Genomic DNA, 54,977 nt, shown 5'->3' on the forward strand with positions numbered 1-54,977 from the left:
CTGCTGCGCCATCTCGACACCGGGCCGGCGGTCCTCGTCGGTCTGTCGATGGGCGGGGTGATCGCCACCGACACCCTGGCGGAGCACCCGGAGCTGGTGCGCGCGGTGGTCACCAGCGGCGCCGTCACGGGCGACGTGCGCTACACGGATCCCTGGCACGTGGAGGTACAGGCCGAGCACGCCCGCGCCCTGGGCGCCGGGGACATCGACGCGTGGCTGGGCGCCTTCCTCAGGGTCGTCGCCGGACCGCACCGCACCCTCGCCGACATCGATCCGGAGATCCTCGGCGGGCTGCGCGAGATGGCCCTCGCCACGCTCTCCAAGCACACGCCCGACGAGAAGGACTGGCACGTACCGGTCACCGGCACCTGGGACCGGGTGGTGAAGAGCGGCGTCCCGGTACTCGCCGTCAACGGCGCGTTCGAACCCGCCGAACTGCTCGCCGCCGCCGAGCGGCTGGCCGGCGCGGTCGCGGACGGCCGCTCATTGACGGTCGACGGCACCGGCCACTACCCCAACCTGGAGAAGCCGGAGGTCTTCAACGCGGCCCTGCTGGACTTCCTCCGCGGTCTCTAACGGCCGGCGAGCTTCGAGTTCCGATAGGAGTAGGCGAAGTAGATCACCAGGCCCAGCGCGAACCACACAGCGAACCGCACCCAGGTCTGCCAGCGCAGGAACGTGATCAGCCAGAGCGAGAACAGCACGCCCACGGCCGGCACGAACGGCATCCACGGCGTACGGAAGGTGCGCGGCAGGTCCGGCTGCCGGTAGCGCAGCACGATCACCGCGATGCACACCACGACGAAGGCCAGCAGGATCCCGATGTTGGTCAGTTCGGCCGCCTCGCCGATCGGCAGGAACCCGGCGATGGCGGCCGACGCGATCCCCGCGATCCAGGTCACCCGCGTCGGCACATGGCGGGTCGCGCTGGTCTTCGCGAACCAGCGGGGCAGCAGTCCGTCCCGGGACATCGAGAACCAGACCCGGGTGACGCCGAGCATGAAGGTGAACATCACGGTGAGGATGCCGATGATCGCGCCCACCGCGATCACGTTCGCCAGCGAATCCAGACCCACCGACTCGAAGGCCGAGGAGAAGCCGCTCTCCGGGTCGATCTCCGTGTAGTTCTGCATGCCCGTGAGCACCAGACACGCGGCCACGTACAGCACCATGGAGATCGCCAGCGAGTAGATGATCGCCTTCGGCATGTGCCGCTGCGCGTCCTTCGACTCCTCGGCCGCCGTGGACATCGCGTCGTAGCCGAAGACCGCGAAGAACACGGTGGCCGCGCCGGTGAACGCGCCGCTGACGCCGTACGGGAAGAACGGGTTGTAGTTCGCGGTGTCGATGTGGAAGACACCGACGCCGATCACCAGCAGCACCACCAGCACCTTCAGCACCACGACGACCATCTCGAACCGGGCCGCGTTGCGGATGCCGAGCGTCAGCAGATAGGCGATGAACAGGCAGAGCACCGCCGCGAAGAGGTCGACCCGGTGCCCCTCACCGGTGCCGGGCGCGCCCAGCATCCAGCTCGGCAGATCGGCGCCCAACTGGTTGATCAGAAAGCTGAAGTAGCCCGAGATGCCGATCGCGACCACCGCCACGATCGCCGTGTACTCCAGCAGCAGATCCCAGCCGATGAACCAGCCCACCAGCTCACCGAGGACTGCGTAGCCGTACGTGTAGGCGGAACCCGCCTTCGGGATCAGGCCCGCGAACTCGGCGTAGGACAGCGCGGCGGCCGCGCTCGCCACACCCGCGATGAGGAAGGACACCAGCACCGCGGGACCGGCCGTGCCGTTGGCCACCGCGCCGGCCAGCGTGAAGATGCCGGCGCCGATGATGCCGCCGACGCCGATCGCGGTCAGCTGCCACAACCCGAGCGACCGGTCGAGCCTCGTGCCTTCGGCGACTTCCGTCTCTTCGATGTGCTCGATGGGTTTGCGGCGGAGAATCCCCTCGCCCATTCGGAGCCGGGCCATGCGCCTCACCTCTTCGCGATCGCCAAACGGCTGACGGCGGATCATGATGGCTCAGTCGCGTACCCGAGGGAAGGCGCCACGCACCGCTACGGCACGACTGTCACCGGCCAGCGTCCGGCCTTCACCAGCCGGATCGCCACCGAGCCGATGATCCGGTGCCCGGCCTGCTCCGAGGCGCCCACCACCACGGCGTCCGCCTTCAGCTCGTCGGCAGCCTTCACCAGTCCGTTGTAGGGGTCACCGCGGAAGGTGTGGAACTCCCAGCGCAGATCGAATATCCCCTTGACCCGGTCCGTGGCGTCCCGGATCTGCGCCACCAGGTCCTCGGCGATCTCGTCGGTGGTCACGGCGACCGGGGCCCCGAGCGCCGCGCCCGCCGCCAGCACCGGCTGCACGTACACGAGCGCCAGCAGCGCCTTCTGCCGCCTGGCCAGTCCACCGGCGTAGGCGGCGGCCCGCAACGAGGAGTCGGAGCCGTCCACCCCGACCACGATGACCTTGGGCCCGTCCGTGCCGCGCTCGAACTGGTGCGCATGCTGTTCCGTCACGGCCCGAGGCTATCGGAAGCCCCGCCTCCGCAGGCCGGGAGCCCGCGCATCCGCGAGCGCTGCCGTACCCGCGGGTCCGTCGTCGGCGGCGCCGGACGCGACAGGGCCCCCGACTCGTCCGCCCGGGTGCTTTCCTGCCGCCGCGCCGGTGTCGCTGAGGTGGGTCGGGGCGCGCCGGGCGACTGATGAGTCATGAAGAAGGATCAGTTGCTCACCCGTCGACGGGCGTTGGCCGCCGGCCTCGGGGCCCTGGGCGCCGCAGGGGCCGCCGGTCTGCTGCGGGCGGGATCGGGTGGCGAGACCGGCCCGTCAGCCGCTCCCGCCCCGGGACCCCCGGCACGGCGCCCGCTCAAGCCGTCCACCTACCGCCTCCAGCCCCTGGCCGGTCAGGGCCCGCCGGCCGCCGCCGACCGCCTCCGGGTCCGCCGTGAACCCCTGCTGCGCATGAGCGGGATCGGCCGCACCATGGTGCTGACCTTCGACGACGGCCCCGACCCGCACTACACCCCGGACATCCTGCGCACCCTGCGCGAGTACGACGTGCGCGCGACGTTCTTCGTGTGCGGCGAGATGGCGGCCGAGAACCGCGACCTGCTCGCCCGGATGGCCGACGACGGCCACGTGGTCGGCAACCACACCTGGTCCCACCCCCTGCTCACCACGCTCAGCCGGGCCCGCATCCGCTCCGAGATGGAACGCACCAGCGAGATCGTCGAGAAGGCGTACGGCGAGCGGCCACGGTGGTTCCGCGCCCCCTACGGCGCCTGGAACCGCGCCGCCTTCCAACTCGGCGCCGAACTCGGCATGGAGCCCCTCGCCTGGACCGTGGACACCCTCGACTGGACCGAGCCCGGCACCCGCACCATCGTCGACCGGGTGGAGGGCGGCGCGGGTCCCGGCGTCGTGGTCCTCGCGCACGACGCCGGGGGCGACCGCTCGCAGAGCGTGCGGGCACTGCGCGACTATCTGCCGCACCTGCTGGACGCCGGGTACCACCTCACCGTGCCGCGCCGGTACCAGGTGTGAGCGGCCCCCGCCCGCCCGGTCGGAGCGCGCTCAGCGCACCTCGACCAGGCGGGCGAAGGCGACGACGTTCCCGTCGTAGCCGTTCTGCTTCGAGAAACCGCCACCGCAGGTGATGACCCGCAGTTCCGGGACGCCCTTGGAGCCGTAGACGCGGTCGCCGGGGAAGTTGTTCTTCGCGAACACCTCGACGCCGTACACCTCGAACACGGCCCTCTTCTTGTCCTGCCGCACGACCTCGACCCGGTTGCCGCGCTTCAGCGCGCCGAGGCCGTAGAACACGGCTGGCCCCGACTGGTTGTCGACATGGCCGACCACGACCGCGGTGCCCTTCTCGCCGGGCGAGACGGCGCCGGTGAACCAGCCCGCCAGATTGGGGTCCTCGGGAGGCGGCGCGTCCACCCAGCCCTGCGAGTCCAGGCCGACCGGCATCACGGGCGCGTCGACCTGGATCGCCGGAATCCGGATCCAGTCGGGCAGGGAGTACGACAGCGCCTGCGCGGAGTTCGCCACGGGTGCCGGGGTGGCGCGGGTGTCCGCCGCGGCCGCCGACGCGGGCTGCGGCGGACCCACGTCGAACTCTCCCGAGCCGTTCCGGATGAGCGCGAGGCCGGTCAGCAGAACAAGCGCTATCACGCCCCAAGGCGCACGCTTCCTCTGCCGCTCCTCCTCTTCCGCCAGCTCGGAAAGGAACATGGTGTCATCCCCTCTCGACATGGCCGTCACCACGTCAATTCAGCGCATGGGAGCACGCTAGGACCCCGACGGGAAACCGGCGACGGGAGAAGGGCGAACGGGTGTACCGGTCACGCCCGGTGCGCCATCCGAGTTGCCGCGCACAGGATTTTTCCCATGGTCCGTGACCTGCGGCAATATCTGATTGTGCGCTTATCTCGCGGCGTGTTGTTTCACCAGGACGGCCCATTCCCGAAATGCGAATCTGCGCAAGGCATCTGAGGGTTTTGCTGGGAGACGCTGTCTCGCCGATTTACCGGGAACGGGTCCCGGGGCGTCTTCCGCGGAGGATGACATGCGTAACTCTCGTGCCCTGGCGGTCTCCGCCGTGGCCGCCGCACTGCTCGGGGTCCCGGCCCCGGTGGCGGTCGCGGGGGATTTCCCGGCCAACATCGTGTCCCTGCCCAGCGTCATCGCCCGCGGGGGCCAGATGACGGTCACCGTGGACAGCTGCCCGCGCGGCGGCGCCATGTACTCCGATGCCTTCGGAACGACCACCCTGTCGCCGGTGGGCGGCTCCGGCCGCGCGTCGAGGGGCTCCGCGACGATCTACCGCGACGCCCGGCCCGGCACCTACGACATCGCCGTCCAGTGCTCGGGACGCCGGCTGAACCGTCCGAACGCCTTCACGGTCATCGGCGGTGTCCGTGGCGGTCTCGGCGGCAGCAGCACCACCGGGGCGACGCCGACCGACGTGGCCATCGGCGGCGGGCTGGTCGCCTCGGCCGTCATCGGCGGCGGTGTCTTCTGGATGCGCCGCCGCTCCGAGACCCACGCCTGACGCGCCGCCCCGCGTCGGGACACCTGATCGCACGTACGACGTCGGCCCCGGACCACGGTCGGTCCCGGGGCCGACGTCATGTCCGTACGAAGTGCCGTGGTCGCCGGCGGCCGGTGCGCCCGGTCGCGGCCGCCGGCGCGCGCCGCCCCCTGTATCGCCGCCATGAGCGTCCTCCGGTCCCGAGGAGCAGCCGCGGACCGATCCGCTCGCATGAGGAATGCGCCTCGATGACTGAAACGCTAGGAAGAGGCGCGCGTGTCCGCGATCGCAGTGGTGCGAACGGGGCACGGACGTGGGCCACCCGAGGGACGCGGATGCGGCGGCCGGGGGACGGCGGCGGCGTGCCGGACGCCCCCCGGCGGCCCGCGGTGTCCGGGCGCGGTCCCGTCCCCGTCAGCCGCCCCTGGCGTCCGGGAACAGATCCAGGAAGGGCTGGTACGAGGCCGCGACACCCCGGCTGTAGGGCGAGTCGAAGTCCCAGATCAGGAAGAGCAGGAAGGCGATCAGCGCGGAGAACAGCACGGCGAGTACCAACTCGCGCGGAGTGCGCCGGATCTGCAGGGCGAAGATCATCCCGATGGTGATCACGGCCCCCCCGACGAGCCCGAACCACACGACGCCCGGCATGGTCGGCTCGGTCGAGTCGGCACGTGCGTGGCGGGCCCGGTCCGCCTCCGCCACCTGGTCGACCAGGGGCTGGTAGGCCTGCGCCTCGAAGTCGTTCTCCGGCTCGTAGTCCGTGACGGTGGCGCGCACCTGGTCGAGCAGTTCGGTGCCGCGCGCGGTGACCTTGCCCTCATCGGTCATCGCCTTCCACTCGGTGGTGACGACGTGTCCGACATAGGCGTTGACATCCGCCCGAATACGGTCACGGGCGTCCGCCGGGTACACCCGCACGCGTTCCGTGATCTCGTGCAGCGCCTGCGCCTCCGCGCGGACGTGGTCCTGGGCGACGCTGCGTGCCTCCCACACGCCCGCGATGGCCAGACCGAGCACGATGGCGTAGACCACGCCGATCCACATCGTCATGTACTCGATGACGTCCGGCGTCTCGGAGGGATCCTCGTCCTCGGACGCCGCACGGTTGCGCAGCAGGACGATGAGGACCACCAGGGCACAGGCGGCCAGGATCGCGAGGGTGAGAACAAGCCATTCCGGCAACGAAAGCCTCCAGGGATCAGCGCGGACGCAGGGCGGCGACGGCGAGCAGCGCCGGCACGGTGATGAGCAGGACGTAGGTGACCGGGGACTGGCCGCCCCGGGTCTGCCGGTTGCGCGGCGGGGTGCGGTAGCGCGGATAGCTCACCGGCGTCACGGTCGGACGCGGCGTGGGCTTGGCCGACGGGGTCGGCGACGGCTCGGGGGCGGGCGGCGGCGGTGGTGGTGGCGGCGTCGGCCTGGGGGCCGGAGCCGGCGGGGGCGCGGGAGCCGGTGGCGGCGGCGGTGCCGGCCGCGGCGGCGGCTCGGGACGCGGGGTGGGCTTCGGCTTCGGCGGTGGAGTGGGCTTGGGCGGTGGCGGTGGTGGCGGGGTCGGCTCGGGTGGCGGTGTCGGTGTGGGCGTCGGCGTCGGCGTCGGACTGGGGGTGGGTGTGGGGCTGGGACAGGTCGGGGGGACGGGCCATGTCCGGCTCCCCGCCACCGCCACCGCCTCCGTGCCCCCCGGTCCGGTCGACGCGTACGCGCACGCGTCGGCCGCGGTCACGCCGACGGGGGCGCCGACGAGCGCCACGGTCAGAGTGACCAGCACCAACATCCGCGCGCGGACGGGCGATTGGGTCGGTTCGGAACCATGCACGACCGAGATCATGAGGCTTCTCGCGGCCGCACACGCCGGGCGGCCGGGGGATTGCCCCGAACGGGGGAAGTGGGCGCCTCGGGGTTTGATCGGCGCACGGCCGTGTGCCCGGAGGGCCGGACGCGCATACGAGCGGCGGCCGGCTCCGCGAAGAAATCTGCGATCCGGTTGAACACAACCGGCACCCCCGTGCGTACCCATTGCCGTGCGGCGGCACAGCAGGGCGCTGCAATATCCAGGTGATTATGGGGAGTTGACGATGAAGACCTCCTGGCGGAGCGCCTCGCTCGTGGTGAGCGCCGTGGCCGTACTGGCGCTGACGACGGCGTGCGGTCAGGAAAGTGGCCCCCAGTCGGCCAGCCAGAACGTGGGAGTCACGGCCCCTGCCGGCGGATACGGTGGCACGGGACTCGACACCGGCGCCGGTACGGGCGTCGGTGCCGCCGCGGGCGAGCAGAACGCGGGCGCCCAGGCCGCCCCCGCGGGCAAGTTGTCGGTCGCCGCCAACGCGGAGTTCGGTCAGGTGCTCTCCGACAGCGCCGGACGTACCCTCTACCGCTTCGACCAGGACACCGCGGAACCGCCGAAGACCAACTGCGAGGGCGACTGCGCTACCGCCTGGCCGCCCGTCCCCGCAGGTGACGCCACCGCCGGCGAGGGTGTGGACGAGGCACTGCTCGGCGAGGTCACCCGCCCCGACGGCACCAAGCAGCTGACCGTGGGCGGCTGGCCGGCGTACCGCTATGCGAAGGACGTCAACCCGGGCGACATCAAGGGCCAGGGCGTGGGCGGCACCTGGTACGCGCTGGCCCCCGACGGCAAGAAGGCCACGTCGGCCGACCTGCCCGGACTGTCCACCCGCAAGGACCCGAAGCTCGGCGAGATCGTCGTCGACAAGAACGGCCACACGGTCTACCGCTTCATGAAGGACTCCCAGTGGCCGATGAAGACCGCGTGCACCGGGGAGTGCCTGACGAAGTGGCCGGTCGTCGCGCCGGTCGACGCGAAGGACACCAAGGGCATCGACCTCCAGGGCTCCACCGCCAACCGGGGCTACGTCGTCTTCGACCGGCCCGACGGCATCAAGCAGCAGACCATCGACTGCGTGCCGATCTACACCTTCGCCGGGGACAAGAAGCCCGGTGACACCAACGGCCAGGGCGTGGGCGGCACGTGGTTCGCCGTGAAGCCCGACGGCAAGCCGGTCGGCGCCCCCGCCCAGTAGCAGAGGCCCCCCACCCCCCCCGGGTCCGGCCCGGCGTTCGACCGAGCGGTCCGCATCCCGCACTCCCCGCGGGACGCGGACCGTTTTGCCGTGATTCACCGCGAGTCTTCGGGAGTCTTCAGGATTCGTGAGCCTTCGCCGGGAGGGGTCGATTCGGCACGTGCCGCAGGCAGTGACCGGGAACGGACGGTCAATTTCCGTTTCGGGTCGCTCCTTTGGCGGGCGATCAGTAGCCTCTGCTCGAACACCGGATCGCCTACGCCTTGGAGAGATAGATGGAGCGTCCCGCCTGGGCCCCCCGGAGCATCGACATCTCGGTGCCCAGTGTCGCGCGGATCTACGACTACTACCTGGGCGGTTCGCACAACTTCGAGGTCGACCGGGAAGCGGCCCGCCGGGCCATGGAGTTCCTGCCGGGACTGCCGAAGATCATGCAGGCGAACCGGGCGTTCATGCGCCGCGCGGTGCGGCACGCGGCCGCCGAGGGCATCACCCAGTTCCTGGACATCGGCTCCGGCATCCCGACCTACGGAAACGTCCACGAGGTGGCCCAGGAGGCCAGCCCCGGCGCGCGCGTGGTCTACGTCGACCACGACCCCGTCGCCGTCGCGCACAGCCAGGCCGTTCTCGAAGGCAACGACGACGCCGGCGTGGTGGCGGCGGACCTGCGCAAGCCCCACGACATCCTGTCCAGCCCGCAGGTGGAGCAACTGATCGACCTGAAGCGGCCGGTGGCGCTGCTGCTCGTTGCCATACTGCACTTCGTGGAGGACGCGGACGACCCGTACGGGGTGGTCGCTCAACTGGGCGACGCACTCGCGCCCGGCAGCATGCTCGTGCTCACGCATGCCTCGTACGAGGGAATCCCGCTGGCACCCGAGCGGGCGGGTGGCGCGGTGGACGTATACAAGGACCTTCGCAACCCGCTGATCATGCGCTCGCGCGAGGAGATCGCGCGGTTCTTCGAGGGGTACGACATGGTGGAACCGGGACTGGTGCCGATGCCCGTCTGGCGGCCCGAGACCGCGCCGGAGGACGAGGATCCCTATGCCTTCTCCGGTTTCGCGGGCGTGGGGCGTACGGCGTGAGCGCGGAGCCGGACGGGCCGGAGGACAGACTCCGCAGGTTCGCGACGATCTGGAGCCGGGCGGTCTACCCGGCCACCTCGACGTCGCTGACCCGGTCCGAGTTCGAGGAACAACTGCTGCCGCTGGCCCGGAGACTGAGCGCGGCCCTGCGCGCCCGGGCCTTCGACGCCGCCGAGGGCCGCGCGGTCGGCGCCGCCCTGGTCGGCACGCACTGCACCGACCCCGAGGCGCTCAGCCACGCCCTGGACTGCGTCGACGCCTACCTGGTGCTCTACTGCGGCGAGGACGGCTCCCAGGAGGACCTGCGGGCCCGCTCCTCCCGTCTGCAGCACGCCATGGCCGCCGGGTTCGCCCAGTCGCTGCGCGAACGCACCCTCGCGGAGCAGGAGTCCATCGCGCAGGCCGCGCTGCGCGCCCAGGGCGTCGTCGCGCAGGCGCTGCACGCCAGCGAGGCCCGCTTCCGGGCGGTCTTCGAGGGCGCGGCCATAGGCATCAGCATCGCCGACCTCGACGGCAACGTCCTGGAGGTCAACGGCGCGATGCTGCGCATGTTCGGTGGCTCCGAACACACCCTTCGCGGGCGCAACGTCCGCGAGTGGACCCACGCCGACGACGCCCCCCAGGTCTGGCGGCTCTACGAGGAACTGGTGCGCGGCGAACGCGAGCACTACCACGTGGAGAAGGCCTTCTACCGGCCCGACGGCACGGTCCTGTGGACCAACCTCACCGTCTCCCTGCTGCGCGACCCCGACGGCAACCCGCAGTACCAGCTCGCGCTGATGGAGGACACCACCGAGCGGCGGCTGCTGAACCTCCGGCTGCGCTACGAGGCCACCCACGACGCGCTGACCGGACTGCCCAACCGCACCCTGTTCTTCGAACGCCTGGAGAAGGTCCTCGGCGCGGGCGAGGGGCAGCGCTTCGGCCTGTGCTACCTCGACCTCGACGGCTTCAAGACCATCAACGACAGCCTCGGCCACGCGGCCGGCGACCGGCTGCTGGTCGAGGTCGCCGACCGGCTGCAGGCCTGCGCCACCGCACCCGGCGAGATGGTCGCGAGGCTCGGCGGGGACGAGTTCGTGGCGCTCACCACCGGGCCCGACACCCAGCGCGAGGTCGACGAACTCGCCGCCCGGATCATGAACGCCCTGGTCGCCCCGATCACCGTCGACGGCCGTCAGCTGACCGTGCGCGGCAGCATCGGCGTCGTCGAGGGCGCGGCGGGGGAGCGCAGCGCGGCCGAGGTGCTGCGCAGCGCCGACATCACCATGTACCGGGCCAAGTCGGCCGGCGGCAACCGCTTCGAGGTCGCCGACGCCGAGGCCGACGCCCGCGCGATCACCCGCAACGGTCTGACCACCGCGCTGCCGACGGCGCTGGAGCGCGGCGAGTTCTTCATCGAGTACCAGCCCCTCGTCCACCTCGGCGACGGCAGCGTGCGCGGCGCCGAGGCCCTGGTCCGCTGGCTGCATCCGCAGCACGGGGTGCTCGGCCCCGACCGGTTCATCCCGCTCGCCGAGCACACCGGGCTGATCGTCCCCCTCGGCCGCTGGGTCCTGGAGCAGTCCGTGCGCCAGGCCCGCGACTGGCGGGAGCGCTACGCGGGCACCCCGTCCGCGCCGCTGCGCATCAACGTCAACCTCTCGCCGTGCCAGCTGACCCACCCCGGCCTCGTCCAGGACACCGTGGAGATCCTGGAGGCGGCGGGTGTCGCGCCCGACGCCCTGTGCCTGGAGGTCACCGAGTCCGCCCTGATCGGCGCCGACGACGATCTGCTCAAGCCGCTGCGCCGACTGGCCGAGATGGGCGTCGACATCGCCCTGGACGACTTCGGCACGGGCTACTCCAACCTCGCCAACCTGCGGCGTCTCCCGGTGAGCATCCTCAAGCTGGACCGCTCCTTCACCCAGAGCATGCAGCAGTTCCCCGCCGACCCCGTCGACCTCAAGATCGTCGAAGGGATCGTCTCCCTCGCCCACAGCCTGGACCTCGCGGTCACGGTCGAGGGCGTGGAGACCGGCGCCCAGGCCGAGCAGCTGCGCATACTCGGCTGCGACACGGCCCAGGGCTGGTACTACGCCCGCCCCGGCCCCCCGGAACGCCTCCACGACCTGGCACTGGCCGACGCCACCACCTGACCATCCCCTCGACGACACCCGGTGCCAAGACGCCCTCAGGGGCGCGGGGAACTGCGCGACCAGCCCCCACGCCCCGCCCAGCCCTGCGCGCCGCGGCGCTCACCGCTCCAGCAACATCCGCTGCAACTCCCGCGCCGCCCGAGGCGGAGCCACATCACTGCGGTGCGCCAGCGCGATCGTCCGGTACAGCCCCGGCCGCCCGAGCGGCGTCACCCGCAGACCACGCCCCGACCGCGCGGCGACCATGCGGGGCACGACGGCCACCCCCAGCCCCGCCCGCACGAACCCCAGCACGGCGTCCATCTCCCCGCCCTCCACCGCGAAGTCCGGCTCGAACCCGGCGGAGCGGCACGCCGCGACGGTCAGCTCCCGCAGGTCGTACCCGTGCCGGAACATCACGAGCCGCTCGCCCTCCAGGTCGGCGATCTGCACCGTCCGCCGCCCCCCGCCCGGCGCGGACGCCTCCGGCGAGGACACCACCACCAGGTCCTCCCGCAACAGCTCCACCGTCGTCAGCGCCGGTGACGGCGTCGGCAGCGGCAGGACGACGAGGGCGAGATCCAGCGCACCGCGGGCGAGATGCCGTACGAGATCGTGCGAGCCGCTCTCCTCGATCAGCAGCTGGATCCCCGGATAGCGGTCGTGGAAGGCCCGCAGCACGTCCGGCAGCAGGCCCGTGCACACGCTCGGCGTGGCCCCCAGCCGCACCCGCCCCCGCCGCAGCTGCACCAGCTCCTGCACCTCGTACCGCGCCGTGTCCGCGTCGGCCAGGATCCGCCGGGCCAGCGGCAGCAGCGCCTCGCCCGCGTCGGTGAGCGTGATGTTGCCCCGCGCCCGCAGGAACAGGTCGGCACCCAGCTCCCGCTCCAGGGCCTTGATCTGCTGCGACAGCGACGGCTGGGCGACATGGACGAGATCCGCGGCCCGGGTGAAGTGCCGGGTCTCGGCCACCGCCACGAAGTACTGGAGCTGCTGGAACTGCATACCGCAAGCATAGGCCCGGGCTATCGATTCAAGCCGGACCATGTCTTGGACTGATCACCCCTGTCGCGCCTACGGTGCGTGACATGGCTCTGGCAACGCGGACGGACCGACGGCCGTCCATGGCGCGCACGATGTGGGACAGCTCCGTCGGCAAGAAGACCGTCATGGCGGTCAGCGGCTTGATCATGCTGCTGTACCTGGTCGTCCACATGATCGGCAACCTGAAGATCTTCTTCGGCCCCGAGGAGATCAACCACTACGCCCACTGGCTGCGCACGGTCGGCGAGCCGTTCATGCACTACGAGTGGACGCTGTGGCTGGTCCGGATCGTCCTCGTCGCCGCGGTCGTCGCCCACGCCGTCTCCGCGTACCAGCTGAGCCGTCGCGACATCAAGGCGCGTCCCAGCAAGTACGTGCACAAGAAGGCGCGCTCCTCCTACGCGACGCGCACGATGCGCTGGGGCGGGATCATCCTCGCCCTGTTCATCGTCTGGCACATCCTCGACCTGACCACCGGCACCGTGCACCCCGGCGGGTACGAGCACCTGCGCCCGTACCAGAACATCGTGGACACCTTCTCCACCTGGTACGGCAACGTGATCTACATCGTGGCCGTGCTCGCCGTCGGCCTGCACGTCCGGCACGGCTTCTGGAGCGCCGCACAGACCCTGGGCGTCGGCAGCCGCACGCGCGACCGCGCGCTGAAGGTGACCGCCGACGTCCTCGCCCTGCTCCTCACGGCCGGATTCCTGGCCGTGCCCGTGGGCGTCATGACCGGATTGGTGAGCTGACATGAGGTACACCGAGTACGTGACCGGTGAGCCGGTCGCCGACACCAAGGCCCCCACCGGGCCGATCCACGAGCGCTGGGACACGCGCCGCTTCGAGGCCAAGCTGGTCAACCCCGCCAACCGGCGCAAGCACACCGTGATCGTCGTCGGCACCGGCCTCGCCGGCGGCTCCGCCGGCGCCACGCTCGCCGAACAGGGTTACCACGTCGTCCAGTTCTGCTACCAGGACTCCCCGCGCCGGGCCCACTCCATCGCCGCGCAGGGCGGCATCAACGCGGCGAAGAACTACCGCAACGACGGCGACTCCGTGCACCGGCTGTTCTACGACACCGTCAAGGGCGGCGACTTCCGGGCCCGCGAGTCCAACGTGCACCGGCTCGCGCAGATCTCCGTCGAGATCATCGACCAGTGCGTGGCGCAGGGCGTGCCGTTCGCGCGGGAGTACGGCGGTCTGCTCGACACCCGCTCCTTCGGCGGAGTGCAGGTCTCGCGGACCTTCTACGCCCGTGGCCAGACGGGCCAGCAGCTGCTGCTCGGCGCCTACCAGGCGCTCAGCCGGCAGATCGCGGCCGGGAACGTCGAGATGCACCCCCGTACCGAGATGCTCGACCTGATCGTCGTCGACGGGCGGGCGCGCGGGATCGTCGCCCGGGACCTGATCACCGGGAAGATCGACACGTACTTCGCGGACGCGGTGGTCCTCGCCAGCGGCGGCTACGGAAACGTCTTCTACCTGTCGACCAACGCGATGAACTCCAACGCCACCGCCGTCTGGCGGGCGCACCGGCGGGGCGCGTACTTCGCCAACCCCTGTTTCACCCAGATCCACCCCACCTGCATCCCGCGTACCGGTGACCACCAGTCGAAGCTGACCCTCATGAGCGAGTCGCTGCGCAACGACGGCCGCATCTGGGTGCCGAAGGCGAAGGGCGACGAGCGGCCCGCGCACCGGATCCCCGAGGACGAGCGCGACTACTACCTGGAGCGGATCTACCCCTCCTTCGGCAACCTCGTCCCCCGCGACATCGCCTCGCGCGCCGCGAAGAACGTCTGCGACGAGGGGCGCGGTGTCGGGCCCGGCGGCCAGGGCGTCTACCTGGACTTCGCGGACGCGATCAAGCGGATGGGCCGCAAGGCGGTCGAGGCCAAGTACGGCAACCTCTTCGACATGTACCAGCGGATCACCGACGAGGATCCGTACGAGGTCCCGATGCGGATCTACCCCGCGGTGCACTACACGATGGGCGGCCTGTGGGTCGACTACGACCTCCAGACGACCGTACCGGGGCTCTTCGCGATCGGTGAGGCGAACTTCTCCGACCACGGCGCGAACCGGCTCGGCGCCTCCGCGCTGATGCAGGGTCTGGCCGACGGCTACTTCGTGCTGCCGGCGACCATCAACGACTACCTGGCGCGCAACCCGCACCAGGACCCGGTCACCGACGAACACCCCGTGGTGCAGGAGGTGCTGGCCGAGACCCAGGACCGCGTCAACCTGCTGCTCGCCGTCGACGGCGACCGCACGCCGGACTCCTTCCACCGCGAGGTGGGCGAGCTGATGTGGGAGTTCTGCGGCATGGCCCGCACCGAGACCGGACTGCGCAAGGCCCTGGAGCGGATCCCGCAGATCCGGGAGGAGTTCTGGCGCCGGATCAAGGTGCCGGGAACCGGCGAGGAGTTCAACCAGTCGCTGGAGAAGGCCAACCGGGTCGTCGACTACCTGGAGCTCGCCGAGCTGATGTGCCTCGACGCGCTGCACCGCTCCGAGTCCTGCGGCGGCCACTTCCGCGAGGAGTCCCAGACCCCCGACGGAGAGGCGGCCCGCCGGGACGAGGAGTACACCTACGCGGCCGCCTGGGAGTTCACCGAGACCGGTGAGTCGCCCGTCCTGCACAAGGAAGACCTGGTCTTCGAGTACGTCCACCCCACCCAGCGGAGCTACGCATGAAGCTCACCCTGCGCGTCTGGCGCCAGCGCAACGCCGACGCCGACGGCGCCATGTCCACGTACGAGGTGGACGGCGTCTCGCCCGACATGTCCTTCCTGGAGATGCTCGACACGCTCAACGAGGACCTCATCCTCAAGGGCGAGGACCCGGTCGCCTTCGACCACGACTGCCGTGAGGGCATCTGCGGCGCCTGCTCGCTCGTCATCAACGGCGACGCGCACGGCCCCGAGCGCACCACCACGTGCCAGTTGCACATGAGGTCCTTCCGGGACGGCGACACGATCGACATCGAGCCGTGGCGGGCCGCCGCCTTCCCGGTGATCAAGGATCTGGTCGTGGACCGGACCGCGTTCGACCGGATCATCCAGGCCGGCGGCTACGTCACCGCGCCGACCGGTTCCGCGCCCGAGGCGCACGCCACGCCCGTGCCGAAGCCGGACGCGGACTTCGCCTTCGAGCACGCGGAGTGCATCGGCTGCGGCGCCTGCGTGGCGGCGTGCCCGAACGGCGCGGCGATGCTGTTCACCTCCGCCAAGATCAATCACCTCAACGTGCTGCCGCAGGGCGCGCCGGAGCGCGAGACGCGGGTGCTGGACATGGTCGCGCAGATGGACGAGGAGGGCTTCGGCGGCTGCACCCTCACCGGCGAGTGCGCCACGGCCTGCCCGAAGGGCATCCCGCTGATGTCCATCACCGGCATGAACAAGGAGTGGCTGCGCGCCACCCGCAAGGCGGCCAGGAAGTAGTGCCGCGCAGGTAGGAGAGACGTTCGCCGACCAGGTGCGGACGGGCGGGACCGGGAGTGGTGCTCATCCCCGGTCCCGTCTCGCTTTGTGGCCCACCCCGGGCATTCAACATCCGCACATCCCCGCTCCGGGCGCAGGTAACGCGCACGCCAACCGGCATCGGAAGAACTGTGGCGGCAGGCCGAACGACCCGGCCCGCCCGCTGCCGTCGTCGAACCGGCCCGTGACCAGGAGTGTGCCATGACCGGCGTTTCCACCCTCGACCGTCCCCTGCAGCCAGCGGCACCCACCCGCTACACCGTCACCCTCGCCCGCGACGAGGACGACGTGCGTGCGGCGCAGAAGCTGCGGCACGACGTCTTCGCCGGCGAGATGGGCGCGATGCTGTCCTCCCCGCAGCCGGGCCTCGACATCGACTCCTTCGACGCGTACTGCGACCACCTGCTGGTCCGCGACACGCTCACCGACCAGGTCGTCGGCACCTACCGGCTGCTGCCGCCCGAGCGCGCCGCGGTGGCCGGCCGGCTCTACTCCGAGGGCGAGTTCGACCTGAGCCGTCTCGACCCGATCCGCCCGGGCCTCGTCGAGGTCGGCCGCTCCTGTGTGCACCCGGACCACCGCGACGGCACGGTCATCGGCCTGATCTGGGCGGGGATAGCGCGCTACATGGTCGACCGGGGCCACGAGTGGCTGGCAGGCTGCTGCTCCATCCCGCTGGCCGACGACGGCGGCGCCGTCGCCGCCGCCACCTGGGACCGGGTCCAGGCCAAGAACCTCGCCCCCGAGGAGTACCGGGTACGGCCGCTGCTGCCGTGGTCCGCGGACGGCGTCGCCCGGCCCGCCGGGCGCACCGAGCTCCCGCCGCTGCTGCGCGGCTATGTGCGCCTGGGCGCCTGGGTGTGCGGCGAGCCCGCGCACGACGCCGACTTCGGCGTCGCCGACATGTACGTGCTGCTGTCGATGCGCCGGGTCAACCCGCGCTATCTGAAGCACTTCCTCTCGCTCGTCCCGGCCTGATGAGCGTCTGGCTGCCCAGCGCGCCCTGCACCCCCAGGGCGTGCGTGGAGCCCGCGGGGCGGGGCAGGGTCGCGCTGTGGGGGGTGCTGCGGTTCACCGCGGTGCTGGTGCTGCTGCTCGGCGGGATCACGCTGCTGCCGCTCGGCAGGCGCGTTCCCGCCCACTGGGTGCGCCGGTGGGCCCGGACCATCGCGTGGGCGGCGGGGGTGCGGGTGCGCATCACCGGCTCCGCCGCGCCCACCGGTGGTCTGCTGCTGGTCGCCAACCACATCTCCTGGCTCGACATCCCGCTGCTCGCGTCGGTCCGCCCGGCCCGGATGATCGCCAAGACCGAGATCCGGCAGTGGCCGGTCGCCGGCTCGCTGGCCGCGAGCGCCGGCGTCGTGTTCATCGAGCGCGACCGCCTGCGCACCCTTCCGGCCACGGTCGCCCACATCGCCGAGTTGCTGCGGTCCGGGGCCGCGGTCGGCGTCTTCCCCGAGGGCAGCACCTGGTGCGGCCGGGCCCAGGGCACCTTCCGCCGGGCCGTCTTCCAGGCGGCCCTGGACGCCGGGGTCCCCGTGCAGCCGGTCCGGATCCACTACCGCCTCGCCGACGGCCACGCCAGCACGGCCCCGGCCTTCGTCGGCGAGGACTCCCTGCTCACCTCCCTGTGGCGGGTCATGACGGCACGCGGCCTGATCGCCGAGGTGGACGTCCGGGATCCGATCCTCCCGGGCAGTCTTCCCGACCGCCGGGCCATGGCCCGCGCCGCCCAGCCCGCGACGACCCCGGAACCGGGCTGGACCCACACGGTGCTGGCGTCCTAGAGCCCGCCCGGCCGAGGGTCTTCCGGCCCGCCGTGGGGAGGCCACTGGAGTCCACACGGGGCACCAGGCCCGGTGGTGGACGCGGCGTCCGCCGCGCGATGCCCGGCACGCTCTCCCGCCGCACCGCCCGAAAGCCCGAGTACGCCCGGTACGAGGGCTTCCGGACGGCACGCCCGCAGAACGCACCGGACGCCGCGCGGCCGTTCTGCGGACGACGACGCCACTTTCGCGACAGGCCTAGCGTCCCCTCGCCAGCACGCGTGCCAGATAGGGTGCGGTCGCGCTTCGGCGCACCGCCGCCACCTCGCTGGGCGGTCCGGTCGCCACGACGCGGCCGCCCGCCTCGCCGCCGCCGGGCCCGAGGTCGACGACCCAGTCCGCGCCGGCGGCCACGGTCATGTCGTGCTCGACGACGATCACGGTGTGCCCGGCGTCCACGAGACCGTGCAACTGACGCATCAGGACCTCGACGTCGGCGGGGTGCAGACCCGTCGTGGGCTCGTCGAGGAGATAGAGGGTGTGGCCACGGCGGCCGCGCTGCAACTCGCCGGCCAGCTTGATGCGCTGGGCCTCCCCGCCGGACAGCTCCGTCGCCGGCTGACCGAGACGCAGATAACCGAGGCCCACGTCGAGCAGGGTGCCGAGGCTGCGCGACACCCCCGGGTGGTCCGCGAAGAACTCCGCGGCGGCCTCGACGGTCAGGTCCAGCACCTGCGCGATGGAGCGGCCCCGGTACGTCACCTGGAGCGTCTCGGGGTTGTAGCGGGCCCCGGCGCAGTCGGGGCACGGCGTGTACGTGCTGGGCAGGAACAGCAGCTCCACACTGACGAACCCCTCGCCCTGGCAGGTCTCGCAGCGTCCCCCCACCACGTTGAAGGAGAACCGCCCCACGCCGTACCCGCGTTCGCGTGCCGCCTCCGTCGCGGCGAAGACCTTGCGGACGGCGTCGAACAGGCCGGTGTAGGTCGCCAGGTTGGAGCGCGGGGTGCGGCCGATCGGCCGCTGGTCCACGGAGACCAGGCGCCCCACGCCCGCAGGCTCCTGCGTGATCTCACCGATCAGCGTGGACTTCCCCGACCCCGACACCCCTGTGACCGCCGTGAACACCCCCAGCGGGAATGCGGCCGTCACCCCGCGCAGGTTGTGCCGCGTGACCGGCCCGACCGTCAACCAGCCCCGGGGCGAACGCACTTCACGTTCCGGTGCCGGTGAGTCGTCGAAGAGGAAACGGGCCGTCGCCGAGTCCGCGACCGCCGCGAGACCGGCGACCGGCCCGCTGTACAGCACCTCGCCGCCGTGCTCCCCGGCGAGCGGACCGACGTCCACGATCCAGTCGGCGTCCCGCACCACGTCGAGGTGGTGCTCCACCACGAACACCGAGTTGCCGGCCGACTTCAGCCGCCCCAGCACCGTGAGCAGCGCCTCCGTGTCCGCCGGGTGCAACCCGGCCGACGGCTCGTCCAGGACGTACACCACCCCGAACAGACCCGAGCGCAGCTGGGTCGCGAGGCGCAGCCGCTGCAGTTCGCCCGCGGAAAGGGTGGGGGTGGCACGGTCGAGACTGAGGTAGCCGAGGCCGAGCTCGGCGACCGGGGCGATCCGGGACCTGAGGTCGTCGGTGAGGACCCGGGCCGTCTCGCCGGTGGGGACGAGGGCTTCGGCCAGCCGGGACAGCGGCAGCGCGGCCAGCTCCGCGATCGTACGGCCCCCGAACGTCACCGCCAGCGCCTCGGGCCGCAGCCGGCTGCCCCCGCAGGCCGGGCACGGCGCGCCGGTCAGGAACCGCTCCGCCCGGGCGCGCAGCGCCGGGCTCCTGGAGTCGGAGAAGGTCTTCATCACATGGCGCCGGGCGCTCATGTACGTGCCCTGGTACGGGCGCTGGATGCGGTCCGCGTCGCGGACCGGGTGGACGGTGACCACCGGCTGCTCGTCCGTGAACAGGATCCACTCCCGCTCACCGGCGGGCAGTTCGCGCCACGGCCGGTCCACGTCGTACCCGAGCGCGTCGAGGATGTCGCGCAGGTTCTTGCCCTGCCAGGCGCCCGGCCAGGCGGCGATCGCGCCCTCGCGGATCGACAGCGCCGGGTCGGGGACCAGGAACTGCTCCGTCGTGCGGTGCACTTCGCCGAGGCCCTGGCATCGCGGGCACGCCCCGGCCGCGGTGTTGGGCGAGAAGGCGTCCGAGTCGAGTCGCTCGGCGCCCGGCGGGTAGTCCCCGGCCCGGGAGAAGAGCATCCGCAGCGAGTTGGAGAGGTTCGTGACCGTGCCGACCGAGGAGCGGGACGTCGGGGCCGAGCGGCGCTGCTCCAGGGAGATCGCCGGGGGCAGTCCGGTGATCTCACCGACCTTCGGCGCGCCCACCTGGTGGATCAGCCGGCGCGCGTACGGCGCGACCGACTCGAAGTAGCGGCGCTGGGCCTCCGCGTACAGGGTGCCGAACGCCAGCGACGACTTCCCGGAGCCTGACACGCCGGTGAACACGGCGACCACGTCGCGCGGTACGTCGACGTCGACGCCCTTGAGGTTGTGCTCCCGGGCGCCGCGCACCCGGATGTAGGGATCGTGGGGGTCGGACATGGGGACGCGCTCCGGCCTTCGGTTCCGGCGAGGGACAAACCCCCCAATTCTATGCGACGCGGCCCGGTGGCACCCGCTGACCGGCGCGGGTGCGGAGCTCAGGGCTCTGTGCGAGCTTGGAGAACAGGATGCCCGTCGACACCCGCGTGGAAGGTCCGTGACCATGTCGAGTCCCGGTTTCGGTTTCGGACGCAGCCCCTTCGAGGAGTTCGACGAGCTCCTGTCCCGGTTCTTCGGCGACGCCGCGCCGGCCTCCGCCGCCCGTCGGGCGCAGCGCGTCGACATCGGCAGCCTGCTGTCGGAACGGGCCCGTGAGCTGGTCGCCGAGGGCAGGCACCTCGCCGCCGTGGAGGGCGGCGAGGAACTCGACGCCCGGCACCTGCTCGCCGCGGCCACCGAGCACGACTCCACCCGGCGGCTGCTCACCGAGGCCGGCACCGACCCCGACCGGCTCCGCGAACGCCTCGGCGGTGTCACCGAGGGGGCCGAGAGGACCGAGCCGGGGACGCTCACCCCGGCCGCCAAGCGGGCCCTGCTCGACGCCTACCGGATATCCCGCGCCGAGGACTCCTCCTACATCGGCCCCGAGCACCTGCTGCGCGCCCTCGCCGCCAACCCGGAGTCGACGGCGGGCGAGGCGCTCGCCGCCGGCGGCTGGGAGGGCGCGAGGCTGCCCAGCGAGGGCACGGGCGAGCCCAAGGCCCCCAGCAACACGCCGACCGTCGACGAGTACGGCCGTGACCTCACCGAGGACGCCCGCGCGGGCAGGCTGGACCCGGTGATCGGCCGGGACGAGGAGGTCGAGCAGACCATCGAGGTGCTCTCCCGGCGCAGCAAGAACAACCCCGTCCTCATCGGGGACCCCGGCGTCGGCAAGACCGCCGTCGTCGAGGGCATCGCCCAGCGCATCGCCGCCGACGACGTGCCGAAGACGCTGGCGGGCAAGCGGCTGATCTCGCTGGACCTGGCCGGGATGGTGGCCGGCACCAAGTACCGCGGTGAGTTCGAGGAGCGGCTGAAGAAGCTGCTCGACGAGGTCGGCGAGCACGCCGACGAACTGGTGCTCTTCCTCGACGAGATGCACACCGTGGTCGGCGCCGGTGGCGGCGGCGAGGGAGCCCTGGACGCGGGCAACATGCTCAAGCCCGCGCTGGCCCGCGGCGAGCTGCACCTCATCGGCGCCACCACCGTCGACGAGTACCGCAAGCACATCGAGAAGGACGCCGCCCTGGAGCGCCGCTTCGCGCCCATCCTGGTCGGCGAGCCGTCGGTGGACGACACCGTGGAGATCCTGCGCGGCCTGCGCGACCGCTACGAGGCCCACCACCAGGTCCGGATCACCGACGAGGCGCTCGTGGCGGCGGCGGAGCTGTCCGACCGGTACATCACCTCCCGCTTCCTTCCCGACAAGGCGATCGACCTGATGGACCAGGCGGCCGCCCGGGTCCGGCTGCGGGCCCGGACGCCGCTCGCGGACGCCCGCGAGATCGAGGACCGGATCGCCGCCCTGAACCGGGAGAAGGACCAGGCCGTCGCCGACGAGGAGTACGAGCGCGCCAAGGAACTGCGCGACCGGGTCAAGGAGGCCGAGGAGCGGCTCGCCGAGGCCGGCAAGGCCGAGGCGCGGACGCCCGAGGTCACCGCCGACGACATCGCCGAGGTCGTCTCCCGCACCACCGGCATCCCCGTCGCCGAGCTCACCGAGGAGGAGCGCGAGCGGCTGATGAAGCTGGAGGAGCACCTCCACGAGAGGGTCGTCGGCCAGGACGAGGCGATCACCGCGGTGGCGCGCGCCGTGCGGCGGGCCCGGGCCGGCATGAGCGACCCGAACCGTCCCGTCGGCAGCTTCCTCTTCCTCGGCCCGACCGGCGTCGGCAAGACCGAACTGGCCCGCGCCCTGGCCGCCGCGCTGTTCGGCGACGAGAACCGCATGATCCGCCTCGACATGAGCGAGTTCCAGGAGCGGCACACCGTCTCCCGGCTGGTCGGCGCCCCGCCCGGATACGTCGGCCACGACGAGGCGGGTCAGCTGACCGAGGCGGTGCGCAGGCAGCCGTACGCCGTGCTGCTGCTGGACGAGGTGGAGAAGGCGCACCCGGACGTGTTCAACACGCTGTTGCAGCTGCTGGACGACGGCCGGCTGACCGACGCCCAGGGCCGCACGGTCGACTTCAAGAACACGGTCGTGATCATGACGTCGAACATCGGCGCCGACCGGATCCTCGCCGCCGGCGTGGAGGACTACGCGACGGTGCGCGCATCGGTGATGGACGTGCTCAACCAGCACTTCCGGCCCGAGTTCCTCAACCGCATCGACGAGATCATCGTCTTCCGCGGTCTGGAACGCACCCAGCTGCGCGAGATCGTGGAGCTGCTGCTGGAGCACACCCGGCGCCGCCTGCGCGCCCAGGACGTCTCCCTGGAGGTCACCGGGGCCGCCGAGGACCTGCTGGCCGAGATCGGTCACCAACCGGAGTTCGGTGCCCGTCCGCTGCGCCGCACCATCCAGCGCGAGGTCGACGACCGCCTCGCCGACCTGCTGCTGTCCGGCGAGCTGAAGCCGGGCGACCGCGCCCGGGTGGACGCCGTCGACGGGGCGGTGGAGGTACGGGCCGAGCAGCCGGCCGAGCTATGAGCCGAAGAGCGCGGCCAGCCTCCGGTAGGAGTCGACGAGCGCCTCGCGGTCGTACGTGCTGGTGGTGACGAGCACCTCGTCGGCGCCCGTCTCCTTCAGCACCGACTCCAGTTCGTGGGCGACCTGTTCCTCGGTGCCCGCGATCTGGCCGGTCAGACCGGAGTCGTAGAACCCGCGCTCTCTTTCCGACATGTGCAGCCCCTCGACCCGCTCGGCGGGCGGCAGCGGCGGGAAGGTGCCGCGCGTGCGGGAGTACGCCATCGACCAGGCCTCGGGGATCAGCAGCCGCCGGGCGTCCTCGGGGGTCGCCGCCACCGCGACCGTGCCCGACACGACGACGTAGGGCTCCCGCGCCCACGGCGACGGGACGAAGTGCCCGCGGTAGTGGTCGATGCCGCGTCGCATCCGCTCCCGGTCGCGCAGGTCGCCGATGACCATCGGCAGGCCGGAGCGGGCCGCGATCGTGGCTCCCTCGCCCATGGCGAGTACGAAGGGCGGCACGCTCAGGCCCTCCGGGGGACGGGCGTGGACCCGTGTCGGGGAGGTGCCGCGGAACCAGCCGAGCAGTTCCTCCAACTGGGCGGCGAAGTCCTCGGCGTCGCCCTTGTCCCGGCCGAGCGCCTTGCGCACGCCGTCCGTGAACCCCACCGAGCGCCCGAGCCCCATGTCGATCCGGCCCGGGAAGAGCGACTCCAGCACGCCGAACTGCTCGGCGACGACCAGGGGCCGGTGGTTGGGCAGCATCACCCCGCCGGTGCCCACCCGGATCGTCCGGGTCGCGCCGGCCACGGCGGCCGCCAGTACGGTCGGCGCGGAGCCGGCGACGCCGGGCACACCGTGGTGCTCCGACACCCAGAAGCGGTGGTAGCCGAGTTCCTCCACCTCCCGCGCCAGCCGGACGGTGTCACGCAGCGCCTCGGGTGCCGTGTGCCCCTCGCGGGTGCGCGAACGGTCCAGCACGGAGAAACGGGTCGAGGCGGTCAGCGAGGTCACACACCGTTCAACGCCTGACGGGAACCGGCATTCCCGCCCGCTGTCTAGGGTGGGTGTGTGACAGCTCGCGACCAACGGCCGATCGCCGTGTTCGACCTCGACAACACCCTCGCCGACACCGCCCATCGGCAGCACTTCCTGGAGGGCAGGCCGCGGGACTGGGCGGGCTTCTTCGGCGCCGCGCCCGCGGACCCGCCGCTCGCCGAGGGCGTCGCGATGGCGCGGGCGAGCGCCGAGGAGTGCGAGGTCGTGTATCTCACCGGGCGGCCCGAGCGGTGCCGGCAGGACACGCTCGACTGGCTCGCCGCCCAGGAACTGCCCGAGGGGCGGGTCCACATGCGGCGCGACGCCGACCGCAGGCCCGCCCGGCACACCAAACTGGAGACACTGCGCAGGCTCGCCCGGAATCGGGAGGTCCGGATGCTCGTGGACGACGACGAACTCGTGTGCGAGGCCGCGGAACGCGCCGGATTCACCGTCGTACGGGCCCGCTGGGCCACTCCGTCGGAGGAACTCGAGGTGGCGCAGGAGCGCGAGGGGCGGACCTGACCGGTCCAGGTCCCGGCCGGCGCCTCAGCCGGTGCCTCAGTCGGTCTCCTCCAGGCGGAAGCCGACCTTCATGCTCACCTGCCAGTGGGCGATCTCGCCGTTCTCCAGCTGACCCCGCACTTCCGTCACCTCGAACCAGTCGAGGTTGCGCAGGGTCTGCGAGGCACGCTCGATGCCGTTGCGCACGGCCTGTTCCATGCCCTCGGGTGAGGTGCCGACGAGGTCCGTGACCCGGTAGGTGTGATTCGACATGCGGTTGCTCCTCTCCGCGCGGCGACGAAGGCGTCAGATGTCTCCCGCGTCACTCCACCGTGCCCCAAGCGGCAGCGGAGCGCGAGGCGTCGGCCGCCTTTCCCGAATCGCTTGACCTTCGCATTGGTCCATACCAAACTCCCAGACACCCGTACGAGTCCACCACTCGTCCCCCCACGCCGGGCCCTTTTGCCCTGTCCTCCAGACAGAACAGGACCGCCGTGAAGCTTCGACTCCTTGCCCTCGCCTGCGTCTGCGCGTCCCTCCTCGGCGGCTGCGGACTCGTGCCGTCGAGCGGGGCCGAACGGCGCACGGTGACCGTCTGGCTGATGAAGGGCAGCGCCTCGGCGCAGTTCCTGGAGCGGTTCACCGAGGAGTTCGAGCGCACCCACGAGGACCTCGACCTCGACATCCGTATCCAGGAGTGGACCGGTATCGGCGAGAAGGTGCAGGCGGCGCTGGAGGCCGAGTCCCCGGAGGGGCCCGACGTCATCGAGGTCGGCAACACCCAGGTCCCGCAGTACGTCGACGGCGGGGGACTGCTCGATCTGACGCTGGAGTCGTTGCGGGACTGGGGCATGCGCGACTGGCTGCCCGGCCTCGCCGAACCGGGCCGGCAGCGCTCCACCCAGTACGGGATCCCCTGGTACGCGGCCAACCGCGTCGTCATCTACCGCAAGGACCTCTTCGAGCAGGCCGGGATCGACGGCCCGCCGAAGACGCGCGAGGAATGGCTCACCGTCACCGAGAAGCTCGACACCGGCGACCACCAGGGGATCTACCTGGCCGGACAGGACTGGTACACGCTCTCCGGATTCATCTGGGACGAGGGCGGCGACCTCGCCACGGAGAACGGCGGCGTCTGGACCGGCACCCTGGACACCCCGGCTGCCCAGCGCGGCATGGACTTCTACCGCCGGCTCCAGGCGCTCGGCGACGGCCCGGTCGACGCCGACGAGGAACACCCCCCGCAGGCGGAGGAGTTCGCCAAGGGCCGGATCGCCCAGATCGTGGCCGTACCGGGCCAGGCCCGCGCGATCGTCCAGCAGAACCCCGGACTCGACGGCGAACTCGGCTTCTTCCCCGTCCCCGGCACGTCACCCGGCAAGCCCGGCGCCGTCTTCACCGGCGGCTCCGACCTCGTCGTGCCGAAGCGCACCGACCAGCGCGACGGCGCCGTCACCGTCGTCGAGGAACTCACCGGCGCCAAGTGGAACACCGAACTGGCCCGCGCCATGAACTACGTGCCCAACAAGACGACGCTCGCCGCGGCCGTCGCCGGCGAGGAGGGGGTCGCCGCCATGGCGGCGGGTGCCGCGCAGGGGCGGGCGACCCCCAGCACGCCCGAATGGGCCGCCGTCGAGGCGGACAACCCGATCAAGGAGTACATGACCAGGGTGCTCACCGGGGCCGACCCGGACGCGGAGGCCCGCCGCGCCTCACGGCGGATCACCGAGGCGCTGGCGGTCCCCCTCGGCTGATCAGCCGGCGGTGCTCAGCGACAGCGCGAACCTGCCCTCGCCGTCCGTCCACCAGTGGGACAACTCCAGTCCGGCGGTGGCCAGTTCGGTGCGCACCCGCTCCTTGCGGAACTTCGCCGACACCTCGGTGCGCAGGTCCTCGCCCGCCGCGAAGTCGACGGCGAGGTCCAGGGAGGGGATCTTCACGGTCTGCGCGGTCAGGGAGCGCAGCCGCATCTCGATCCACTCGTTCGCGGCGTCCCACCGGGCCACGTGGGCGAAGGCGCCGGGATCGAAGTCGGCGCCCAGCTCACGGTTGACGACCGACAGGACGTTCTTGTTGAACGCGGCCGTCACGCCCGCCGCGTCGTCGTACGCCCGGACCAGCACCTCCTCGTCCTTGACCAGGTCGGTGCCGAGCAGCAGCGCGTCGCCGGGGGAGAGCAGGGCGCGGATCGAGGCGAGGAACGCCGCGCGCTCGTCCGGCAGGAGATTGCCGATGGTGCCGCCGAGAAACGCCACCAGCCGCGGACCCGGCGTGTCCGGCAACTTCAGCGCCACCGTGAAGTCGGCGATCAGCGCGTGCACGTCCAGACCGGGCCGCTCCGCGACCAGCGCCTGACCGGCCTGCGTGAGGGCGCTCTCGCTGACGTCGACCGGGACGTAGGTGCGCAGCCCGGTCAGCGCGTCGAGCAGGTGCCGGGTCTTCTCCGAGGAGCCGGAACCCAGCTCCACCAGGGTGCGCGCGCCGCTCGCCGCGGCGATCTCGGGGGCCCGGTCGAGCAGGATCTCGCGCTCGGCCCGGGTCGGGTAGTACTCCGGCAGTTCGGTGATCCGCTCGAAGAGCTCGCTGCCCTGGGCGTCGTAGAACCACTTCGGCGGCAGGGTCTTGGGCGAACTCGTCAGGCCCTTGAGGACGTCGGCGCGCAGTGCGGCCTCCGTGGCGTCCTCGGGCAGGGTGCGGGTGAGAAGGAACGGACTCACGTGCGGGGCTCCTTCGAGGGTGGGGCCGCCGAGGCGTCGCTCGGCTCCTTGAGCGGGGTGAGCTGTACGTCGGTGCCGTTCGCCACCAGCAGGGTGTGGTCGGGCACCTCGTGCCAGTGGGGATCGTCGTCGTACGGTTCCGAGGCCACGACCGTGCCGCCGCCCGGCGGGCGGAGGTACCACAGGGAGTCGCCCCAGGTGGTGGCGGCGACGGACGCGCCGTCGGTCAGCAGCAGGTTCAGCCGGGAACCCGGGGCCGCCGCCGCGACCTCGGGAACCGTGTCGGCCAGCGCCCGCCCGGGGTCGTCGCCGGCGCGCAGCCGGGCGAGCACGAGCGCCCAGACGAGCGCGGAGTCGTTGCGGGCCTCCAGGGACAGCAGGTCCACGGGGGGCAGACTCCGGGCGACCTCGGCGAGCGAGTGGGGCCAGCCCAGGACCGCGCCGTTGTGGCTGAAGAGCCAGGACCCCGCGGCGAACGGGGCCGCCGCGGCCTCCGCGTCGGCGCCCGCCAAGGTCGCGTCCCGCACGGCGGCGAGCAGCGTCCGGGTGCGCACGACGCGCGCCAGGTCGGCGAAGGACAGATCGGCCCAGATGGGCCCGGCCCGCCGGTAGCGGGCCGGCAGCGGGTCGCCCGGCGCGTACCAGCCCACCCCGAAACCGTCGGCGTTGACGGTCCCGTACCGCTGCCGCCGGGGCGCCCAGGACTGCCGGTACAGGCCCGACGGGGGCTCCACAAGCAGCGTGCCGAGGGACACCTCCGGCCCGGTGTAGGCGAGGTGACGGCACATCAGACGTCCCCGTCGCGGGCCGTGCGGAAGCCGGCGAAGATCTGCCGCCGGATCGGGTAGTCCCAGTTGCGGAAGGTGCCCCGGCAGGCCACCTGGTCCACGGCGAAGGACCCGCCGCGCAGCACCTTGTGCTCCGGCCCGAAGAAGACCTCCGAGTACTCCTTGTACGGGAACGGCTGGAAGCCGGGGTACGGCTGGAAGTCGCTGGCCGTCCACTCCCACACGTCACCGATCAACTGCCGTACGCCGAGCGGCGACTCACCCTTCGGGTAGCTCCCGGCCGGTGCCGGGCGCAGATGGCGCTGGCCGAGGTTGGCGTGCTCGGGCGTCGGGTCGGCGTCGCCCCACGGATAGCGCGTGGAGCGGCCGGTGGCCGGGTCGAAGCGGGCGGCCTTCTCCCATTCGGTCTCGGTGGGCAGCCTGCGTCCGGCCCAGCGGGCGAAGGCGTCCGCCTCGTACCAGCACACGTGCAGCACCGGCTCCTCGGGCGGCACCACCTCGGTGACGCCGAAGCGGCGCCGTAGCCACTGCCCGCCGTCCCGGTGCCAGAACAACGGCGCCTTCAGGGCGGTGCGGCGCACGTGCGCCCAGCCGTCCGCGGTCCACCAGCGGTCGTCCTCGTAGCCGCCGTCCTCGATGAACGCCAGGTAGGCGCCGTTCGTCACCGGGGTGGTGTCGATCCAGAAGGACGCCACCTCGCGACGGTGCGCCGGCCGCTCGTTGTCCAGCGACCAGGGTTCGGTGGAGGTGCCCATCGTGAACGGGCCGCCCGGCACCAGGACTTCGGCAGGACCGGTGAACAGCGGCACGGGCTCCGGGTCGGGGGCGTGCAGTGCCTGCGGCCCCCTGCGGAGCTGGTGGGTGATCAGCATGGTTTCGTCGTGCTGCTGTTCGTGCTGCGCGATCATGCCGAAGGCGAAGCCCGCCTCCGTGAGCCGGGTGCCGTGGAACGCGGTGCCGGCCAGCACGTCCAGGGCCCGGCCGCGCACCTCGGCCGCGTACCGGCGGGCCTCGCCGGGTGCCAGCAGCGGCAGGGTGGGCCGCTCCGCGCGCGGGTGCTCGAAGGCGTCGTACAGGCTGTCTATCTCGGGTCGTATCGCCTCCTGGCCCGCGACCGCGCGCAGCAGCCAGAGCTCCTCCTGGTTGCCTATGTGCGCGAGGTCCCACACCAGCGGGGACATCAGCGGCGAGTGCTGGGCGGTCAGGTCGGGTTCCTCGACACAGCTGGTGAGCAGCGTGGTGCGGTCCCGCGCGGCGAGCAGCGAGTCCAGGGCGCGCTCCCGGAAGGCCTCGCTGTCGATCTCGCTGTCCGTCTCGGTGTCGATGGCGGGGTCGGTCATGTGCGCGGGTCCTTCCCATGCGGGCGGCGGCCGTCGCGGCGCCGCCCTTCGAGCAGATCGTCGGCGGGGCAGCGTCCCCGCAGGACATAGCGGTCCCGGTAGGCGGCGACGGCGTCCGTCACCTCGGTGGACGCGCCGAGCCGCGGCAACGCCCGCAGCGCCGCCGCGAAGCAGGCGACGGCCACCTCGTGCAACTCCGGGTCGGCGAGCCCGTGGCGGGCCGCGTCGAGCCACAGCGGGTTGTGCGGCGCGGGCAGGGCCCCGGTGCGTTCGGTCAGCGGCTTGACCGTGCGGTACGCGTCCTCCGCGGCCTCCGGGTCGTCGAACAGGGCCGTCGTCACCGCGAGCGGCACGATCCACCCGTCCTCACCGGGCTGCGCGTCCATCATGCGCAGTTCGAGATGGCCGCGCGGCCGGACCGGCGGGAACAGCGTCGTGAGGTGATAGCCGAGGTCGTCCCAGGTCGGCGGCCTGGGCGCCCCTGATCTGGTCCAGTCCCGGAAGGTCAGGCCGTCCGGCACGTGCCAGCGACCGGTGTCCTGCCGCACGCACATCACCTGGGAGTCCAGCACATGCCGGGCCCAGGCGCGGCGCGGATCGGCGTCCAGCACGGGCGCGCCCGCCCGGCCCGCGCCGATCTGGACCCAGCGCAGCTGCCGGGTGGACTGCCAGCCGGTGGGTTCGTCGCCGGCCAGCGGGGAGTTGGCGAACGCCGCCAGCAGGACCGCGCCGAGATGGTGTGCCAGCCACCAGCGCCGCACATGGCCGAGCGGGCCGGGCTCCTCGTGCCCGGCGTCCAGGCACACCTGGACCGAGGCGGAGGTGCACATCATGGCGCGACCGGCCGGGCCGGTGCGGTCGAGGAAGGTCTCCATCGCCTCGTAGCGAGGCTCCCGCAGGAATCGGCGGGGGGAGTGCCACGGGTCGTGGCCGATGCCGAGGAGGCCGAGCCCGCGCTCGCGCAGTGTCGCGCGGACGGCGTCCAGATCGGCGGAGACGGTCTCCACGCACTCCATCAGGGAGGCGGCGGGCGGAGAACTCAGCTCCAGCTGGCCGCCGGGTTCGACGGTCAACGCCGACTTCAGGGGGACGGAGCGCAGTGCGGCGTAGGCCGCTTCGAGTCGTTCGGGTGTGACGGGGAGCTGTGGACCGCACAGCTCATGGACGAGCCATTCCACTTCGACGCCGACGGTGCGCGGCGGTCCGGTCTTGAAGCAGATGCCCCGGACGAGGGCCTCCACCTCGGGTTCGGTGACGGCTGTACGCGGTTCCGTACAGCCGCTGACTGAGTCGGACATGTCGGGATCCTCCTGAGATTCCACCATGCCGCCGGTCCGCCAAACGGCAAGTCGGACCGACAGACCCGTCCCACCCAAGCCCCTTGTCCCGCTTCGCACAAGGGTGCACTTCCGGACGTCCCGGACCGGATGCCCGCGCGTCGGGGCCGGGGGAAACTCTGTTGCACCGCAGGACCAGCATCGCTCACGATGCGTTCATGAGCACGACGGGGGAGATCGCGGGGCGCGCGGTCGTGGCGCCCACGGGGGTGGTGCCATGAGCGCGCGCCTGCGTGGCATCGCGCGTGAGACCGAGGAGATCGTGGCCGTGGGCGCCTACCAGGCGTCGAACGGGCGTACGGTTTCCATCGCGGCGGCGGTGGCCGCCGCGCGGGACGCGACCCGGATGCACGGCCCCGGTCCGGTGCCGGTCGCGGCGGCGCCCGCGCTGGAGACGATCGTCGAGGTGACGGGCGAGAGCAGCCTGGAGGCCGCCCGCCGGATCGGCGACGCCGCGGTGCTGAACTTCGCCTCCGCGCGCAATCCCGGCGGCGGCTTCCTGAACGGCGCGCAGGCGCAGGAGGAGGCCCTGTGCCGGGCCTCCGCGCTGTACTCCTGCCTACGGCGGGCCCCCGAGTTCTACGACCACCACCGCACCCACCGTGACCCGTTCTACACCGATCGGGTGATTCACTCGCCGGCCGTCCCGGTGTTCCGCGACGACCGCGGCCGCCTGCTCGACGAGCCGTTCACGGCCGGATTCCTCACGGCGGCCGCGCCCAACGCCGGGGTCGTGCGCCGCACGGCACCCGAGCGGGCGGCCGACCTGCCACGCGCCCTCGCCGCCCGCGCCGAGCGCGTCCTGGAGGTCGCGGCCCACCACGGCCACCGGCGGCTGGTCCTGGGTGCCTGGGGCTGCGGCGTCTTCCAGAACGATCCCGCCCAGGTCGCCGGCGCCTTCCGGGACCTGCTGGGGCCGGACGGGCGGTTCTCGGGGCGGTTCGCGCATATGGTCTTCGGTGTGCTGGACCGTACGACGGGGGCAGTGACCCGCCGCGCCTTCGAACGCACGTTCCCGGAAGGTCAGGTCCAGCCGTAGCGCTCGCGCAGCCGGTGCCGGACCGCGTTGAAGCGCATCCGGTCCAGGGCGCACGCCTCGCGGCGCATGCCCGCCTCGTGCAGCCGCAGCACCCGGTCCACATCCACCCAGGAGTCCCGCCCCGACCGGTCCCAGGGCCCGTTCCCGATGGCGACCCACTCCCGGTCGCCGTCGTGCCGCTTGCTGGACAACTGCACCGCGAGGAACGTGCCCCCCGCCTCCCGGGCCACCACCAGCACCGGCCGGTCCTTGCCCCGCCCGTCGTTCTCCTCGTAGGGCACCCACGTCCACACGATCTCCCCGGGATCGGGGTCGCCGTCGTGCGCGGGCGAGTACTCGGTGCGCACCCGGCCGACCTTGCGCGGGTCGCACTGGGTGGTGGCGGTGGGGCCGAAGCGGCCCGGGACGTTCTCGTCCGTGAAGGCAGTCACGGGGTCACCGTAACGGGCGGCTGTGAAGCCCTGGCCAAGGGGCGGGCGAACCCCCTTATGCCGCAGGGGACTCCGAGGCGGCCGGGTCCGGCGGCCGCAACTCGTGCCAGCGCAGGTCCGCCTCCAACTGCGCGGCGAGCGAGACGAGCAGCGGTTCGCTGTGCGCGGGGCCCAGCAACTGGGCACCGACCGGCAGACCGCCGGTGACGAAGCCCGCCGGGACGCTCACACCGGGCCAGCCCAGCACGTTCCACGGCCAGGCGTAGGGGCAGGCGGCGATCATCGCGCGGTCGGTGGCCAGCCCGCCGAGCCGCAGCATGGCACCGATCCGCAAGGGGGGAGCCGCCGTGGTCGGCGCGAGGATCACGTCGTACGACGAGAAGAAGGCGCCGATACGGCGGTGCAGCGCCGACTCCGCGCGCCGGGCCGCCCGCAGCGGCGCCCCGCCGAGCAGCCGGCCGAGCCGCGCGGCGTCCCGGGTGCGCGGGTCGAGCAGCGCGGCGTCGGGCGCCTCACGGACCCAGTCCGCGACACCGGCCGTGGCGCGCGGCACGAAGGTCAGCCCGATCCGGCCGTAGGGCGGGTCGGCCTCCTCGACCGTGTGCCCCGACGCGGCCAGTCTCTCGGCGAGTTCGACGACGCGGGCGCGGATCTCGGGGTGGAGGCGGGCCGGCACCGCCGTGAACGGCGGCTTCAGCGCGAGGGCCACGCGCAGCCGGCCGGGATCACGGCCCACCGCGGCCGACACGTCGACCGCGGGCGGGCGGTGGGGGTCCCGGGCGTGGTTGCCGCGGGCGGAGTCCAGCAGCAGGGCGGCGTCCGAGACCGTGCGGGCCAGGGTGCCGTTGACCGTGATGCCGTGGAAGGACTCGCCGCGCGGCCAGGTCGAGATGCGCCCGCGCTGCGGCTTGATGCCGATCAGATGGGTCCACGACGCCGGTATGCGCACCGAACCGGCGCCGTCCGAGCCGAGCGCGGCCGGCACCAGACCCGCCGCGACCGCCGCCGCCGAGCCGCCCGACGAACCGCCCGGTGTGTGCCCGGTGCTCCAGGGGTTGCGGGTCGCGCCGAACGCGGGCCCCTCGGTGAACGGCCACTGCCCGAGCTCGCAGGTGTTGGTCTTGCCGACGATCACCGCGCCGGAGGCGCGCAGTCGCCGTACCGCCTCGCAGTCCTCGGCGGCCGGGGCGAACGTGCCGGGGCAGCCGAACGCGGTGGGCTCGCCGGCCACGTCCATGTCGTCCTTGACCGCGACGGGCACCCCGAGGAGCGGGCGTCGCCCTCCGGCGGCCAGTTCCCGGTCGGCGGCCGCCGCCTCGGCGAGCGCCGCCTCGACCCGCACGAGCCGGAAGGCGTTGAGGGTGCCCTGCGTCGCCTCGATCCGGGCCAGGGCCGCCTCGACGAGCGCGCGCGAGGTCACCTCACCGTCGGCGAGCGCACGGGCGGTCTCCGCCAGACCGGCGAAAGGGGCGAGCGTCATGCGGGGCACCTCCGGGACGTGTGGTCTACCGAACGGTAACGTCAGGAGGCGCGCGGGGGAACGGGGTCGGGGGAGAGCGTACGAGGACGGCCGGCGCCCTCGCTGTCCCGCGGGGGTGCCGGCCGTCGTGGGTGTCAGGCGTTCGGGTCGAAGGGGATCTGGGCAGGCATCGCGTGGGCGAGGGCGTACTGGAAGTCGCCGTCGTCGATCTTGATGGTGGCCGCGCCGAAGTCGGCGCCCATCAGCTTGTCGCGGTATCCGGCCGGGTAGCCGTTCCAGCCGACGAGCCGCGGGAAGAACCAGCCGCCCGTGGCGTTCTCCGGCGGTTCGTCGTTGCCGCCGGCGAACCGGAAGCAATGGCTGCCGATGCCGTCCTTGTGATAGACGATCTTCGGGTGGGTGCCGTCGAACCGGATCGACGAACGGGCGGCCACCTCATAGGTGTTGTGCTGGGAGACCGACACGTACTTGGCCTCGTTGTCGTTGACCCACACCACGACGTGTTCCCAGTCGTGGGTGTGCCCGAGGGCCGCCGGACCGAGGGTGACCTGGTCCTTCTCGAAGTAGCTGGCGTACATCACCGCACACCAGCCGTTGTTGCACTTGGCGCGCGCATACGTGTTGGCGTTGGCCAGCTGCGCGTGGTCGTGGCAACGGCCGTTGACGTCACCGCCCAGCTTGAGGCCCGGGTTGAGGGTGCCGTCGGCGCCGATGGCGGCGGTGGCGTAGCAGCCGTCGCCGTCGTAGTCGTACGCGGGGGAGTAGGTCTGTTCGAGGCCGTCGGCGTTCTGCGGCAGCAGTTGCAGAACGTTCGCGTGGGCGCTCGTCGGCACGGCCACCAGCAGCGCCATCGCGCCGAGCGCGCCGAGGACGGCCCTGGCGAGGGGTCTCGCGTTGCGCATCACACCTCCTTGTCCGGCGCCGCCGTCAGCAGTAGAGGTTGCCGCCGGGGGAGACCCCGAGAATCGAGGCGAACCGCTGGTAGGCGTCGACGCGGCTCTGCACCTGGGCCGGGTTCCTGCCGTCGCACTCCAGGGAGCCGTTGATGCTGCGGATCGTCTGGCCGAAACCGGCGCTGTTCACCATGGCGTTGTGCGGGGTCATGGTGCCGGGGCCGGACTGGGTGTTCCAGTACCACAAGCCGGTCTTCCAGGCCACGGCCGAGTCGTTCTGCACCAGCCAGGGGTTGTTGAGCAGGTCGATGCCGAGCGCGTCCCCGGCGGCCTTGTAGTTGAAGTTCCAGCTCAGCTGGATCGGGCCGCGCCCGTAGTAGGCCGCCTGGCCGGCCGGGCAGCCGTACCACTGGCCCCAGTCGCAGTAGTGCGGGTAGTTGGCCTGGTTCTGCTCCACGATGTGGACGAGACCGCCGGTCTCGTGGTTGACGTTGGCGAGGAACGCGGCGGCCTCCTGCTTGCGCACGGTGTCGCTGCCGGTCTTGGCGAAGCCGGGATAGGCGCTCAGGGCGGCGGTGAGTCCGCTGTAGGTGTAGAACGAGTTCCGGCCCGGGAACATCTGGTTGAACTGGGCCTCGGAGACGACGAATCCGTTCGGGGTGCCGCCTCCGCCGCTCGCGGGCGCGTTCCACTTCTGGTTCGCCGCGCCGGTGCAGCTCCAGATCTGCAACCGGGTGCCGTTGGCGCTGCTGTTCTCCCGCACGTCGAGACACTTGTTCGCGGCCGGGTTGACGATGTCCCGCGCCCCGGTGACGACCCACTGCTGGTTGGCGCCGCCGGAGCAGTCCCACAGCTGGACCGCCGCGCCGTCGGCGGTGCTGCGCTCGACCACGTCCAGGCACTTGCCCAGCGCCCGCAGGGTCCCGTCACCCGGGTTGGACCACACCTGGGCGCCGGTCCCGTTGCAGTCGTAGAGCTGTACGGCGGTGCCGTTGGCGCTGTTCGCGCCCGCCACGTCGACGCACTTTCCGGCGAGCCCGGTGATGGTGCCGTCGGCGGCCTGGGCGGGGCTCGCGGTGAACAGGGCGGTGACGACGGCGGAGGCGGCGGCGAGGGCCGTGAACCGGCCGATCAGGCTTCGCCGGGCACCGGGACGTCTGAGGTGGGAGATACGCATGCTGGACGACGCTCCTTGGGTGGGGGTTCGCGTCATCGCGCGCTCGGACGCCCTGTGGATGGTTCGTCAGGTGGCGTCGGTCGGGGCCACGTTCACCCTGAGGACGGCCGAGTGCGCGGACGGGGGGAGGTATCGTCCGGTGAAACTAAAGGTATGGACCATTTTAGTCAAGGCGTGAAGTAAGAGCTGAGGTAAGGGAGTTGAGGTCGGTGCCGGGCCCCGGAGACGCGGAAGGCCGGCCCCGACCCCCGCTCGTGCGGTCGGAGCCGGCCGGGTGCGGGGCCGGTGATCAGGCGGCCTGCGGCACCGCCTGCCCGTGCACGCGCGCCACGACCTCCGTGAGCTGTGCGGCGACCTCGGCGTCGTCCGCGGGGTGGACCTCGGCGAAGCGGGTCACGGAGCCCGGGATGGAGAGCTTGATGTCCTCCAGCACCGTGGCGCCGGCGATGCCCAGCGCCTTGCGGGCCTCGTCCTGGGCCCAGACGCCGCCGTACTGGCCGAAGGCGGTGCCGACCACGGCGACCGGCTTGCCGCCGAGCGCGCCGGCGCCGTACGGGCGCGACAGCCAGTCGATGGCGTTCTTCAGCACGGCCGGGATGGTGCCGTTGTACTCCGGCGTGAACAGCAGCAGGGCGTCGGCGGAGGCGGCGGCCGCTCGAAGACGCTCGGCGGCGGCCGGGACCGTGCCCTCTACATCGATGTCCTCGTTGTAGAAGGGGATCTCGGCCAGGCCCTCGTACAGCTGGATGTCGACACCCTCGGGGGCGAGCTTGACGGCGGCCTCGGCGAGCTGGCGGTTGTGCGAGCCGGCGCGAAGGCTGCCGACGAGGGCGAGGATGCGTACGGACATGGCAACTCCATGGGGGATGGAACGTGGGGTGAGTATCCGGACCGGGGTCCGCTTAGTTTTCTATCACCCTAACCGGACCGCGGTCCAGTTTCTTCCGCGTGCTTTACGCTGTCTTCATGTCCGCCTCCCTGCCGCCCTTCCCGGAGTCCCGTGAGCCGCTGGACGCACCCGAGCTCCTCGAACTCGGTCCGTCGGTCGAGGAGCAGTGCCTGCGCGCGGACGCCGCGCGCAACCGAGCCCGCCTGCTGGAGGCCGCCGGCCACCTGGTCGCGGAGCACGGCGCGGCGGCGCTGACCATGGAGGCGGTGGCCACGGCCGCCTCGGTGGGCAAGGGCACGGTCTTCCGCCGCTTCGGGGACCGGGTCGGTCTGCTGACGGCGCTGCTCGACCACTCGGAGAAGAAGTTCCAGGCTGCGTTCCTCGGCGGGCCGCCGCCGCTGGGGCCCGGCGCGCCGCCCGTGGAGCGGCTGCGCGCGTTCGGCTGTGCTTCGTTGCGCCGGTCGCTGGAGCAGCTGGACCTCCAGCTCGCGGCCGAGGGGACCCCCGACCGCCGGCACAGCGCGGCGCCCCGGCAGCTGGTCCACCAGCACCTGCTCCTGCTGCTGCGGCAGGTGGTGCCCGACGCGGACTGCGCCCTGCTCGCCCAGACCCTGCTGAGCTACCTCGATCCGGCCGTGGTCCACCACCTGACCAAGCGCTGCGACATGCCGCTGGAGCGGCTGGAGGCGGGTTGGGTGGACCTGGTGGCGCGCATCACGCGGACCGAGTGCCCGCCCGCGGGGGACCTGACCGAGTGGCCCGGCACCGCCGAGCAGCCCTGTACCGGGCCACCCTGCTGAGCCGCGGCCGGCTCGTCCGGCAACCCCGGCACGCCCGCGTTGGTTGAAGGCGGGAGCACGTTCCCCCGCCCGCCACCCGTGCCGCCGCCTCTGCCAGGATGCGGTACGTCATGGTGCAGATACCGAACACGCCCGCGTCCGCGACGCCCGCGCAGCGCTCGGTGCCCACGAGCGCCGATGTGGCCCGCCTGGCAGGCGTCTCCCGTGCGACCGTCTCGTACGTCCTCAACAACACCAGTGCGGTACGGATCAGCGAACCCACGCGCCGCCGGGTCCACGAGGCCGCGAAGGAACTCGGATACGTCCCGCACGCGGCCGCCCGCAGCCTGCGCGCCGGGCACAGCCGGATGGTCCTGATGCCCTCCCCGGCCATCCCCGCGGGGCCGCTGCACGCGCAGTTCATCAACGAGCTCCAATGGGCCCTGAGCCGCCTCGACTACACCGTCGTGCAGTACGGCACGCTCGGCCTGCACGGCGACGAAGCCGCCCGCGCCTGGGCCGAGTTGCGGCCGGTCGCCGTGCTGGCGCCCGGACAGGGCCTCGGCCCGCAGGGCGTGGCGGTCCTCAAGCGCTCCGGGGCCCGGGCGGTCGTCAGCCTCGGTCCCGCGGCCGTCGAGGGCGCGCACGCCCTGCTCATGGACCACGCGGCCGTCGGCTGGGCGGCCGGTCGCCATCTGTTCGAACGCGGCCGCCGCCGGATCGGCGTCGTCGCGCCCGCGGAACCCGGCCTGGAGGCCTACTCAGGACCGCGACTGGCCGGTGTACGGCAGGCACTGCACGGCACCGGCGCCGTCGTCTCCGAACTGCCCCTCGCCTACGACGAGGAGGCGGCCGCACACCTCGCCACGCGCTGGCGCCGGCTCGGTCTCGACGGGGTGTTCACGTACAACGACGAGTACGCGATGCTGCTGATGCGCGCCCTGCAGGACGAGGGGATACGGATCCCCGAGGACACGGCGGTGATCGGCGCGGACGACCTGATGCTGGGCCGGCTGCTCAGACCGCGCCTGAGCACTGTCCACATCGAGCTGCCGTCCGGCCGGTACCTCGCGGAACTGGTCGACCGCGCGGTCCGTGACCCGGGCGCCGCACCCGAGAGCCACGAGGTGCTGGGCGCCTCGGTGGTGCACCGCGACTCCAGCTGACTTCGGCGGCGCGGCCGGCTGCCTCGACCGGCCGGCGCCGGACGACCGCCCTACTGCGCCTCGCCCTCCTGCGCCTGCTGCTCGGCGACCGCCTTGCGGACCTCGTCCATGTCCAGCTTGCGGGCCTGGCCGATGACGTCGGTGAGGGCCGCCTCGGGCAGGGCGCCGGGCTGCGCGAACACCGCCACCCGGTCGCGCACGATCATCAGCGTCGGGATCGACTGGATGCCGAAGGCGGCGGCCAGCTCCGGCTGCGCCTCGGTGTCCACCTTGCCGAAGACCAGGTCCGGATTGTCCTCCGCGGCCTTCTCGTACACCGGGGCGAACTGTCGGCACGGCCCGCACCAGGACGCCCAGAAGTCGATCAGGACGAACTCGTTGTCCGTGACCGTCTGGTCGAAGTTGTCCTTGGTGAGCTCAACTGTCTGGCTCATGGCGTGATCCCTACTTCCTGGGGTGGGGGCGAAGCCGTCGGCACAACACGGTCGGACCGCCGGGTATTCCGGGCGCCCGATCGATCATGTAACGGCGCGCGTACCCATGTGGCCACGCGCCACACCACCCACCAGACTGACCCCCATGACGGAAAAGCAATCCACCGCCTACGACGTCGTCGTGCTCGGTGCCGGACCGGTGGGCGAGAACGTCGCCGACCGCACCCGCGCGGCCGGCCTGACCACGGCGATCGTCGAGAGCGAACTGGTCGGCGGCGAATGCTCCTACTGGGCCTGCATGCCCAGCAAGGCCCTGCTGCGCCCGGTCACCGCCCGCGCGGACGCCCGCCGGGTGCCGGGGCTGAGCGGGCTGGTGCAGGGGGACCTCGACGTGACCGCGGTGCTCGCCCACCGGGACTACTACACCTCGCACTGGAAGGACGACGGCCAGGTCGCCTGGCTCGACGGCATCGGCGCCGACCTCCACCGGGGTCACGGCCGCCTCGCCGGACCGCGCACGGTCGTCGTCACCGGCCCCGACGGCGAGGAGACCACCCTCACGGCACGGCACGCCGTCGCCGTCTGCGTCGGCAGCCGCGCCGAACTGCCCGACCTGCCGGGGCTCGCCGACGTCCGGCCCTGGACCAGCAGGGAGGCGACCAGTTCCCAGGAGGTGCCCGCCCGGCTCGTCGTGGTGGGCGGCGGCGTGGTCGCCACCGAGATGGCCACCGTCTGGCAGGCCCTCGGCTCCCGCGTGACCGTCCTGGTACGGGGCAAGGGCCTGCTGAACCGGATGGAGCCCTTCGCCGGTGAAATGGTCGCGGAGGCGCTCACCGAGGCCGGCGCGGACCTCCGCACCGGCGTCTCGGTCGCGTCGGTGACCCGCGAGAACGGCACCGTCGTCGTGGTCACCGACCAGGGCGACCGCATCGAGGCCGACGAGATCCTCTTCGCCACCGGCCGCGCGCCGCGCACCGACGACATCGGCCTCGACACCGTCGGCCTGGAGCCGGGCTCCTGGCTGAAGGTCGACGACAGCCTCCAGGTGACCGGCTCCGACTGGCTCTACGGCGTCGGCGACGTCAACCACCGTGCGCTGCTGACCCACCAGGGCAAGTACCAGGCGAGGATCGCGGGCGCCGCCATCGCGGCGCGTGCCGCCGGCGAGCGCGCCCTGGACTCCGGCGCCTGGGGCGCGCACGCCGCCACCGCCGACCACGCGGCCGTACCGCAGGTCGTCTTCACCGACCCGGAGGCGGCGTCCGCCGGGCTCTCCCTGGCGGAGGCCGAGCGGGCGGGCCATCGCGTCCGCGCGGTGGACGTCGAGTTCTCCTCGGTCGCCGGGGCGGGCCTGTACGCCGACGGCTACCGCGGGCGCGCCCGGATGGTCGTCGACGTGGAGCGCGAGATCCTGCGGGGAGTGACCTTCGTGGGCCCGGGCGTGGCGGAGCTGATCCACTCGGCCGCCGTCGCCATCGCCGCCGAGGTGCCGCTGAGCAGGCTGTGGCACGCGGTGCCGTCGTACCCGACGATCAGCGAGGTGTGGCTGCGGCTGCTGGAGAGCTACCGCGACAACTGAGCAAGCGGGGCAGCACCGCACCGCGTCGAGCGGCTCCCCTCACTCCGGCAGCGCGAAGCCCAGCTCCCGCGCCGCCTCCGCGGGCGTCGGCTGCGCCCAGCGCTGTGCCACCGCCCCGTTCGCGGACAGGGAGCGCAGCTCGGCGCGGTCGACGTAGAGCACGCCGTCCAGGTGGTCCGTCTCGTGCTGAACGATCCGAGCGGGCCACCCGGCGAACACCTCGTCCACCGCACGGCCGCGCTCGTCCGAGCAGGTCAGCCGCACCTGGGTCGGCCGGGCCACCACCGCCTGCCAGCCCGGCACGCTCAGACAGCCCTCGAAGAACCCGGCCCGCGCCGCGCCGGCCGGCTCGTACGACGGATTCACCAGGACCCGGAACGGCAGCGGCACCCGCCCACGCGCCAGCCGGACCTCCTCCGGCACCGGAGCCGGGTCCTCGATCACCGCGATCCGCAGCGGCACGCCGACCTGGGGTGCCGCCAGCCCGACACCCGGCGCCGCGTGCATGGTGACGCGCAGCGCCTCGACGAACCGCGCCAGCAGCGCCGGCTCCAGCTGGCCCTCGAACGGCTCGGCGGGCCGGCGCAGCACCGGGTCGCCGGCCGCGACGATCGGCAACGGGCCCTCCGTGGCGAGGAGTTGCTCGACCTGCTGGGCGAGCGGCATACGGTCACGGGGTGTCGACATGGGGCCAGGATGTCATGACCCTCCGTCGTGTGACGCGGGCCACTCATATCTCCGGGAACTCCCCGCGCCCCCAGCCCGACTACTGGACCGCTACGGCCGAAAATCGTCCCCCCTCCCCGGAGTTCCCATGACCACCGCTCCCCCGACCAGCACGGACGCGCCCCCGCAGCCCGCCGCGCCGCCGCCGAAACCGAGCCTGTGGGCGCCCTTGCGCCCGCTCGTACTGCGCCTGCACTTCTACGCCGGACTCCTCGTCGCCCCCTTCCTGCTCGTCGCGGCCACCACCGGTCTCCTGTACGCCGGTTCCTTCCAGGCCGAGAAGATCGTGTACGCCGACGAGATGACCGTCCCCGCGGTCGGCGGCACCGAACTGCCCATGTCCGCGCAGGTGGCCGCCGCCCGCGAGGCCCACCCCGAGGGAACGGTCGCCGCCGTCCGGCCCGCGCCGGAGGACGACGCCACCACGCGCGTCATGCTCTCCGGGGTGCCCGGCATCGACGAGGACCACACGCTCGCCGTGTTCGTCGACCCGTACACCGGGAAGGTGCGAGGCGCCCTGGAGCAGTACGGCTCCACCGGGGCACTGCCGCTGCGCACCTGGATCGACGAGTTCCACCGCGACCTGCACCTCGGTGACAGCGGACGCCTCTACAGCGAACTGGCCGCGAGTTGGCTGTGGGTGATCGCCGCCGGGGGCCTGGTGCTGTGGTTCTCCCGCCGCCGCGCGCGGCGCAAGGTGCGCGGCACCACCGGCCGGCGCCGCTCCCTCGGCCTGCACGGGACGATCGGCGTCTGGGCCGGGATCGGCTTCCTCTTCCTGTCGGCGACCGGCCTGACCTGGTCGACGTACGCCGGCGCGAACATCGACGAACTGCGCACCTCCCTCGGCCACTCCACGCCGTCCGTGTCGGCCTCGGCGGGCGGCGACCACGGCGGCCACGGCGCGGCGGCGGGGACCGGAGGGTCCGGTGAGCACGGTGTCGGTCTCGACAAGGTGCTGGCCGCCGCCCGGGCTGAGGGGCTGGGCGACCCCGTCGAGATCGTTCCGCCGGCCGACGCGAGCTCGGCGTACGTGGTGAAGCAGGTGGAGCGCGGCTGGCCCGGCAAGCAGGACTCGGTCGCCGTCGACCCGGCCACCGGCGAGGTCACCGACGTGCTGCGGTTCGCCGACTACCCGCTGCTCGCGAAGCTCACCCGGTGGGGCATCGACCTGCACACCGGCGTGCTGTTCGGGCTGGTGAACCAGATCGCCCTCATGCTGCTCGCGCTGTCCCTGATCACGCTCATCGTGCTCGGCTACCGCATGTGGTGGCAGCGCGGCCGCGGGTCCGCGTTCGGCCGGCCGATCCCACGGGGCGCCTGGGCGCAGGTCCCGCCGCAGATCCTGGTGCCGCTGCTGGCCGTGGTCGCCGTCGTGGGCTACTTCGTGCCGCTGCTCGGCATACCGCTGGCCGCGTTCCTCCTGGTGGACGTGATCCTGGGCGAGATCGCGCACCGGCGGGGGCGGCGGACGTACGCCGCCGGCGGAGGGGCCACCGACGAGGCGGCCGCCGGATGAACGACGGCCCGGCCTCTCGGACGGAGGCCGGGCCGTCGTCGGCGTCGGGGGCGCTCGCGCCGGTCAGACGCGTTCGTCGAAGTCGCCCGCGAGCGCGGAGGCGATCCGCAGATGCGGCTCCGCCTCCGTCTGCCGGCCCTGGCGTTCGAGCGTACGGCCCAGCATCAGGCGGGCGTACTGCTCCACCGGGTCGCGCTCCACGATGATGCGCAACTGGTCCTCCGCGCGCCGCAGTTGGGCCGAGTGGTAGTAGGCGCGGGCCAGCAGCAGCCGCGGTCCCGTCTGCTCCGGCACCTCCTCGACCAGCCCGTCCAGGATGCGCGCCGCCGTCGTGTACTCCTTGGCGTCGAAGAACATCCGTGCGCGGTCCCAGCGCTCGGCCGGCGTTCCGTGGTCGTAGTACGTCGTCTCCACTCTGACCTCCTTCGGCCCCCTCAACCCGCGCGCGGCCGAAAATTCCGGCTCGGGAGGCGGCGCCTCGCCGACTGCGGACCGCGCACCGCCGTACCTCATGCCAGGCCTTCGCGCGCCGGTGCCGGCGCCTGTGCCGGGGGATCGCGTCGCTGGAACGCGAGGAGCGCGGCGTCGTCGCCGAGGTTTCCGCCGCCGGTGTAGTGCAGCAGGTCGCCGCGGAGACAGGAGACGAGCGACTGCGGGTCGCCGCCGGGCCAGGTGCGGATGCGGTCGGGCAGGGGATAGAACGTCCCGGCCCGGTCACGGGCTTCGAGGACGCCGTCGGTGCACAACAGCACGATGTCGTCCGGGCCCAGGGCGAAGGTCCCGGTGCGGGCGTACAGGGTCGCGAGGCCCAGCCCGAGCGGCGGCGCCGGGTCGGGCAGCGCGGGCTCCACGGGCAGGCCGCCGCGGACGACGAGCGGCGCGGGGTGACCGCAGGACAGGCAGCTGACCGGGCCGGCGTCGTCGGGGACGTCGAGCAGCAGCGCGGTGACGAAGTCCTCCCCGGTTGCGCGGTCCAGGGGGCCGGGGCTCGCGGCGAGCGCGCCGTCCAGGGCCGCGGCGAGCGTCGGCAGGTCGGGTTCGCGGTGGGCCGTGGCGTGGAACGCCCCGAGCACGAGGGCGGCCTCACCGACGGCGTCGAGGCCCTTGCCCCGCACGTCGCCGATCATGAGCCGGGTGCTGTGCGGTCTGCGGGCGACGGCGTACAGGTCACCGCCGATGACCGCCTCGGCCTCGGCCGCGAGGTACACGGAGGCGATGTGCAGCGGGCCGGCATGTTCGGGCAGCGGCCGGAGCACCGCCTTCTGCGCGGTCAGTGCCAGGGAGCGTACGTGGCGGTAGTGGCGTGCGTACTGGTCGCGCAGGTAGGCGAAGAAGACCACGAGAGCCGAGACGGCCGCCAGGGCGAGGGTGGCCACGCTCTGGTTGAGGGCGGGCGGTCCCTCGGTCATGTCGACGGCGACCTCGGCGCCCAGGGCCAGGGCCGCCACGGCCGCGGTGAGCCGGGCGCCGGAGAAGGAGGCGGTGATCGCCGGCGCCACGACGAGGAAGGGGCTGAGCCGGATCTGCGGCGGGGTCAGCACGTCGACGAGGGTGATGACCGCGATCAGCGCCAGCGGCCCGGCGATCCAGAACGGCCGCCGTCCCTCGCGCGCGCTCAGGAGATCGAAACTCATGAGCAAGCAATACTCGCCCCGCGTGTGCCGGGCCCAGGCGGTGCGCGTGTCGGCACCCGTATGGCGGGCAGCGCGGCGCGGATCGGTGCCTGCGCGGGCTCAGGCGAGGGCCGTGAGGAACTCGACGAGCGCGGCGTTCACCTCGGCCGGGCGTTCCTGCTGGGTCCAGTGGCCGCAGCCGGCCAGCCTGATCGGCTCGCGCCGCAGTCCGGGCATCAGGTCCGAAAGCCGCGCGATGAGGTCGGGAGTGCCGGGGAAGGCGGGGACCGGGTCGCGGTCGCCGTAGACGTACAGGGAGGGAGGGGTGACGACCGCGCCGCCCCAGGGGGCCGTCAGTTCCCAGTTGCGGTCCAGGTTGCGGTACCAGTTGAGCGCGCCGGTGAAGCCGCCGCGGAAGCTCTCGGTGAGCGCGTCCAGATCGTCCTCGGTGAACCACTCGGGCAGCGTGCCGGGATCCGGCATGGTCGCGAGCCAGCCCCGCTCCAGGTCGACCAGCGGCTGCTCGACCTCGCCGGGAGCGTCGCCGGAGGCCGAGGCGATGAACTTCCGCAACGCGGTGCGGGTGTCGGCGGCGAACTCGGCGTCGGCGACACCGGGACGGTTGAACCAGTTCCAGTAGAAGCGGCCGCCGAACCTCTTCTCCATGGTGACGAGCGGCGGCTCCGGGCCCCGGAAGGGAGGGGGCACGCTGAGACCGGCCACCCCGAGCACCAGGTCCGGCCGCAGCAGGGCGGTGTGCCAGGCGACCGGCGCGCCCCAGTCGTGGCCGACGACGTACGCCCGCTCCTCGCCGAGAGCGCGGATCAGGCCCACCACGTCGCCGACCAGGTGCAGGATGCTGTACGCGGCGACGTCCTCGGGACGGTCGCTGCGGCCGTAACCACGCTGGTCGGGGGCGACCACCCGGAAGCCCGCGGCGGTCAGCGGAGCGAACTGGTGGCGCCAGGAGTGCCAGGACTCCGGGAAGCCGTGCAGAAGGACCACCAGGGGGCCGGCGCCCTCCTCGGCGATGTGCAGCCGGACGCCGTTCACGTCGACCATGCGATGCGCAACCATGCGCCCGAGGCTAGGGCCTGTCGCCACGGTGGCGGCTGCGGCACGGTGCGCCGTCGCCCCGCACAACCCGAAAGCCCGAGTCGCGGCGCGCGTCACAACGACAGTGTGAACTCCCCACGGCGGCCACACCTCTCACACCGACACACCACCACCGTGACGGCCGCCGCTTCCGGGCGGTCAGGCCTCCGTGTTGTGGCTGGGGTGGGGGGCGGCGGCAGGCCCGCGCGTGGTGACCCAGTTGGCCAGGAACGTCAGGGCCTCGGCCGTGCCGGAGCCCGGTTCCGCCGTGTACACCAGCAGCGACTGGTCGGCTGCGCCCCGGACGTCCAGGACCTGGAAGTCCAGGTCGAGCTCGCCCGCGATCGGGTGCCGGAACTTCTTGCGTCCCTGCCGCTGGGCCCGCACCCGGTGGCCGGACCACCAGGAGCCGAAGTCGTCGTCCTTGAGGGACAGTTCCCCGACGAGCTGGGCGAGTTCGGGATCGTCCGGATACCGTGCCGCGTCCATCCGCAGATACGCGACGCACTCCTGCGCGACCTTCGCCCAGTTCTCGTACATGCCGCGCACCCGCGGATGCAGGAACGTCAGCCAGATGTGGTTGCGCTGGCGTTGCGGCAACTCGGCGAAGTCGGTGAACAAGGCCGCTCCCAGCTCGTTCCAGGCGAGGACGTCCATCCGTCGTCCGAGGACCAGCGCCGGGACGTTGACCAGGCTCTCCAGGAGCACCCGGGTGCCGGGGGAGACCTGTTGCCGGCGCGGAGCCGCGGGCCGGAACCTCTCGGGCACCGTGGCGTCCTCCGCCGCGACCCGCAGCAGGTACTCCTTCTCGTCCGCCCGCAACTGCAGCGCCTCGGCCAGCGACAGGAGGACCGTCGGGGAGGCGGACTTCACGCGGCCCTGTTCGAGACGCACGATGTAGTCCACGCTGATCCCGGCGAGAGAAGCCAGTTCCTCCCGGCGCAGGCCCGGTACCCGCCGCCGGCCGACGGCGGGCAGGCCCACGTCCTCCGTGCGGATCCGTGCCCGGCACGCACGGAGATAGTCGCCCAGCTGGGTCATGTGCCACTCCTCATCGATCACTTCCACCGCGCGCCCGACCGCGCGTTCCTGCGTGAGCGGATCAGCTCCGCACCGCGACGTCCTCGTGGTCCGTGGAGAGCGCCAGGTGCCGCCAGGCACGGGCCTCCCGGTCCAGCTGGGTGATCTTCTGCTCCATCGCCCCGGCGCAGTCGCTGCCGAGCTGAGCCCGCAGCGGCGGCTCCTCGGCGTCGGCGATCGCGAGGATCGCCGTCGCGCCCTTCACCGGGTCGCCCGGCTGGGCGTGGTTGAGGCCGGGCACAGCTCCGCGCACGGCGCCGGCCGTGGCCGCGTAGTCGCCGATGACCCGCTCCTCGACGTGCAGGCTGGTGCCGTCCAGGAAGTCGGTGCGGAAGTATCCGGGCTCGACGACCGTCACCTTCAGCCCCAGCGGCGAGACCTCCTGGTGCAGCGCCTCGGACAGGCCCTCGACGGCGAACTTCGTGGAGCAGTACACACCGAAGCCGGCCACACCGTTGAATCCCCCGATGGAGCTGAGGTTGATCACGTGTCCACGGCTCTGCCGGCGCATCACGGGGAGCACGGCGCGCGTCACGTTGAGGAGGCCGAAGACGTTGGTGTCGAACACGCCGCGGGCGGCGGCGTCGGACGTCTCCTCGACGGCACCCAGCACACCGCGACCGGCGTTGTTGACCAGGACGTCGATGCCGCCGAACGCCTCCGTGGCGGCGCGCACGGCCGAGGCCGCCTGCGCCTCGTCCGTGACGTCCAGGGGCAGGGCCAGCAGACGGTCGCCGTGACCGGGCAGCGCCTGCTCCAGGCCCTCGGGCCGCCGGGCGGTGGCCACGACCCTGTCGCCGCGCTCCAGTGCCTGGCGGGCGAGTTCGAGGCCGAACCCGCGGGAGGCGCCGGTGATGAACCAGACAGTCATGATGATCTCCGTCACAAGGGGGTGTGAGTTCGCGTAGGTCAATCGTCTGCCACACGCCGGTGACCAGCCAGGGAAGGATCTGCATAGGCTGACGACCAGGAGAACGCCGACCACACACCGAGCCACGACGAGGCGACACCCGGAGCGACGACCGGAAGGCTCACCGCCACATGGGCGAGCACGAGGAAGGCGGTCAGGATCGCCGGGTCGTCCGCCGCCTCGGCGGCGTGCGTCACGAGGCTCAGGGAACTCAAACACCACGGTGTCACACCACCTTGGCGCGGGCCCGACTGTACGGGGGAACAACCGGGCCCGCTGCGCACCACGGTAGTGGCGTCGGGGCCTGGCACACCGCACGTCGAGGGGGAGCGGGGACGATCGGGAAGACCACACTTCCCCAACGGTCACCACACCGCCGCTCGGGGCCGCCGTCAGAGGATCCCGAGCCGGGCGCCGTGGCCCACGGCATGGGCGCGGTTGCGCAGGCCGAGCCGGACGTTCAGGGAGTGGAGCGCGTTCTTGATCGTGCGCTCCGAATAGCCGAGCTTGTCCGCGATCTCCTCGGTCGTCCACCCCTCCGCCAGCAGCCTGACGATGTCGATCTCACGCTCGGTGAACCCGACCGGCGATGCGCCCGCCTCCTGCATGCCCCGCAGATCGTCGATCAGGCTGCGCACGAGAGCCGCCGGAAGGCAGGCGCTGCCGGCCCAGGCGTCCAGCACCGCCGCGAGGATCTGCCGCATCCCGGTCCGCCGGCGGGGCAGGAAGCCCACCAGCCGATGGCCGATCACGTCCTTGAGCTGACGCTCCGTGATGCTGTTGGCGACCAGCACGATCCGCATCTCCGCATTGGCCGACTCCCGCGCCTCTCGTCGGATCCCGGCGAGCGTCGTGGACGTGACATCGGTGTCGAGGATGACCAGGACGTCCGCCCGCGCGCTGTCCTCGCGGTCCAGGACCTCGATCTGGGGGCGGGAGCGGAGGTAGGCGACCACACCTTGTTGTGTGAGGGGGTCACCGGCCAGGACGGCCACGGTCGGCAGGGCGCGCGGGTTCATGAAAGGTCTTCGCCACTCTCAAGTGCTGGGGCCGCGATCGGCCGGTGAAGGTCGGAAGGCCTTGATCGCGCTCGACAGTCTGCCTCGCCGACACGGGCCGCGTCCACAGGAGTTGCGGGCCGCCGGGCCGGGGCCGCCAGGGGTGGCCCGGAGGAATCGTCATCACGTGTGTTCACCACTGGTTCGTCGCCTCCCTGCCACCGAAACCCACCGTCTGCCACGGACCGCGTGCCACTGCTCGTGTTCCGAGGTCTCCTCGGCCTTTCGTTCACGGGGCCACCAAGTACGTGACGGAGGGCGGGGTGACCGTGCCCGGACGCCCCCGCGGCGTCCCGAAGGACCGCCGTATGCTCGTCGCGGAGACGGAGCCAGGAACAGGGAGTACTCATGTCAGCGCCAGGGCCGGCGGCGAACAGCATCGAGGCGGCGACGGCGTTGCTTCAGTCGGAGCTGGTCCAGCTGGAGGAACGGCAGGAAGGGCTGTACCTGCAACAGCAGTCGGTCCAGGCGGAACTCGCGGTCGTCTCCGGTCACATCGAATCCCTCCGGGGTGCCCTGGCCGCGCTGCGTGCCCTGCCGTCCACCGTGCCGCCCACGGCCGACGGCGCGTCCGCCGAGGATGCGCCCGTGGCAGGCGCGCCCGTCGACGGTGCGACCGTCGGGCGTGCACCGACCGGAGGCGACCGCGCGGTGAGGGCGGCCCGGCCGACGCCCGAGCTGCTCGGACGGGGCTTCACCGAGCAGGTGATCGCCGTGCTCGCCGACGACCCTGGTGCCGCCCTGCGGGCCCGGGACGTCGCCGAGGCGCTCGGCCGCGCCGGGAGCGCGGGCAGCATCAACGCCGTTCGCAGCACCCTCGACCGCCTCGTCGCCACCTCCCGGGCGTACCGGGCCGGCCGGGGCCTGTACCGGGCCTCGCCCCCCGGACGCCGGTGAGGCGAGGTCACCGACCCGGCGCTGCCGGGCCGTCGACCGGCCTCAGGCGGCCGGGATCCATCCCCCGCCCCGGGTGCCGGAACGCCGCATGTTCCAGCGCGCGAGCGGCATCAGGGCTTCCACCAGTTCCTCGCCCTCCGGTGCCAGCCGGTAGTGGATCTGCACGGGAGTCGAGGGGATGACCGTGCGCTCGATGAGGCCCTCGGCCTCCAGTTGCTTCAGCCGCTGGGAGAGCAGGCGGTCGGAGATCCCGCTGATCATCGCGCGGTACTCGCCGAAGCGCCGGGCGCCTTTGCCGGCGGCGACCAGGATCGAGCCCGTCCAGCGGCGTCCGACGAGTTCGAGAGTGGCCTCGAAGCGCGGGCAGGTGTCGTCATGAATGGATTCCACTTACGAAAGATTAGCACCTTACTTGACGTTTGGCCGGGTGGCCGGTGCCGCGCATCGTGGAGGCATGACCGACTACGAACGCCCGCTCTCCTTCGGCGTGAGTCTCGACCCCGCCGCCGAGACGTGGCCGCGGACCCTGCGCCTCGCGCGGACGGCTGAGCAACGCGGCCTGGACCACCTCGCCGTCCAGGACCACCCCTACCAGCCCGGCCACCTCGACGCCTGGACCCTGATCGCGCACCTGTCCGCCTTCACGGACCGCATCTCCTTCGTCACCGACGTCGCCGACCTCCAGCTGCGCCAGCCCGTGATGCTCGCCAAGGCCGCCGCGTCCCTGAGCGTGCTCACCGGCGGCCGCGTCCAGCTCGGCGTCGGCGGGGGCGGCATTCCCGACGCCATCGCCTCCATGGGCGGACCGGCGCGACGCGGCCCCGACATGGTCGCGTTCGCCGAGGAGTCGCTGGGGCTGCTGCGCACGGCCCTGGACGGGCACGCCGTGCGGCTGCACAGCCCGTACCACAGCATCGGTGGGTACCAGGCAGGACCGGTGCCCCCACGGCCCGTCGAGCTCTGGCTCGGCGCGCAGAAGCGCCGGATGCTCACTCTGGCCGGTCAGCGGGCGGACGGCTGGATCTCACCGCTGAACATCTACGTCCCTCCGGGCGAGGTTCCCGCCCGGCAACGGATCATCGACGAGGCGGCGGTCGCGGCCGGGCGTGACCCGCGGACCCTGCGGCGCGTCTACAACGTGATCGGCGCGATCGGCGGCCACGGCGGCGCGCCCGGGCTCGTCGGTGACGTGCCGCGTTGGGTGGACACCCTCACCGACTGGACCGTCGATCTCGGCTTCGACACCTTCGTCTTCTGGCCGGTCGCCGACTCCGAGCGGCAACTGGCCCGCTTCGCCGACGAGGTCGTGCCGGCGGTGCGCGAGAGCGTCGCGAAGAGCCGGGGCGGACGATGAGCGGCGCTCCCGGCGAGGTGCCGGCCGAGCTCGCGGGCAAGATCGTCACGCCCGGCGACAGCCGCTACCCGCGGGTGCGGTCCACCTACACGACCGTGGGCCGCCCGGCCCACGTGGTGCTGCCCGAATCCGCGCGGGACGTCGCGGCGGCGCTGCGGTTCGCACGGGACCGAGGTGTCCCGGTCGCCGTCCGCAGCGGCGGTCACGGTCTGGCGGGCACCGGCACGAACGACGGCGGGCTCGTCATCGATCTGAGAGCCCTGAACCGTACCGACGTCCTGGACCGCCGCACCCGGCTGATCCGGGTCGAGGCGGGCGCCCGCTGGGCCCAGGTGGCCCAGGCGCTCGCGCCGCACGGGCTCGCCGTCAGTTCGGGCGACCACGGCAACGTCGGTGTCGGCGGCATCGCGACCGGCGGCGGTGTCGGCTGGCTGGTACGGAGGTACGGGCTGACCGTCGACCACATTCGCGCCGTCGAGGTCGTCCTGGCCGACGGGACGCTCGTGCGCGCGGACGCCGCGAACGAGCCCGACCTCCTGTGGGTGATGCGGGGTGCGGGCGCGGGCGCCGGTGTCGCCGTCGCCTTCGAGATCGAGGCCATGGAACTCCGCGACGTCGGCCACGCGCAACTGGTGGTGGCGGTGGACCCGGCCGGGGAGACGCTGCGGCGATGGGCCGACGTCATGGCACGGGCGCCGCGCGAGCTGTCGACGGAGCTCAGGCTGGCCTCGCAGCACGACGGCTCCACCGCCGCCGTCATCACCGCCGTCGTCACCTCGGGGAGCGTGCCCGTCGTCCGCAGGGCGCTCGAACCTTTGCTCCAGGTGGGCGACGTGCTCGGGCAGCAGGCCCGGATCGTCGCCTACGCCGACCTGGTCTCCCCCCTCCATCTCCACGAGAACACCGGGCAGATGCCGGCCCGGACCACCAACGGACTGCTCACCGAGATGTCCGCGGGCGCCGCGCGCGCCCTGGTGCGGGCATCGGCGGCCCCCGACCCGGTCCTCGTGCAGATGCGCTCGCTCGGCGGCGCGACCCACGACCCGGATCCCTCCGCCACCGCCTTCGCGCACCGCCACCAGAACGTCCTCGTCATCGGGGCTGCGTTCCCGCCGGACGCGCGGGACACCCTGCGCACCGGCTGGGCGCCGCTCGCCCCGTACCTGGACGGCGCCTACGTCAACTTCGAAAGCGCCCCCGACGGGACGACGTTCGACCGCTTCTACCCCGGACCGACCGGTGCCCGGGTGGCCGACCTGTGGAAGCGCTACGACCCCGAGGGCGTCCTGCGCCCCCGGCCGCGGGTCTGACGGCGCCACCACCCGCGAATCGACCCCTTATGTGGAGGGGTGCCTCATGTTACCCTGGGGTCATGACCGAGCGAACCTTGTCCCGTGCGCAGCAGGCGCAGGCCAAGCCGCTGCGGCGTGACGCCCAGCGCAACCGCGACGCGATCGTGGCGGCGGCGCGTGTGGCCTTCGCGGAGCAAGGTCTGGAGGCATCCCTGGAGGGCATCGCGCGCCAGGCCGGTGTCGCGATCGGCACCCTCTACCGGCACTTCCCGACCCGGCTCGCGCTGGTCGAGGAGCTCTTCGCCGAGAAGTTCACCCTTCTTCTGGACACCGCCGAGGAGGCGGCCGCGATGGACGACGCCTGGGAAGGCTTCTGCGTCTTCCTGGAGCGGTTCTGCGAACTGCAGGCGTGCGACCGCGCGTTCAACGCCATGGCCGCCGCCCGGCTGCCGGTGGACACCCGCAGCGGGCGGCTCAACGAGCGCGTCAGGGAGCTGGGGATCGAGATCCTGGACAGGGCGCAGGAGCAGGGCGTGGTGCGTTCCGACGTCACGCCGGAGGACATCGCCTTCGTCGCCTGGTCCCTGGAAGGCATCATCCAGGCCACGAGCACGGTCGCCCCCCGGGCCTGGCGGCGTCATCTCCACCTGATGCTGGACGCCTTCCGCGCCGGCGGCGCCCATGAGCTGCCCGAGCCGCCGCTGAGTCCCGAGCAAGTCCAGCAGACCATCGCGGCGCTGGAGTGCTGCGTGCCGGACTGCTGAGGGAGCGGCCCGTCGCGAAGGGCGCGAGGCGTGGGAAGGCCGGCCTCGGGTCGCTCAGCTTTCCGCCAGGAGGTGCGCGAGCTCGGTGTCCATGTCGAACTGCTCCGACTCGGCCCCGAGCGGCACCAGTGACTGCGTCCTGCTCAGAAAGGACCGCATGTCCCGCAGGGGCGCTTCGAGCAGGGCTGAACCCCCGGGCGAGTCGAGCGCGATGTACACGACGTCGCGGCCGGGTCCGACGGCCGCCGGCCACACCCTGACGTCGCCCTGACCGGCGTGGTGCTTCAGTCCCTGGGCGACCACGTCACGGCTGAGGATCCACTCCACCGACGCGCCGCCGTCCGTCGCCCCGAAGGTGGCCCGCAGGGCGTAGGGGTCGTGGGCCGCGTAGTGCAGCCGCATCCGGACGGGATCGGATGCGGTGAAGGACCGCACCAGCCGCACGGGCAGCTCGATCTCGACGGTACTGATCGATTCCATGATCCCTCTCCGATGTGCCCCCACGTGAAGATGCCCCCGCGTGATAAAGGAACGCAACAGGCGGTACGGAGCCGCCCCCTCATCGGTTGCGTCTCCGTACCGCCTCGCCTGGACGTGCCGGTTTTCAGCGCTCGAACGCGAGGACCTGGTCGACGTACCAGCGGTCCACCTCGCCGTGGCGGGTGGGCGTCACGTCGAGCCAGCGGCCGTCCACCAGTTGGTGGAGGCGGTGACCGTCCCAGCGGTACCGCGCGTCGTGGTGCCGGACCCACGCGCCGTCACGCCGGTCGTCGACGTGGCGCCAGGTCCCCGGGTGGCCGCGGTGGTCGTCGGAGTGGCGGACGGCCAAGGCGTCGTGACCGTCGTCCCGCTCCTGGTACGCGCCTCGGTCCTGCCCGGTGTGCCCCGGGGTCGCCGCCGAGGCCGCGCCTCCGGCTCCGAGGACGGCCGCGCCCGCGAGGGCCACGGAGGCGGCGACGACGGGGAGTCGCTTGGCGAGGTTCTTCATGGTGATCTCCCTGATACTGCTGAGCTCTGTGAAACCGGAGGGGTCCCTCACGTTCTCTTGCGGCCCAGCGTACCTGAGGGCCCCCTCATGTTCTTTTGCGGTTCGGGTGAAGCTGCTCACAGGCAGTGAGGGCCCCCTCAGCGGAAGCGGACGTCGCGGAGGTCGATCCAGACCATGAGCTGGTCCGGGACGGGACGGCCGTCGGGGGTCCGGCGATGCGCCCGGCGCTTGGTGGGCACCAGTACGCCGTCCGCCTCCACGTAGTCGTGGACGTACTGCGCGGTGGCGAATCCGCCGGCGATGTCGACGTGGTAGTCGTGCCGGCGCAGCAGCCCGTCGGCGCCGAAGTAGAAGTCCTGCCGGGGGCTGTGGCCGGCGATCCCGGGCGGGAAGGACGCGCGCAGCCCTCGCCAGGTCTCGCCGGCCTCCTGCCAGGGGTCGATACCGGTGACGGCGAATCCGGGCATGGTCAGCAGGAAGGGGGTGGTGAGGTAGGTCCACATCGCGTAGCCGTTGAAGTAGGCGCGGTCCAGCGGGTCCCAGGGGGTCTCCAGCGTGTGACCGGCGAAGGACGCGCGCGGATCCTCACGTTCCGCCACCACGCGCCCGTCGAGCTTCTCGATGCGCACCCGCCGGGGAGTGAAGTCGGTTCTCTGGTCGGGGGCGCCGAAGGGCCGGAGCGACGCGCGCTCCTCGTGCAGCCGGACGGTCATCTCGCGCGGTGCCGGATCCTGCGGCAGGCCCTTGACGGCGAAGAGTTCGCCACCGCTGACGAGGGTGGCCCGTGCCTCCGTCAGCCGACCCCAGCGGGCGGCACCGCCGTGGGCTTCGACGGCCTCGTTGAGCAGTTCGTTCATGGACGCCCCGCAGTGGCCTCCGCCGACGGGTCCTGCCGTCGACGCGCCGCTCAGGCCACCCCTGCGGCGGCCTGCTCCGCCTCGTAGCAGATCCCGCACGTCAGTCGCCGGGCGTCAGGCGCCTGGGCGGACACACCCGCGGCACCGGGAACCGGAACCCTGGTGGCATGCAGATGCCCGCTGCACATCCCGGCCTTGCACCGGGCGCATACGGCCACGGCGGGGGTCTGCACCGGTCGCAGCGCGTCAGCGGCGCAGTCGTAGCAGTTCATGGCGGCCGACCTTTCTGGATCTGACCCGACGAGGCGTCACCGGCCGGGCTGGCGCTCGGTGATCTCCTGAAGCACCCAGCCGTTGCCGTCCGGGTCGTTGAAGGTGGCGTAGGAGGCGTAGGAGGTGCGGTCGGGGTGCGGCCCCGGCACGCGCTCC

The 54,977-nt window shown here is 72.4% G+C and carries 56 protein-coding genes (2 of these 56 cut by a window edge); 23 read left to right on the plus strand and 33 right to left on the minus strand.

The window, feature by feature from the left end:
* Positions 1-576, plus strand: partial view of an alpha/beta fold hydrolase gene (locus tag ACZ7LV_RS00250; protein WP_471934550.1) — the 3' portion only. The gene continues 240 nt to the left of window position 1, outside the view; only the last 576 of its 816 coding nucleotides appear in the window; its start codon lies beyond the left edge, outside the window; its stop codon occupies positions 574-576.
* On the opposite strand, the gene ACZ7LV_RS00255 is transcribed toward ACZ7LV_RS00250, so the two are convergent.
* Positions 573-1,985, minus strand: a complete 1,413-nt coding sequence (locus tag ACZ7LV_RS00255; RefSeq protein WP_471934551.1) for an amino acid permease — start codon at positions 1,983-1,985, stop codon at positions 573-575. The two genes, ACZ7LV_RS00250 and ACZ7LV_RS00255, sit on opposite strands and share 4 nt — an antisense overlap.
* An 86-nt stretch (positions 1,986-2,071) precedes the next feature.
* Positions 2,072-2,533 carry a universal stress protein gene (locus tag ACZ7LV_RS00260; protein ID WP_471934552.1) on the minus strand — a complete coding sequence of 154 codons (462 nt, stop codon included), beginning with the start codon at positions 2,531-2,533 and terminating at the stop codon, positions 2,072-2,074.
* A 192-nt stretch (positions 2,534-2,725) separates the two neighbouring features.
* On the opposite strand from ACZ7LV_RS00260, the gene ACZ7LV_RS00265 reads away from it, so the two are divergent.
* Positions 2,726-3,559, plus strand: coding sequence for a polysaccharide deacetylase family protein (locus ACZ7LV_RS00265; RefSeq protein ID WP_471934553.1), 834 nt, complete (start codon positions 2,726-2,728; stop codon positions 3,557-3,559).
* A gap of 30 nt (positions 3,560-3,589) precedes the next feature.
* On the opposite strand, the gene ACZ7LV_RS00270 is transcribed toward ACZ7LV_RS00265, so the two are convergent.
* Positions 3,590-4,252, minus strand: coding sequence for a class F sortase (locus tag ACZ7LV_RS00270; RefSeq protein ID WP_471934554.1), 663 nt, complete (start codon positions 4,250-4,252; stop codon positions 3,590-3,592).
* Positions 4,253-4,586: 334 nt separating this feature from the next.
* Between ACZ7LV_RS00270 and ACZ7LV_RS00275 the strand changes: the two genes are divergently transcribed.
* Positions 4,587-5,072 (plus strand): hypothetical protein, encoded by a 486-nt coding sequence (locus ACZ7LV_RS00275; RefSeq protein WP_471934555.1) that lies wholly within the window; start codon positions 4,587-4,589, stop codon positions 5,070-5,072.
* A gap of 393 nt (positions 5,073-5,465) precedes the next feature.
* On the opposite strand, the gene ACZ7LV_RS00280 is transcribed toward ACZ7LV_RS00275, so the two are convergent.
* Both ACZ7LV_RS00280 and ACZ7LV_RS00285 read right to left on the minus strand, forming a co-directional pair.
* Entirely contained in the window at positions 5,466-6,233 is a 768-nt protein-coding gene (locus ACZ7LV_RS00280; protein WP_471934556.1) for a bestrophin-like domain, read from the minus strand.
* 16 nt (positions 6,234-6,249) lie between these two features.
* Positions 6,250-6,378 (minus strand): hypothetical protein, encoded by a 129-nt coding sequence (locus ACZ7LV_RS00285; RefSeq protein ID WP_393108168.1) that lies wholly within the window; start codon positions 6,376-6,378, stop codon positions 6,250-6,252.
* Positions 6,379-7,126: 748 nt separating this feature from the next.
* Here ACZ7LV_RS00285 and ACZ7LV_RS00290 point away from each other — a divergent pair.
* The 3 genes from ACZ7LV_RS00290 (at position 7,127) to ACZ7LV_RS00300 (ending at position 11,318) form a co-directional block, all read left to right on the plus strand.
* Complete coding sequence (locus tag ACZ7LV_RS00290; RefSeq protein ID WP_471934557.1) at positions 7,127-8,092, plus strand: SCO0930 family lipoprotein; 966 nt, start codon at positions 7,127-7,129, stop codon at positions 8,090-8,092.
* A 275-nt stretch (positions 8,093-8,367) separates the two neighbouring features.
* Positions 8,368-9,180 (plus strand): SAM-dependent methyltransferase, encoded by an 813-nt coding sequence (locus ACZ7LV_RS00295; RefSeq protein ID WP_401666699.1) that lies wholly within the window; start codon positions 8,368-8,370, stop codon positions 9,178-9,180.
* The gene (locus ACZ7LV_RS00300) at positions 9,177-11,318 is read left to right on the plus strand and encodes a putative bifunctional diguanylate cyclase/phosphodiesterase (RefSeq protein ID WP_471934558.1); all 2,142 of its coding nucleotides are present in this window, start codon (positions 9,177-9,179) and stop codon (positions 11,316-11,318) included. Before ACZ7LV_RS00295 ends, ACZ7LV_RS00300 begins: the two co-directional genes overlap by 4 nt.
* 99 nt (positions 11,319-11,417) lie before the next feature.
* Here ACZ7LV_RS00300 and ACZ7LV_RS00305 read toward each other — a convergent pair whose 3' ends face one another.
* Positions 11,418-12,302: a LysR family transcriptional regulator gene (locus ACZ7LV_RS00305; RefSeq protein WP_471934559.1), complete on the minus strand. Its 885-nt coding sequence runs from the start codon at positions 12,300-12,302 to the stop codon at positions 11,418-11,420.
* A 119-nt stretch (positions 12,303-12,421) separates the two neighbouring features.
* On the opposite strand from ACZ7LV_RS00305, the gene ACZ7LV_RS00310 reads away from it, so the two are divergent.
* The 5 genes from ACZ7LV_RS00310 (at position 12,422) to ACZ7LV_RS00330 (ending at position 17,613) form a co-directional block, all read left to right on the plus strand.
* Positions 12,422-13,093, plus strand: coding sequence for a succinate dehydrogenase (locus tag ACZ7LV_RS00310; RefSeq protein ID WP_471936020.1), 672 nt, complete (start codon positions 12,422-12,424; stop codon positions 13,091-13,093).
* A 1-nt stretch (position 13,094) separates the two neighbouring features.
* Positions 13,095-15,041 carry a fumarate reductase/succinate dehydrogenase flavoprotein subunit gene (locus ACZ7LV_RS00315; RefSeq protein WP_471934560.1) on the plus strand — a complete coding sequence of 649 codons (1,947 nt, stop codon included), beginning with the start codon at positions 13,095-13,097 and terminating at the stop codon, positions 15,039-15,041.
* Positions 15,038-15,787: a succinate dehydrogenase/fumarate reductase iron-sulfur subunit gene (locus ACZ7LV_RS00320; RefSeq protein ID WP_471934561.1), complete on the plus strand. Its 750-nt coding sequence runs from the start codon at positions 15,038-15,040 to the stop codon at positions 15,785-15,787. Before ACZ7LV_RS00315 ends, ACZ7LV_RS00320 begins: the two co-directional genes overlap by 4 nt.
* 240 nt (positions 15,788-16,027) lie before the next feature.
* On the plus strand, positions 16,028-16,804 hold the full coding sequence (locus ACZ7LV_RS00325; RefSeq protein WP_471934562.1) for a GNAT family N-acetyltransferase: 777 nt from the start codon (positions 16,028-16,030) through the stop codon (positions 16,802-16,804).
* The gene (locus ACZ7LV_RS00330) at positions 16,804-17,613 is read left to right on the plus strand and encodes a lysophospholipid acyltransferase family protein (protein ID WP_471934563.1); all 810 of its coding nucleotides are present in this window, start codon (positions 16,804-16,806) and stop codon (positions 17,611-17,613) included. The genes ACZ7LV_RS00325 and ACZ7LV_RS00330 overlap by 1 nt, the downstream gene beginning before the upstream one ends.
* A 237-nt stretch (positions 17,614-17,850) precedes the next feature.
* On the opposite strand, the gene ACZ7LV_RS00335 is transcribed toward ACZ7LV_RS00330, so the two are convergent.
* Entirely contained in the window at positions 17,851-20,190 is a 2,340-nt protein-coding gene (locus ACZ7LV_RS00335) for an ATP-binding cassette domain-containing protein (protein WP_471934564.1), read from the minus strand.
* A 163-nt stretch (positions 20,191-20,353) separates the two neighbouring features.
* On the opposite strand from ACZ7LV_RS00335, the gene ACZ7LV_RS00340 reads away from it, so the two are divergent.
* The gene (locus ACZ7LV_RS00340; protein WP_471934565.1) at positions 20,354-22,825 is read left to right on the plus strand and encodes an ATP-dependent Clp protease ATP-binding subunit; all 2,472 of its coding nucleotides are present in this window, start codon (positions 20,354-20,356) and stop codon (positions 22,823-22,825) included.
* On the opposite strand, the gene ACZ7LV_RS00345 is transcribed toward ACZ7LV_RS00340, so the two are convergent.
* Entirely contained in the window at positions 22,820-23,818 is a 999-nt protein-coding gene (locus tag ACZ7LV_RS00345) for an LLM class flavin-dependent oxidoreductase (RefSeq protein ID WP_471934566.1), read from the minus strand. The two genes, ACZ7LV_RS00340 and ACZ7LV_RS00345, sit on opposite strands and share 6 nt — an antisense overlap.
* A gap of 57 nt (positions 23,819-23,875) precedes the next feature.
* Here ACZ7LV_RS00345 and ACZ7LV_RS00350 point away from each other — a divergent pair, with 57 nt between their 5' ends.
* Positions 23,876-24,367, plus strand: coding sequence for a phosphatase domain-containing protein (locus ACZ7LV_RS00350; protein WP_471934567.1), 492 nt, complete (start codon positions 23,876-23,878; stop codon positions 24,365-24,367).
* A 36-nt stretch (positions 24,368-24,403) separates the two neighbouring features.
* On the opposite strand, the gene ACZ7LV_RS00355 is transcribed toward ACZ7LV_RS00350, so the two are convergent.
* Entirely contained in the window at positions 24,404-24,619 is a 216-nt protein-coding gene (locus tag ACZ7LV_RS00355) for a dodecin (protein ID WP_401666727.1), read from the minus strand.
* 221 nt (positions 24,620-24,840) lie between these two features.
* Between ACZ7LV_RS00355 and ACZ7LV_RS00360 the strand changes: the two genes are divergently transcribed.
* Entirely contained in the window at positions 24,841-26,100 is a 1,260-nt protein-coding gene (locus ACZ7LV_RS00360) for an extracellular solute-binding protein (RefSeq protein ID WP_471934568.1), read from the plus strand.
* Here ACZ7LV_RS00360 and egtD read toward each other — a convergent pair whose 3' ends face one another.
* From egtD to egtA, 4 genes are read right to left on the minus strand one after another with little or no spacing between them, the layout of a single operon-like run.
* The gene (gene egtD, locus ACZ7LV_RS00365) at positions 26,101-27,063 is read right to left on the minus strand and encodes an L-histidine N(alpha)-methyltransferase (RefSeq protein ID WP_471934569.1); all 963 of its coding nucleotides are present in this window, start codon (positions 27,061-27,063) and stop codon (positions 26,101-26,103) included.
* A complete protein-coding gene (egtC, locus tag ACZ7LV_RS00370; protein ID WP_471934570.1) occupies positions 27,060-27,851 on the minus strand; it encodes an ergothioneine biosynthesis protein EgtC in 792 nt (263 codons plus the stop codon). The genes egtD and egtC overlap by 4 nt, the downstream gene beginning before the upstream one ends.
* Positions 27,851-29,191 (minus strand): ergothioneine biosynthesis protein EgtB, encoded by a 1,341-nt coding sequence (gene egtB / locus ACZ7LV_RS00375; RefSeq protein WP_471934571.1) that lies wholly within the window; start codon positions 29,189-29,191, stop codon positions 27,851-27,853. The genes egtC and egtB overlap by 1 nt, the downstream gene beginning before the upstream one ends.
* On the minus strand, positions 29,188-30,489 hold the full coding sequence (egtA, locus tag ACZ7LV_RS00380; protein WP_471934572.1) for an ergothioneine biosynthesis glutamate--cysteine ligase EgtA: 1,302 nt from the start codon (positions 30,487-30,489) through the stop codon (positions 29,188-29,190). The genes egtB and egtA overlap by 4 nt, the downstream gene beginning before the upstream one ends.
* Before the next feature lie 256 nt (positions 30,490-30,745).
* Here egtA and ACZ7LV_RS00385 point away from each other — a divergent pair, with 256 nt between their 5' ends.
* A complete protein-coding gene (locus ACZ7LV_RS00385; RefSeq protein WP_471934573.1) occupies positions 30,746-31,567 on the plus strand; it encodes a TIGR02452 family protein in 822 nt (273 codons plus the stop codon).
* Here ACZ7LV_RS00385 and ACZ7LV_RS00390 read toward each other — a convergent pair.
* From ACZ7LV_RS00390 to ACZ7LV_RS00410, 5 genes are all read right to left on the minus strand, one after another.
* Positions 31,552-31,998 carry a type II toxin-antitoxin system PemK/MazF family toxin gene (locus tag ACZ7LV_RS00390; protein ID WP_401666745.1) on the minus strand — a complete coding sequence of 149 codons (447 nt, stop codon included), beginning with the start codon at positions 31,996-31,998 and terminating at the stop codon, positions 31,552-31,554. The two genes, ACZ7LV_RS00385 and ACZ7LV_RS00390, sit on opposite strands and share 16 nt — an antisense overlap.
* A 55-nt stretch (positions 31,999-32,053) precedes the next feature.
* Positions 32,054-33,478, minus strand: a complete 1,425-nt coding sequence (locus tag ACZ7LV_RS00395; protein ID WP_471934574.1) for an amidase — start codon at positions 33,476-33,478, stop codon at positions 32,054-32,056.
* Positions 33,479-33,612: 134 nt separating this feature from the next.
* Positions 33,613-34,380 carry an NPP1 family protein gene (locus tag ACZ7LV_RS00400; protein WP_471934575.1) on the minus strand — a complete coding sequence of 256 codons (768 nt, stop codon included), beginning with the start codon at positions 34,378-34,380 and terminating at the stop codon, positions 33,613-33,615.
* Between the two features lie 25 nt (positions 34,381-34,405).
* Positions 34,406-35,548 (minus strand): glycoside hydrolase family 19 protein, encoded by a 1,143-nt coding sequence (locus ACZ7LV_RS00405; RefSeq protein ID WP_401666752.1) that lies wholly within the window; start codon positions 35,546-35,548, stop codon positions 34,406-34,408.
* Between the two features lie 289 nt (positions 35,549-35,837).
* On the minus strand, positions 35,838-36,398 hold the full coding sequence (locus tag ACZ7LV_RS00410) for an NAD(P)H-dependent oxidoreductase (protein ID WP_471934576.1): 561 nt from the start codon (positions 36,396-36,398) through the stop codon (positions 35,838-35,840).
* Positions 36,399-36,496: 98 nt separating this feature from the next.
* On the opposite strand from ACZ7LV_RS00410, the gene ACZ7LV_RS00415 reads away from it, so the two are divergent.
* Together ACZ7LV_RS00415 and ACZ7LV_RS00420 are read left to right on the plus strand one after the other, a co-directional pair.
* A complete protein-coding gene (locus tag ACZ7LV_RS00415; RefSeq protein ID WP_471934577.1) occupies positions 36,497-37,237 on the plus strand; it encodes a TetR/AcrR family transcriptional regulator in 741 nt (246 codons plus the stop codon).
* 110 nt (positions 37,238-37,347) lie between these two features.
* Positions 37,348-38,382, plus strand: coding sequence for a LacI family DNA-binding transcriptional regulator (locus tag ACZ7LV_RS00420; RefSeq protein ID WP_471934578.1), 1,035 nt, complete (start codon positions 37,348-37,350; stop codon positions 38,380-38,382).
* 50 nt (positions 38,383-38,432) lie between these two features.
* Here the strand turns inward: ACZ7LV_RS00420 and trxA are convergent, their stop codons facing one another.
* Complete coding sequence (gene trxA, locus ACZ7LV_RS00425) at positions 38,433-38,816, minus strand: thioredoxin (protein WP_471934579.1); 384 nt, start codon at positions 38,814-38,816, stop codon at positions 38,433-38,435.
* Between the two features lie 145 nt (positions 38,817-38,961).
* On the opposite strand from trxA, the gene ACZ7LV_RS00430 reads away from it, so the two are divergent.
* A complete protein-coding gene (locus ACZ7LV_RS00430) occupies positions 38,962-40,395 on the plus strand; it encodes a dihydrolipoyl dehydrogenase family protein (protein ID WP_471934580.1) in 1,434 nt (477 codons plus the stop codon).
* A gap of 39 nt (positions 40,396-40,434) precedes the next feature.
* On the opposite strand, the gene ACZ7LV_RS00435 is transcribed toward ACZ7LV_RS00430, so the two are convergent.
* Positions 40,435-41,082, minus strand: a complete 648-nt coding sequence (locus ACZ7LV_RS00435) for a peptide deformylase (protein ID WP_471934581.1) — start codon at positions 41,080-41,082, stop codon at positions 40,435-40,437.
* A gap of 127 nt (positions 41,083-41,209) precedes the next feature.
* Here ACZ7LV_RS00435 and ACZ7LV_RS00440 point away from each other — a divergent pair, with 127 nt between their 5' ends.
* Positions 41,210-42,640, plus strand: a complete 1,431-nt coding sequence (locus ACZ7LV_RS00440; protein ID WP_471934582.1) for a PepSY-associated TM helix domain-containing protein — start codon at positions 41,210-41,212, stop codon at positions 42,638-42,640.
* Between the two features lie 63 nt (positions 42,641-42,703).
* Here the strand turns inward: ACZ7LV_RS00440 and ACZ7LV_RS00445 are convergent, their stop codons facing one another.
* From ACZ7LV_RS00445 to ACZ7LV_RS00475, 7 genes are all read right to left on the minus strand, one after another.
* Positions 42,704-43,054: a tetratricopeptide repeat protein gene (locus ACZ7LV_RS00445; protein ID WP_471934583.1), complete on the minus strand. Its 351-nt coding sequence runs from the start codon at positions 43,052-43,054 to the stop codon at positions 42,704-42,706.
* A 95-nt stretch (positions 43,055-43,149) separates the two neighbouring features.
* On the minus strand, positions 43,150-44,274 hold the full coding sequence (locus ACZ7LV_RS00450) for a PP2C family protein-serine/threonine phosphatase (RefSeq protein WP_471934584.1): 1,125 nt from the start codon (positions 44,272-44,274) through the stop codon (positions 43,150-43,152).
* Positions 44,275-44,373: 99 nt separating this feature from the next.
* Positions 44,374-45,330 carry an alpha/beta fold hydrolase gene (locus ACZ7LV_RS00455; RefSeq protein ID WP_471934585.1) on the minus strand — a complete coding sequence of 319 codons (957 nt, stop codon included), beginning with the start codon at positions 45,328-45,330 and terminating at the stop codon, positions 44,374-44,376.
* A 177-nt stretch (positions 45,331-45,507) separates the two neighbouring features.
* A complete protein-coding gene (locus ACZ7LV_RS00460; protein ID WP_471934586.1) occupies positions 45,508-46,389 on the minus strand; it encodes a helix-turn-helix domain-containing protein in 882 nt (293 codons plus the stop codon).
* A 61-nt stretch (positions 46,390-46,450) separates the two neighbouring features.
* On the minus strand, positions 46,451-47,299 hold the full coding sequence (locus ACZ7LV_RS00465; RefSeq protein ID WP_471934587.1) for an oxidoreductase: 849 nt from the start codon (positions 47,297-47,299) through the stop codon (positions 46,451-46,453).
* Positions 47,300-47,337: 38 nt separating this feature from the next.
* Positions 47,338-47,535, minus strand: coding sequence for a hypothetical protein (locus ACZ7LV_RS00470; RefSeq protein ID WP_471934588.1), 198 nt, complete (start codon positions 47,533-47,535; stop codon positions 47,338-47,340).
* 195 nt (positions 47,536-47,730) lie between these two features.
* A complete protein-coding gene (locus ACZ7LV_RS00475; protein WP_471934589.1) occupies positions 47,731-48,357 on the minus strand; it encodes a helix-turn-helix transcriptional regulator in 627 nt (208 codons plus the stop codon).
* Positions 48,358-48,744: 387 nt separating this feature from the next.
* On the opposite strand from ACZ7LV_RS00475, the gene ACZ7LV_RS00480 reads away from it, so the two are divergent.
* A complete protein-coding gene (locus ACZ7LV_RS00480) occupies positions 48,745-49,293 on the plus strand; it encodes a hypothetical protein (protein WP_471934590.1) in 549 nt (182 codons plus the stop codon).
* Positions 49,294-49,335: 42 nt separating this feature from the next.
* On the opposite strand, the gene ACZ7LV_RS00485 is transcribed toward ACZ7LV_RS00480, so the two are convergent.
* Complete coding sequence (locus tag ACZ7LV_RS00485; protein ID WP_471934591.1) at positions 49,336-49,683, minus strand: winged helix-turn-helix transcriptional regulator; 348 nt, start codon at positions 49,681-49,683, stop codon at positions 49,336-49,338.
* 64 nt (positions 49,684-49,747) lie between these two features.
* Here ACZ7LV_RS00485 and ACZ7LV_RS00490 point away from each other — a divergent pair, with 64 nt between their 5' ends.
* The 3 genes from ACZ7LV_RS00490 to ACZ7LV_RS00500 all read left to right on the plus strand — a co-directional run bounded on the left by ACZ7LV_RS00490 (position 49,748) and on the right by ACZ7LV_RS00500 (position 52,703).
* Complete coding sequence (locus ACZ7LV_RS00490; RefSeq protein ID WP_471934592.1) at positions 49,748-50,647, plus strand: LLM class flavin-dependent oxidoreductase; 900 nt, start codon at positions 49,748-49,750, stop codon at positions 50,645-50,647.
* Positions 50,644-51,957, plus strand: a complete 1,314-nt coding sequence (locus tag ACZ7LV_RS00495; protein ID WP_471934593.1) for an FAD-binding oxidoreductase — start codon at positions 50,644-50,646, stop codon at positions 51,955-51,957. The genes ACZ7LV_RS00490 and ACZ7LV_RS00495 overlap by 4 nt, the downstream gene beginning before the upstream one ends.
* Before the next feature lie 62 nt (positions 51,958-52,019).
* Positions 52,020-52,703 (plus strand): TetR/AcrR family transcriptional regulator, encoded by a 684-nt coding sequence (locus ACZ7LV_RS00500; protein ID WP_471934594.1) that lies wholly within the window; start codon positions 52,020-52,022, stop codon positions 52,701-52,703.
* A gap of 54 nt (positions 52,704-52,757) precedes the next feature.
* Here the strand turns inward: ACZ7LV_RS00500 and ACZ7LV_RS00505 are convergent, their stop codons facing one another.
* The 5 genes from ACZ7LV_RS00505 to ACZ7LV_RS00525 all read right to left on the minus strand — a co-directional run.
* Positions 52,758-53,183 (minus strand): SsgA family sporulation/cell division regulator, encoded by a 426-nt coding sequence (locus ACZ7LV_RS00505; RefSeq protein ID WP_471934595.1) that lies wholly within the window; start codon positions 53,181-53,183, stop codon positions 52,758-52,760.
* A gap of 124 nt (positions 53,184-53,307) precedes the next feature.
* Positions 53,308-53,691 carry a hypothetical protein gene (locus ACZ7LV_RS00510; protein WP_471934596.1) on the minus strand — a complete coding sequence of 128 codons (384 nt, stop codon included), beginning with the start codon at positions 53,689-53,691 and terminating at the stop codon, positions 53,308-53,310.
* Positions 53,692-53,828: 137 nt separating this feature from the next.
* Entirely contained in the window at positions 53,829-54,548 is a 720-nt protein-coding gene (locus tag ACZ7LV_RS00515) for a hypothetical protein (RefSeq protein WP_471934597.1), read from the minus strand.
* 50 nt (positions 54,549-54,598) lie between these two features.
* Positions 54,599-54,820 carry a DUF2180 family protein gene (locus tag ACZ7LV_RS00520; RefSeq protein ID WP_471934598.1) on the minus strand — a complete coding sequence of 74 codons (222 nt, stop codon included), beginning with the start codon at positions 54,818-54,820 and terminating at the stop codon, positions 54,599-54,601.
* A gap of 36 nt (positions 54,821-54,856) precedes the next feature.
* Positions 54,857-54,977: the final stretch of a VOC family protein gene (locus ACZ7LV_RS00525; protein WP_471934599.1), read on the minus strand. 353 nt of this gene lie beyond the right edge of the window; 121 of the gene's 474 nt are visible here — the last part of the coding sequence; the start codon falls outside the window, past its right edge — the gene reads right to left on this strand; the stop codon is at positions 54,857-54,859.

The sequence above is a fragment of the Streptomyces sp. NPDC107562 genome, assembly GCF_055657325.1.

Coding starts and splice junctions, on each gene's coding strand:
- ACZ7LV_RS00275 (WP_471934555.1), top strand. CDS start 4,587: ATGCGTAACTCTCGTGCCCTGGCGGTCTCCGCCGTGGCCGCCGCACTG.
- ACZ7LV_RS00330 (WP_471934563.1), top strand. CDS start 16,804: ATGAGCGTCTGGCTGCCCAGCGCGCCCTGCACCCCCAGGGCGTGCGTG.
- ACZ7LV_RS00400 (WP_471934575.1), bottom strand. CDS start 34,380: ATGCGCAACGCGAGACCCCTCGCCAGGGCCGTCCTCGGCGCGCTCGGC.
- trxA (WP_471934579.1), bottom strand. CDS start 38,816: ATGAGCCAGACAGTTGAGCTCACCAAGGACAACTTCGACCAGACGGTC.
- ACZ7LV_RS00295 (WP_401666699.1), top strand. CDS start 8,368: ATGGAGCGTCCCGCCTGGGCCCCCCGGAGCATCGACATCTCGGTGCCC.
- ACZ7LV_RS00305 (WP_471934559.1), bottom strand. CDS start 12,302: ATGCAGTTCCAGCAGCTCCAGTACTTCGTGGCGGTGGCCGAGACCCGG.
- egtC (WP_471934570.1), bottom strand. CDS start 27,851: ATGTGCCGTCACCTCGCCTACACCGGGCCGGAGGTGTCCCTCGGCACG.
- ACZ7LV_RS00355 (WP_401666727.1), bottom strand. CDS start 24,619: ATGTCGAATCACACCTACCGGGTCACGGACCTCGTCGGCACCTCACCC.
- ACZ7LV_RS00340 (WP_471934565.1), top strand. CDS start 20,354: ATGTCGAGTCCCGGTTTCGGTTTCGGACGCAGCCCCTTCGAGGAGTTC.
- ACZ7LV_RS00335 (WP_471934564.1), bottom strand. CDS start 20,190: ATGTCCGACCCCCACGATCCCTACATCCGGGTGCGCGGCGCCCGGGAG.
- ACZ7LV_RS00405 (WP_401666752.1), bottom strand. CDS start 35,548: ATGCGTATCTCCCACCTCAGACGTCCCGGTGCCCGGCGAAGCCTGATC.
- ACZ7LV_RS00420 (WP_471934578.1), top strand. CDS start 37,348: ATGGTGCAGATACCGAACACGCCCGCGTCCGCGACGCCCGCGCAGCGC.
- ACZ7LV_RS00255 (WP_471934551.1), bottom strand. CDS start 1,985: ATGGCCCGGCTCCGAATGGGCGAGGGGATTCTCCGCCGCAAACCCATC.
- ACZ7LV_RS00510 (WP_471934596.1), bottom strand. CDS start 53,691: ATGAAGAACCTCGCCAAGCGACTCCCCGTCGTCGCCGCCTCCGTGGCC.
- ACZ7LV_RS00515 (WP_471934597.1), bottom strand. CDS start 54,548: ATGAACGAACTGCTCAACGAGGCCGTCGAAGCCCACGGCGGTGCCGCC.
- ACZ7LV_RS00435 (WP_471934581.1), bottom strand. CDS start 41,082: ATGTCGACACCCCGTGACCGTATGCCGCTCGCCCAGCAGGTCGAGCAA.
- ACZ7LV_RS00490 (WP_471934592.1), top strand. CDS start 49,748: ATGACCGACTACGAACGCCCGCTCTCCTTCGGCGTGAGTCTCGACCCC.
- egtB (WP_471934571.1), bottom strand. CDS start 29,191: ATGACCGACCCCGCCATCGACACCGAGACGGACAGCGAGATCGACAGC.
- ACZ7LV_RS00495 (WP_471934593.1), top strand. CDS start 50,644: ATGAGCGGCGCTCCCGGCGAGGTGCCGGCCGAGCTCGCGGGCAAGATC.
- ACZ7LV_RS00465 (WP_471934587.1), bottom strand. CDS start 47,299: ATGACTGTCTGGTTCATCACCGGCGCCTCCCGCGGGTTCGGCCTCGAA.
- ACZ7LV_RS00320 (WP_471934561.1), top strand. CDS start 15,038: ATGAAGCTCACCCTGCGCGTCTGGCGCCAGCGCAACGCCGACGCCGAC.
- ACZ7LV_RS00480 (WP_471934590.1), top strand. CDS start 48,745: ATGTCAGCGCCAGGGCCGGCGGCGAACAGCATCGAGGCGGCGACGGCG.
- ACZ7LV_RS00325 (WP_471934562.1), top strand. CDS start 16,028: ATGACCGGCGTTTCCACCCTCGACCGTCCCCTGCAGCCAGCGGCACCC.
- ACZ7LV_RS00395 (WP_471934574.1), bottom strand. CDS start 33,478: ATGACGCTCGCCCCTTTCGCCGGTCTGGCGGAGACCGCCCGTGCGCTC.
- ACZ7LV_RS00290 (WP_471934557.1), top strand. CDS start 7,127: ATGAAGACCTCCTGGCGGAGCGCCTCGCTCGTGGTGAGCGCCGTGGCC.
- ACZ7LV_RS00450 (WP_471934584.1), bottom strand. CDS start 44,274: ATGAGTTTCGATCTCCTGAGCGCGCGCGAGGGACGGCGGCCGTTCTGG.
- ACZ7LV_RS00270 (WP_471934554.1), bottom strand. CDS start 4,252: ATGTTCCTTTCCGAGCTGGCGGAAGAGGAGGAGCGGCAGAGGAAGCGT.
- ACZ7LV_RS00265 (WP_471934553.1), top strand. CDS start 2,726: ATGAAGAAGGATCAGTTGCTCACCCGTCGACGGGCGTTGGCCGCCGGC.
- ACZ7LV_RS00310 (WP_471936020.1), top strand. CDS start 12,422: ATGGCGCGCACGATGTGGGACAGCTCCGTCGGCAAGAAGACCGTCATG.
- ACZ7LV_RS00385 (WP_471934573.1), top strand. CDS start 30,746: ATGAGCGCGCGCCTGCGTGGCATCGCGCGTGAGACCGAGGAGATCGTG.
- egtA (WP_471934572.1), bottom strand. CDS start 30,489: ATGTCCGACTCAGTCAGCGGCTGTACGGAACCGCGTACAGCCGTCACC.
- ACZ7LV_RS00410 (WP_471934576.1), bottom strand. CDS start 36,398: ATGTCCGTACGCATCCTCGCCCTCGTCGGCAGCCTTCGCGCCGGCTCG.
- ACZ7LV_RS00455 (WP_471934585.1), bottom strand. CDS start 45,330: ATGGTTGCGCATCGCATGGTCGACGTGAACGGCGTCCGGCTGCACATC.
- ACZ7LV_RS00475 (WP_471934589.1), bottom strand. CDS start 48,357: ATGAACCCGCGCGCCCTGCCGACCGTGGCCGTCCTGGCCGGTGACCCC.
- ACZ7LV_RS00460 (WP_471934586.1), bottom strand. CDS start 46,389: ATGACCCAGCTGGGCGACTATCTCCGTGCGTGCCGGGCACGGATCCGC.
- ACZ7LV_RS00440 (WP_471934582.1), top strand. CDS start 41,210: ATGACCACCGCTCCCCCGACCAGCACGGACGCGCCCCCGCAGCCCGCC.
- ACZ7LV_RS00505 (WP_471934595.1), bottom strand. CDS start 53,183: ATGGAATCGATCAGTACCGTCGAGATCGAGCTGCCCGTGCGGCTGGTG.
- ACZ7LV_RS00520 (WP_471934598.1), bottom strand. CDS start 54,820: ATGAACTGCTACGACTGCGCCGCTGACGCGCTGCGACCGGTGCAGACC.
- ACZ7LV_RS00430 (WP_471934580.1), top strand. CDS start 38,962: ATGACGGAAAAGCAATCCACCGCCTACGACGTCGTCGTGCTCGGTGCC.
- ACZ7LV_RS00315 (WP_471934560.1), top strand. CDS start 13,095: ATGAGGTACACCGAGTACGTGACCGGTGAGCCGGTCGCCGACACCAAG.
- ACZ7LV_RS00500 (WP_471934594.1), top strand. CDS start 52,020: ATGACCGAGCGAACCTTGTCCCGTGCGCAGCAGGCGCAGGCCAAGCCG.